We start from the raw sequence: 53,200 nt of genomic DNA on the forward strand, positions 1-53,200 counted from the left end.
GCGTCAGGCGCGCCGCCGCCGCGCCGTGATCGGGCGGCATCGAGAAGGTCTCGCGGTTGATCGCGGCCAGCGCCGCCTGGGCGCGCGCGCGCGCATCCGCGTCGCCCGTCACGACCAGCGCGGCGCCGACCCGATCGCGATACAGCCCCATGGATTTCGAGAAGGACAGCGCCACGAGCGCCTCGGGAACCGCCGCAAGCACCGCGCGCATGCCTTGCGCGTCGGGCTCCAGCCCCTGGCCGAAGCCCAGATAGGCCATGTCGAAAAGGGGCGTCCAGCCGCGCCCGGCGGCGATGCGGCCGATTTCGGCCCATTGCTCGGGGGTCGGGTCGATGCCGGTGGGATTGTGACAGCAGGCGTGCAGAACGACGACGTCGCCGGCGCCCAGCCGCTCGAGCGCGGCGCGCATGGCGTCGAAATCCAGCGCCCCGCCGCGCATGTAGGGATAGCTGGCCAGCTTCAGCCCCGCCGCGCCCAGAAGGTTGCGATGGTTCGGCCAGGTCGGGTCGGGCAGATGCGCCGTCGCCTCCGGATTCGCGCGCTTCGCCAGCCGCCCCAGCGCGAACAGCGCGCCCGAGCCGCCCACGGCCTGCGCCCCGGTCGCGCGGGCCGCGCCGTCGGCGCCCAGCGCCAGCTCGGCCGCCGCGTCCACGAAGGCGCGGTCGCCCTCGAGGCCGAGATAGGTCTTGGTGTCCTGCTCGCGCCACAGCCGCTCTTCGGCCGCCTTGACGGCGGCGAAGACCGGGGTGCGCCCGGCCGCGTCGCGATAGACGCCGACGCCAAGGTCGATCTTGTCCGGGCGCGGGTCGTCGCGGAAGGCGGCGATGAGGGCGATGATCGGGTCGGGCTCGGCGGCGGCCAGCTGCTCCAGCATGGGGCGTCCTCGGCTTGGGTTGAGGGGCGGGTCAGGGGCGGCGGAAGACGGTGATCTCGCCGTATTGGCGGGCGATGCGCGCGCGCGCCTCGGTCAGCGGCTCGGCGGCGACGGCCATGTGATGGGCGTTGGCGTGCAGCAGGGTCCGCTCGCAGAGCATGATGCCGACATGTCCGCGCCAGAACGCCAGATCGCCCCGCCGCAACGGCGCGTCCGGCGCCAGCGGCGCGCCCAGCTCGGCGGCCTGCATGTCGCTGTCGCGCGGCGCGGCGCGCCCGGCGGCGGCCATGGCGGTCTGCACGAGGCCCGAGCAGTCGATGCCCAGCGCCGTCGTTCCGCCCCACAGATAGGGCGCGCCGAGCAGGCGCTCGGCCTCGGCGACGAAATCGGGCGCGGGCGCGTCGATGGGCGCGGCGTGGCGCAGATGCACGAAGCCAAGGGGCGTGCGCAGGAAGTCGCCTTCGGGCTCGCCGTCGAGCAGGGCGTTCATGGGCGCCGTCATGACGGGCGCCGTCTTGATGTCGGGGCGCGGATAGACATGCGCCAGCGGCGCGGCGATGCGCCAGCGCGGCGCGGGCAGCTCCGCGGCCGGCGCCAGGCCCGCGGCGTCGGCGTAGCCCACATAGCCGTCGGCCAGGGATTGCAGCCAGGCGACGCCGTCGGCGATCTCGAACACCGCCGCCTCGGCGCCCAGGACCAGCTGCGAGCTGAGCCCCGCCGCGCCGGGCGCCGCGCGCAGGTCCAGCACCGGGCGGACGACGCGCATGCGCTCGGGGCGCACGAAGCGGCGCGCGCGCACGCGCCCGCGCAGGGCCTCGTCGGCCAGATCCTCGCGCCAGGCGTGGCGGCGGGGGTCGGGGGGCGGGGCGTCGGCCCCCGTGCCGGCGCGTCGGCCGGTCTGCCGGGCGGCCTCCTCGGCGGCAGGCGCGCCCGCTCCCGCCGTGGTCGCCGCCGCCGGCCCGGCGGCCCCGGCGCCGCCGCGGACGGGGCCGGCGCCATCGCGCGGGGCGCTCATGCGTCGCCCCCGTAGCGGCGCGCGATGACCTCGAACAGCGCCCGCACGCCCTGCGCCTCGCCGCCCTTTGGCCGGCCGGGCGCGGCCTTCGGGTTCCAGGCGTAGATGTCGAAATGCGCCCAGGCGCGGGCGCGTTCGACGAAGCGGCGCAGGAACAGCGCGGCGGTGATCGAGCCGGCGAAGCCGCCCGCCGGCGCGTTGTCGAGATCGGCGATGGCCGGTTCGATCATCGGCTCGTAGCCGGGCCAGAGCGGCATGCGCCAGAGCGGGTCGCGCACGCGCTGGGCGGCTTCGCTCAGCGCCTGCGCCAAGGCGTCGTCGTCGGTGTAGAAGGGGGCCAGCTCGGGGCCCAGCGCCACGCGCGCCGCGCCGGTCAGCGTGGCCATGTCGACCAGCAGATCGGGCGATTCCTCGTCCGCCAGCGCCAGCGCGTCGGCCAGCACCAGGCGCCCTTCGGCGTCGGTGTTGTTGATCTCGACCGTCAGGCCCTTGCGGCTGCGCAGCACGTCGCCCGGGCGCATGGCGGCGCCGGAGACGGCGTTCTCGACCGCCGGGATCAGCACGCGCAGGCGCACGGGCAGCCGCGCCTCGAGGATCATCGAGGCCAGGCCCAGAACGTTCGCCGCGCCGCCCATGTCCTTCTTCATCAGGCCCATCGAGCCGCCGGGCTTGAGGTTCAGCCCGCCCGTGTCGAAGGCCACGCCCTTGCCCACCAGCGTCACGCGCGGCGCGTCCTCGTCGCCCCATTCCATGCCCACCAGGCGCGGGGGGCGGGCGGCGGCGCGGCCGACCGCGTGGATCAGCGGAAAGCCGCGCTCGAGCAGCGCATCGCCCACGATCGAGTCCGCCGCCGCCCCGTGGCGCGCCGCCAGGTCGAACACGGCTTCCTCGATCTGCGCGGGGCCCATCTCTTCGGCCGGGGTGTTGATCAGATCGCGCGCCAGGAACACACCGCGGGCGATGCGCGCCACCCGTTCGGGTTCCACCCCCTCGGGCGCGACCAGCCGCGCATCGGCCAGCCTGGCGTCGCGATAGCGGGTGAAGCGGTAGCGGGACAGCAGCCAGCCCAGCGCCGCCTCTTCGCGCTCGTCCTGCGTCAGCTCGGGCGCGTCCAGCCGCCAGACGCCGGCGGGGGCGGCCTCGGCGAAGGCGCCGAGGGCGAAGCGCGTGCGCGCGCGCGCCTTCGCGTCGCCCCAGCCCGCCAGGGCCGCGGCCGGCGCGCCGTCGGGGCCGGGCAGGATCAGCCAGCGCCCCAGCTTGCCCGAGAAGCCCATGGCGCGCGCATAGGCCGCGGCGCAGTCGGGCAGGCCGGCCAGCGCCGCCTCGACGCCGCCCTCGGGGGCAAGGCGGATGGGGATGGCGTTCTCGGGGGGGGCGGCAAGCAGGGCTTCGCTCATCGGGCTTCTCCTGAACGTCGGGTCGCGCGCAGCGTAGCGGGCCGCCAGCGCAAGGCAAGGGGGCGCGGGGCTGGCGAATCGTCCGCGCGAGGGCCATATGTGGCGTCGAAACCCAAGGAGGCGCCGCGATGACCACCACGAACCGATTCTTCGACGATCTGGCCAAGCTGATGACCAGCGCCGCCGGCGTGGCGCAGGGCGCCCGGCAGGAGGCCGAGACGGCGATGAAAAGCCTGCTCGAGCGGTGGCTGGCGGACAACAACTTCGTCACGCGCGAAGAGTTCGAGGCCGTGCGCGAGATGGCCGCGAAGGCGCGCGAGGAGAACGAGGCGCTGGCCGCGCGGGTCGCCGCGCTCGAGGCGCGCATGGACGGCATCGAGCCCGAGGATTGAGGGCCGAGGGGGGCCGCGCGAATGCGCGATTGATCCGCCGCGCCGCGAGGGATACAACGCCCCTCGCGCGGACCCCGTAGCTCAACTGGATAGAGCAATCCCCTCCTAAGGGATAGGTTGCAGGTTCAAGTCCTGCCGGGGTCGCCAGCCCGACCGGCGGCCTTGGCAAGACAGGCGGGTCGGGGCGAAGATCGCCGCGTTGCGCGGGATGCCCGCCGCCGGCAGCCATCCGATGGACGAGGCATGGGCGCGGGGCGCGCCGCCGTTTTCGCGGCGGCGGTGGCGCGGGCGGGCCCGGCCGCGGGACGCGCTGCGCTCTTGGCGATTCATGGTATCGCCGCGTTCCGGCCGCCGGGGCCGTGGCATGCAAGGCTTGGGGCGCGCCGTGGCCGGGGCCGGCCGTTCGCCGCCCCCTCGGGCCGCCGGGCGCGGAGAAGCGTCGGGCGGAGAAGCGTCGGGCGGAGAAGCGTCGGGCGGCGAAGCGTCGGGCGGCGAAGCGTCAGAGAAACCGCGCGAACTCCTCCAGCGGCGCGCGCTCGGCGCGCAGGCGGTTGACCGGCGCGTCCGGGTCGCGCTTGCCGATCGCCATGCCGCAGAACAGCATCGTCGCCGGATCGGCGCCGACGAAGGCGTCCACGGTGCGGTGATGCCAGGCCCAGGCCTCTTGCGCGCAGGTGTCGTAGCCCGCCTCGACGAACAGCAGCATGACCGTTTGCAGGAACATCCCCAGATCGGCCCATTGGGCGGCGCCCATGCGCCGGTCCACATGCACGAACAGGCCCGCCGGGGCGCCGAAGAAGTCGTAATTGGCCTCGAGGCGGCGCAGCCGGGCGGCGCGATCCTCGCGCGGGATGCCCAGAAGGGAATACATCTGCTCGCCTACGCGGTGGCGGCGGGTGCGGTAGGGCTCGTGCAGCTTCTCGGGATAGATCGGGTATTCGAGCGGGTCCGGCCCGCCCTGCGCCAGGCGCGCGCGCATGGTCTCGCGAAAGCGCGCCATGGACTGACCCTCCAGAACCGTGACCAGCCAGGGCTGCAGGTTGCCGCCCGAGGGCGCGCGGGCGGCCTTCTCGAGCACCTCGGCGATCAGCGCGCGCGGGACGGGGTCGGGCAGGAAGGCGCGGACCGAGATGCGGCGCGCGACGGCTTCGCTGACGTTCATGCGGGGCCTCCGTTGGGGTTCGACTCTGCGGCGCCGCAGCCTCGCCTTTCTTCGCGGCCCGGCGCAAGATAGGCTGGCAAGGCCGAAGCAGGAACGACAGGCAAGATGGAGCCCCGCACGACATGACCACCCCGATTCGCCGACCGGGGCGCCGCGCGCTCGGCCAGGCGCTGGGCTGCGCGCTGGCCGCCTCGGCGCATGGCGCAGCCGCGCAGCAGCCCCCGTCGCCGGACCCGGCCGCGCCCGAAGCGCGCGCCGCCGCCCGGAGCGAAGCCGCGCCGACGCCGATCGCAGCCGAGGCGCCCGCCACCGGGCCCCAAGCGGGCGAAACGGCCGCGGACGATGCCGCGGCCAAGGCTCAGGCCGCCCCCGCGCCGCATCCGGCCGATGTCCTGACCGCGCCCGCCCCGGCGCCGCGCCCCGAAGGCGCGCCCGCCGCGCAGGGCGGCGCCGCGCCCGTTGCCGCGCTTGCGCCCGCGCCCCGTCCTGCGCCGGCCGCCGCCCCCGCCCCCGCCGCGGCCCAAGCGGCGCGCGCGCCGGCGCCGGCCGAGCGGACCCCGCCCGAATTCCTGGCTTGGCGCGACGGCTTTCGCGCGCGCGCGCTGGCGGCGGGCATCCGCCCCGAGGTCTTCGACCGCGCCTTCGCCGGCGTCGGGGTCAACGCCCGCGTGCTCGAGCTGGACGCCTACCAGCCCGAATTCGTCCGCCCGATCTGGGAGTATCTGGACCGCGCCGTCTCGCCCTCGCGCGTCGAGCGCGGCCGCGCCGAGCTGGCGGCCAAGCGCGCGCTGCTGGACCGGATCGAGGCGCGCTTCGGCGTCGATCGGCAATACGTTCTGGCGATCTGGGGGCTGGAGAGCGCCTTCGGCGTCAACTACGGCGACATCCCCGTGATCGAGAGCCTGGCCACGCTGGCCTGGCACGGGCGCCGGCGCGGCTTCGCCGAAGCGCAGCTGATCGCGGCGCTGCGCATCATCCAGAACGGCGACGTCGCGCCCGAGCGCATGCTGGGCAGCTGGGCCGGCGCGATGGGGCACACGCAGTTCATCCCCACCTCGTTCCTCGACTACGCGGTCGATTTCGACGGCGACGGGCGCCGCGACGTCTGGAGCGCCGACGCCGCCGACGCCCTCGCCTCGACCGCCGCCTATCTGGCGCGCTTCGGCTGGCGCAAGGGCGCGCCCTGGGGGATCGAGGTGCGCCTGCCCGCCGGTTTCGACTACGCCCTGGCCGACGAGCGCGTGCGCCGCCCCGCCGCCTTCTGGCGCGCGCTGGGCCTGACGCGCGCCGATGGCGGCCCGCTGCCGGACGAGGACGAGGGCGCGGTCGTCCTGCCCGCCGGGGCGCAGGGGCCGGCCTTCCTGACCTATGCGAACTTCCGCGTGTTCAAGCGCTACAACAACGCCACCTCCTACGCGCTGGCGGCGGGGCTGCTGGGCGACCGGATCATGGGGGCGGGGCCGCTCAGCGCCGACTGGCCGCGCGGGCAGACGCCCCTTTCGCGCGCCGAGAAGGTCGAGCTTCAGACCCTGCTCACGCGCATGGGGCACGACACGGGCGGCGCCGACGGCATCATCGGCCCCAACTCGCGCGCCGCGATCCGCGCGTTCCAGAAGCGCAGCGGCATGGTTCCCGACGGCGTCGAGTCGAAGCCCGTTCTCGACGCCGCGCGCCGCGCGGCGGGGGGCTGAGATGGCGCGCTTCGTCCTCGTTCACGGCGCCTTTCACGGCGCATGGTGCTGGCGCTTCGTGGCCGAGATCCTGCGCGCGCGCGGGCACGAGGTCTCGGCCCCGACGCTGACGGGCCTGGGCGAGCGGCGCCATCTGCTGAGCCCCAGGGTCGAGATGCAGACCTTCTGCGCCGACGTGCTCAACCATCTGCGCTACGAGGATGCGCGCGAGGCGGTGCTGGTCGGGCACTCCTTCGCCGGGGCGCCGATCTCGAAGGCGGCCGAGCTTGCGCCCGAGCGCGTCGCGCGGCTGGTCTATCTGGACGCCATGCTGCTCGAGGGCGACGAGACGCCGTTCGACGTCTTCCCCCCCGCCACCCGCGCCACGCGCGAGGCGCTGGCCCATGCGCATGACGGCGGCGTGTCGATCCCGCCGCCCGCGCCCGAAAGCTTCGGCGTCGGCGATCCCGCCCAGGCCGCGTGGCTGGCCGAGCGCCTCACGCCCCATCCGCTGGCCACCTACCGGACCGCGGCGCGGCTTGGGCGGCCGCCGGGGGCGGAGTTCGCGAAGGTCTATGTGCATTGCGTCGCGCCCGATTACGCGCCCTTGCGCTGGGCGGCGGCGCGCGCGCGCGAGGCCGGCTGGCCGATTCAGACCCTGGCGGCGGGGCACGACGCGATGGTCACGGCGCCGCAGGCCGTGGCCGATCTTCTGGAACGCGAGGCGGCGGCATGAGCGGCGCGGCCAGGGTGGTGACGCTGGCCCAGCAGAAGGGCGGCAGCGGCAAGACGACGATCGCCGCGCAGCTGGCGGCGCTGTGGACGCGGCGCGGCCTGCGGGTGGCGCTGATCGACCTCGACCCGCAGCGTTCGCTCACGCGCTGGGCCGAGCTGCGCGGCGATCCGGCGCTGACCGCGATCGAGTCGAAGGATTGGCGCGCGGGCGTGGACATCGACCGCGCGCGGCGCGCCGCCGACCGGGTGCTGGCCGACTGCCCCGGCGCGGCCGAGCCGCTGCTGCGCGCCGCGGCGCGGGCGGCCGACCTGGTGCTGACGCCGGTGCAGCCCTCGGCGCCCGACATCTGGGCGCTGGAGCGGACGGTGCGCATGTGCGCGGACGAGGGCGCGCGCGTGCGCGCCGTGCTCAACCGCGTGCCCCCGCGCGGCGGCGCGGTCGAAGAGGCCGCCGCCGCCCTGGCCGAGATGGGCGCGCCCCCGCTGGCCGCGCGGCTGGGCAACCGCGTGGCCTTCGCCGCGGCCTTCGCGCGCGGGCGCGCGGCGTTCGAGACCGCGCCGCGGGCGAAGGCGGCCGAGGAGCTGGCCGCGCTCGAAGCCGAGATCGAGGCGCTGCTGAACGCCCGGCCCTGATCGCTCCGACGCAAGCCTGTTCGACGCCAGCCCGCGGCCCTGGGCGCGGTCGCGCGGCGGGGGCGCGGCCGCCGCCGTTCCGCCTCGCCCGGGCGCGGCGCGCGATCGCCGTGCGAATCGCCGTGCGATCGGCGCCGGGCGCGGGCCGCCGATGGCGGCGCCCCCGCCGCCCTTCGGCCGACGCCGCCCAGCCCGCGCGCCGGGAGCGCGCCGCGGGGCCGGTCGCGTCGGCGTCGTCCCGCATGGGGCGCAAGGTCGGGCCCGCGCCTCGCCTTGGCCGGCGCCGGCGGCCCTTTCGGCGTCGCCCGGGCGCGGCGCAACCGTCCCGGTCGCGGGGCAGGCCGTTTTGGCGGCGCCCGCACGCGGCGCAACGTTCGGGCCGCGCCTTGCCCTGGCCGCCGCGCATGCGCGCCGGCCCGCCCGTGCGGTCCGGGGCGCGGCCCGAAGCGTCGATCCGACGCGCCGATCCGATGCGCCGCCCCGCGCCCGCTCCTCGCGCCGCGCGCCCGCGCCGGGGCGGCGGCGTCCGGCCCTGGCGCTCTTGCCTTGGGCGCGGGGGCGGGCGAGATTGCCGCCCGCGCCCTCTGCGCCCCCTTGATCCGACGCGCCGCGGACCGCGCGCGCAGCCCGACGGCCCGAAACGGAGGACCCGCCATGGACGAGCCGCGAAAGGCCGCCCCGCGAGAGCCGGGCGCCGACGCCTACAGCCTGATCCTCGACGCCATAGACCGGGGCGACTACGCGCCCGGCGCGCGGCTGGTCGAGACCGAGCTGGCCGAGCGCTTCGGCGTCTCGCGCACGCCCATCCGCGAGGCGCTGGGCCGGCTCGAGATGCAGGGCCTGGTGGCGCATGACGGGCGGCGGGGCATGGTGGTGGCGTCGCTGGACCACGACCAGCTGGGCGAGCTTTACGAGGTGCGCGCCACCGTCGAGGGCCTGGCCGCGCGCCTGGCCGCGCGCCACGCCGCGCCCGAAGAGATGGCGATCCTGCGCGACCTGGTCGAGCAGAGCCGCGGCATGATCGGCGACCCTGCGGCGCTGCGCGACAACAACCGGCGTTTTCACCGCCAGATGCATCGCGCCTCGCACAACCGCTATCTGAACGCCATGCTCGAGGGGATGCGGCGCTCGATGGCGCTGCTGACGCGCGTGTCGCTGTCCGATCCGGGCCGCGGCGCCGAGACGGTGGCCGAGCACGACGCCATCGTGCGCGCCATCGAGGCCCGCGACGAGGACGCCGCCGAGGCCGCCGCGCGCCGCCACGTCTCGAACGCCTACGCCACGCGGCTGCGGCTCGAGGCCATGTCCTGACGCGCCCGCAGGCGCCCCCCTGGTCGCCCCCCGGTCGGCCCGCCGGGCGCCCCCGCCGGGCGCCCCCGCCCGGCGCCGTCGCGTCGCGCTTGCGCGCGCGGCGCGTCCGCGCCAATCTCGGCGCATGAGCAAGCCGACCGCAGACCATCCCACCATCGCCGCGGCGCTGGACATCCTTGCCGCCAAGGATCCCGCCCGGATCCCCGAGATCCTGGCCGAGGACGTCGTGTTCCTGCCGCCCACCTACTGGGCCGAATGGCGCGGCAGGCAGGCGGTCGCGCTGGTGCTGAGCCATGTGATGCAGGTGTTCTCGGACTTCCGCTACCGGCGCGTGATGGGCGCGGGCCGCGACTGGGCGCTGGAGTTCCAGTGCAAGGTCGGCGAGTTCGACGCCGTGGGCGTGGACCTGCTGACGCTGGACGACGAGGGGCGCATCGCGCGCTTCGAAGTGGTCATGCGCCCGCTCAAGACCGTCGCCGCGCTGCGCGAGGCCATGAACGCCCGCGTCGCGCAGGACCCGCGCTTCGCCGGGCTCAAGCCCGCCTGAGGCGCCGCGCTCAGGGCGCGCGGGACAGCTGGCGCGCGCCCTCGGCCAGCGCGATGCCCGCGGCCATGGCCACGTTGAGCGAGCGCCCGCCGCCCGGCATCGGGATGAAGAGCCGCGCATCCGCCGCCTCGTGCAGCTCGGGCGGGGCGCCGGCGCTTTCGCGCCCCACGATCAGCACGTCGCCCGGCGCGAAACGGTGGCTCCAGAGCGGCTGCGCGCCCCGGGTGGTCAGCAGCACCAGCCGCCCGCCGGGGCGATCGGCGGCGAAGGCGCGCCAGCCGTCCCAGCGGCGGATGTCGGCGATGTCGGCATAGTCCAGCGCGCGCTGGCGCACCGCCTTGACCGAGAAGGGAAACCCGCAGGGCTCGATGACGTGGAGGGGCGTGCCGAAGCAGGCCGCCAGGCGAATCATGGCGCCCAGGTTGTGCGCCATGTCCGGCTGGAAGGCCGCAAGGTGCAGGGGCGGGGGCGTGATTCGCGCCGCGTTCATGGGCGGTTTCCCTTTGAAATGACCGGCCTCGGGCCGCTGCGTCGCACTGACCGCTGGACCGGCGCGGCGCGGCGCGCTAAGAGCGCGCGTGTGCATCCGGTCCGCGGCCATGGCGGCGCAGCGGGCCCGTGACGTTTTCGAGCGCCCCGAGGGGCGGACGCAAGGGGGAATGAGGCGTGTCCCACTCAGCTACGGACGAAGAACCGACCCGTCGCGATTTTCTCTACATCGCGACCGGCGCCATGGGCGCCGTCGCCGCCGGCGCCGCCGTGTGGCCTCTGATCGACCAGATGAACCCCAGCGCGGACGTGCTCGCGCTGGCGACGCTCGAGGTTGACGTGAGCGGCGTCGAGCCCGGCACCCAGCTGACCGTCAAGTGGCGCGGCAAGCCGGTCTTCGTGCGCCGCCGCACCGAGGCCGAGATCGAAGCCGCGCGCAACACGCCGCTCTCGGACCTCAAGGACCCGATCGCCCGCAACGCCAACGCGCCCGCCGACGCCCCGGCGACGGACGAGAACCGCGCCCTGGACGAGAGCGGCGAGTGGCTGGCGATGATGGGCGTGTGCACGCATCTGGGCTGCGTGCCGCTGGGCGACGGCGCCGGCGATTTCGGGGGCTGGTTCTGCCCGTGCCACGGCTCGCACTACGACACGGCCGGGCGCATCCGCAAGGGCCCCGCGCCGACGAACCTGCCGGTGCCCGAGCTGGCCTTCGACGGCTCGACGATCAAGCTCATCAACGAATACAAGGGGTAAGGTCATGAGCGGCATTCCTCACGAGCCCTACGAGCCGAAGACCGGCTTCGAAAAGTGGCTGCACGCCCGCCTGCCCATCGTGGCGCTGGCCTATGACACCCTGATGATCCCGACGCCCAAGAACCTCAACTGGATGTGGATCTGGGGCATCGTGCTGGCCTTCTGCCTCGTGCTGCAGATCGCCACCGGCGTCGCGCTGGTCATGCACTACACGCCGCATGTGGACCTGGCCTTCGCCTCGGTCGAGCACATCATGCGCGACGTCAACGGCGGCTGGCTGCTGCGCTATGCGCATGCGAACGGCGCCTCGCTGTTCTTCATCGCGGTCTATGCACACATCTTCCGTAGCCTCTACTACGGCTCCTACAAGGCGCCGCGCGAGGTGACGTGGATCATCGGCATTCTCATCTACCTGGCGATGATGGCCACGGCCTTCATGGGCTACGTGCTGCCCTGGGGGCAGATGTCGTTCTGGGGCGCGACGGTGATCACCAACCTGTTCTCGGCGCTGCCGCTGGTGGGCGATCCGATCGTCACCTGGCTGTGGGGCGGCTTCTCGGTCGACAACCCGACGCTGAACCGCTTCTTCTCGCTGCACTATCTGCTGCCCTTCGTCATCGCGGCGCTGGTGGTGGTGCACATCTGGGCCTTCCACCACACGGGCAACAACAACCCGACGGGCGTCGAAGTGCGCCGCGGCTCGCTCGAAGAGGCCAAGCGCGACACCGTGCCCTTCTGGCCCTACTACGTCATCAAGGACCTGTTCGCGCTGGCGGTGGTGCTGCTGCTGTTCGTCGCGCTGGTCTTCTTCATGCCCAACTATCTGGGCCACCCCGACAACTACATCGAGGCCAACCCGCTGGCCACGCCCGCGCACATCGTGCCCGAATGGTATTTCCTGCCCTTCTACGCGATCCTGCGCGCCATCACCTTCGACATCCTGTTCATCGACTCGAAGCTGGGCGGCGTGCTGGCCATGTTCGGCGCGATCTTGGTCATGGCGCTGGCGCCGTGGCTCGACACCTCGCGCGTGCGCTCGGGGCGCTACCGGCCGCAGTTCAAGTGGTGGTTCTGGCTGCTGGTCGTGGACTTCCTGGTGCTGATGTGGTGCGGCGCGCAGGCGCCCGAGGGGCTGGTGCCGACCATTTCGCTGCTGGGCACGATCTACTGGTTCGCCTACTTCCTGGTGATCCTGCCGGTGCTGGGCCTGGTCGAGAAGCCCCTGCCGCAGCCCGCCACGGTCGAAGAGGACTTCAACGCGCACATCGCGAAGAAGACCGGCGCGGCCGCCACCCCGGCCGAGTGACCCGGCGAGAAGGAGAAGAAAAGATGCGCATCAGGAACATCCTGCCCGCCTCGCTCGCGCTCGCGCTCGTGCTCGCCGCCGTCGCGGCGCCGGTCTCGCCGGCCGCGGCGGCCGGAGGCGGCGGCCATGTCGAGGACGTGTCGTTCTCGTTCGAGGGACCGTTCGGCGTCTTCGACAAGGCCCAGCTTCAGCGCGGCCTGCAGGTCTACAACGAGGTCTGCTCGGCCTGTCATGGGCTCAAGTTCGTCGCTTTCCGCACTCTGGGCGACGAGACCGGCCCCGGCTATGACGAAGAGCAGGTCAAGGCCTTCGCCGCGATGTACGAGGTGCCCGACCCCGAAGGCGAGCCCGGCGACACCCGCCCGGGCAAGCCCTTCGACCATTTCCCGGCCAACACCTCGGCCGGGGCGCCCGATCTGAGCCTGATGGCCAAGGCGCGCGCGGGCTTTCACGGCCCGGCGGGGCTGGGCATCAACCAGATCGTCAAGGGCATGGGCGGTCCGGAATACATCTACTCGCTGCTGATTGGTTACACGGGCGAGGAAAAGACCGTCGCCGGCTCGACCCTTTACGAGAACCACGCCTTCCCGGGCGGCTGGATCTCGATGGCGCCGCCGCTCGAGGACGGCCGGGTCGAATATGCCGACGGCACCCCCGCCACCAAGGAGCAGATGGCCAAGGACGTGGCCGCCTTCCTCATGTGGGCGGCCGAGCCCAAGATGGTCGAGCGCAAGCAGGCCGGCGCGCGCAACTTCGCCTTCGTGGTGGTGCTGGCGGTGCTGCTTTACCTGACCAACAAGAAGCTCTGGTCCAAGGTCAAGAAGGGCGGCGGCGTCGCCTGACGACGCGGCGCCCCGAGGCCGAAGCCAAACCCCGCCGGGCCCTCCCGGCGGGGTTTTCGTTCGTCCCGGCGCACGGCCCGAGGCCCTTGTCGCCGAAGCGCGCCGGCGTGCGCGGCCCCGCCAGGGGCGCGACGGCGGCGGAGGGGGGCGACGAAGGGGGCAAGCGGAAAAGGCGCGGGGCGAGCGGGCTTGGGGGACGGGCGCTCAGTCCTCGCCAAGCCAGGCGCGCAGGGCGGGCGGAGGCGCGCGGAACAGCGCCTCGGCGGGCATGGCGGGGCCGAAGCGGCCCTCGGCGGCGACGGCGGCCAGATCGGCGCGGCGCGCCTCCTCGGGGTCGTGCGTGACCAGGATCACGGTCAGCCCGCGGCGCCGGCGCAGCTCTTCGACCAGGCCCAGCATCTCGCGCCGCATGCCGGGGCCAAGCGCGGCGAAGGGCTCGTCCAGCAGCAGGGCCGGCCGGTCGCGCAGCAGCGCGCGGGCCAGCGCCACGCGCTGGCGCTGGCCGCCCGACAGCTCGGCGGGCAGCCGCTCGCCCAGACCCTCGAGGCCGACCGCCGCCAGCGCCGCGTCCGCGCGCGCCAGCGCCTCGGGCGGCGGCCGCAGCGCCAGGCTCGCCCCGAGCGCGACATTGGCGCGGGCGGTCAGCTCGGGGAACAGGTTGTGCTCCTGAAACAGCATCGAGACGGGGCGCTCGGCCGGCGGCAGGCGGCTGACGTCGCGCCCGGCCACGCGCACGCGCCCCTCGGCGGGCGCAAAGCCGGCGATGACGTTGAGGATGGTCGACTTGCCCCCGCCCGAGGGGCCGATCAGCGCGCACAAGGCGCCGGCCGGCACCTCCAGCGCGCCTTCGAGCCGAAAATCCCCCTGGCGCAGGCGGATGTCCTCGAGCGCGATCATGGCCGCCGCCCCCGCCCAAGACGCCATCCGGGTCTCCATCCGAGTCCCCGTCCGCGCCCGCGCCTTCGGGCCGCGCGCGGCGACAGGCTGCGCGCGGCCAGGTCGAAGGCCAGGAACAGCCCGAAGCTGAGCGCCAGAAGCAGCAGCGAGGCTCCGGCCGCCGCATCCCAGCGGTAGCCGGCCATCAGCCGCTGAACCAGCAGCGGCAGGGTCGGCCCGTCGGCCGGCGCGAACAGCGCGATCACCCCCAGATCCCCCGCCGCCAGCGCCGCCGCCAGACCGGCCGCCAACCCCAGCGGCCGGCGCAGGGCGGGCCATGTCGCCGCCCGCAGCCGCGCCAGCCCGCGCAGGCCCAGCTGATCGGCCAGCGGGCCGTATTCGGCGCGCGCGCGCCGCAGGGCCGGCAGGATCAGGCCGAGGGCGAAGGGCAGGGCCATCGCCGCGTTGATGGCCGCCGTGATCGGCAGCGCCAGCGCGAAGGGGTCCGTCAGCGGGCGCAGCGCCAGGAACAGGCCCATGCCCATGACGAAGGGCGGCGCGGCCAGGGCCGACAGGCCCGCCGCCTCGACCGCGCGCGCCGCCCATGGCCGCCGCTCGAGCCGCAGCGCCAGCGTCGCCAGCCCCAGCGCCAGCGCCATGCACAGCGTCGCCGAGCCCAGCGCCACCATCAGCGAGCGCCCCGCCGCCGGCCAGGCCTGCGCCGGCAGCGCCGCCAGTCCCGCCGCGCCGCGCGCCAGCGCCGCGCCCAGCGGCAGCCCCAGAAACAGCCCCGCCGCGATCAGCGCCGCCGCGTCCGTCGCCCGCGCCGCCCGCCCGCGCCCGTCGCGGCGGACGATCCGGGCGCGCAATCCCGGCTCGGGCGGGCGCGCGCGCGACAGCGCCAGCGTCAGGGCCGCCAGCGCCATGCACAGCCCCAGCTGCGCCAGCGCCAGCAGCGCCGCGCGCGCCAGGTCGAAGTCGAAGCGCAGCGCCTGGTAGATCGCCAGCTCGAGCGTGGTCGCGCGCGGCCCGCCCCCCAGCGCCAGCGCCACGGCGAAGCTGGTCACGCAGACCAGGAAGATCAGCGCGAAGGCGCCCGGCGCGCTCTCGCGCAGCATCGGCCAGTCCATGCGCGCGAACAGGGCGCGGCCCTCGAGCCCCAGCTGTTCGGCCAGGCGCCAGCGCTCGGCCGGGATGGCGGCGTAGCCCTGAAGGAAGATGCGCGTCGCCAGCGGCAGGTTGAAGAACACATGCGCCAGCAGCACGCCCGGCAGGCCGTAGATGTCGGGCCTCGGCAGACCCAGCGCCGCCGCCGCGTCGGCGACCAGGCCCGAGCGCCCCCACACCGCCACCACGCCCAGAATGGCGACGATGGTCGGCAGCAGGAAGGGCGCGCCCAGAAGCGCGATCGCCGCGTCCCGCCCCCAGAAGCGCCGCCGCGCCAGCGCCCGCGCCAGCGGAACCGCCGCCGCCGTCGAGATCAGCGCCGACAGCGCCGCCTGGCGCAGCGTGAATTCCAGCGCCCGCGTGTCCGAGGCGCGCCAGGCCGGGGCGCCGCCGTCAAGCGCGCCCCAGCCATGCAGCAACGCCATGCCGGCCGAGCCGAAGGACAGCGCCAGCACCGCCGCCAGCGCCGCCCAGCTCGCCAGCCCCCCCGCCAGCGCCGCCGCGGCGTCAGCGCGAAAGCGCGTCAAGCCATTCGTCCACCGCCGCGTCGCGCAGCGCGCGCGCCTGCTCGGGCGGGAAGAGCAGCGAGCGCGCCGGGCGCGGCAGCGTCTCGAAACCCTCGGGCAGCCCCTGCGCCGGAGCGGCCACGGGATACATCCAGTTGGTCGTGGGAATGATGCTCTGGAACTTGTCCGACAGCATGAAGCGCAGGAAGCGGTCGGCCAGCTCGGGCTGGTCGCTGGCGGCCAGCTTGCCGGCGACCTCGACCTGCATGTAGTGGCCCTCGGGGAAGATGGCGGCCTTCTTCGAGGCGTCGCCCTCGGCGATCAGGTGATAGGCGGGCGAGGTGGTGTAGGACAGCGCCATGTCGGCCTCGCCCTCGAGGAACATGCCATAGGCCTCGGACCAGCCCTTGGTCACCGTGACGATGCGCGGCGCAAGGCGGCGCCAGTAGTCGCCGGCGCGCTCGCCATAGATGTGCTTGACCCACATCAGCAGCCCCAGCCCGGGGGTCGAGCTGCGCGGGTCCTGGATCACGATGCGCAGGTTCTCGGCGTTGGCCAGGGCCTCGAAATCGGCGGGCGGCTCGGGCAGGCGGGTCGAGTCGTAGACGAAGGCGAACCAGCCGTAGTCGTAGGGCAGGAACAGCGGGTCGTCCCAGCCGCCGGGCAGATCGACCTTGGCGGCGATGCCGTGCGGGGCGAACAGCCCGCTCTCGGCGGCCTCGGCCGTCAGGTTGGTGTCGAGCCCCAGCGCCACATCCGCCTCGGTGCGCGCGCCCTCGAGCTTGAGCCGCCCGAGCAGCGCCGCCCCGTCGCCCGCCGCGACGAAGCGCAGGTCGCAGCCGCATTCGGCCTCGAAGGCCTTCTCGACCGCCGGGCCGGGGCCCCAGTCGGACACGAAGCTGTCATAGGCGTAGACGGTCAGCGTCGGGCGCTCTTCCGCCGCCAGGGGCGCGGCGCTCAGCGCGGCGGCCAGGGCGGCGGCCGCGATGGGGGGAAGCTTCATCATTCGTCCTCCTTGCTGCCAGGGGCGCGGAGGCGTGCGCCGGTCAAGCGCCTTCGCCTTTCCTACGCCGGCATGATCCGGGTCAGGTTCAACGGGTCCGCATGTCGCGTCTCAGCCTGCGATGCAGGCGCCCCGAGGCCGCACCATCCTGTAGCGCGCGCCGCGCCGAATGCAAGTGCGCGTCGCGCGCCTTTGGGCTTGGCGTCGCCGCCGCCGACGCGCTAGACGAACGCGGGAAGGAGAACCGCGCATGTCGATCAACAGCTTCGGACGCATGTTCCGCGTCACCACCTGGGGCGAAAGCCACGGCCCGGCGCTGGGCGCCGTCGTGGATGGCTGCCCCCCCGGCGTTCCGCTGGACGAGGCCGCCATCCAGCGCTGGCTCGATCAGCGCAAGCCGGGCCAGAACCGCTTCACCACCCAGCGGCGCGAGCCCGACGCCGTGCGCATCCTGTCGGGCGTGTTCGAGGGGCGCACGACCGGTACGCCCATCCAGCTGATGATCGAGAACGCCGATCAGCGCTCGAAGGACTATTCCGAGATCGCCGACAAGTTCCGCCCCGGCCATGCCGACCTGGCCTATTGGCAGAAATACGGCATCCGCGACCATCGCGGCGGCGGGCGCTCGTCCGCGCGCGAGACGGCGGCGCGCGTGGCGGCGGGGGGCGTGGCGCGCGCGGCGCTGGCCGAGCTGGCGCCGGGCATCGTCATCCGCGGCTGCATGGTGCAGATGGGCAAGCTGCGCATCGACCGCGCCCGTTTCGACTGGGCCGAGGTTGCGCGCAATCCCTTCTGGTCGCCCGACGCCGAGGCCGCCCGCGCCTGGGCCGAGCATCTGGACGCGCTGCGCAAGTCGGGCAACTCGGTGGGCGCGGTGGTCGAGGTCACGGCCTCGGGCGTGCCGGCGGGCCTCGGGGCGCCGATCTACGGCAAGCTCGACGCCGATCTGGCCGCGGCCATGATGTCGATCAACGCCGTCAAGGGGGTCGAGATCGGGGCCGGCATGGCCGCGGCCGAACTGACGGGCGAGGAGAACGCCGACGAGATCTTCATGGGCCAGGGCGGGCCGCGCTATTCCTCGAACCATGCGGGGGGCGTGCTGGGCGGCATCTCGACCGGGCAGGACGTGGTGGTGCGCTTCGCGGTCAAGCCGACCTCGTCCATCCTGCGCCCGCGCGCGACCATCGACAAGACGGGCGCCGAGACCACCATCGTCACCAAGGGCCGGCACGATCCGTGCGTGGGCATCCGCGCCGTGCCGGTGGGCGAGGCGATGATGGCCTGCGTGCTGCTCGACCACATCCTGCTGCATCGCGGCCAGATCGGCGGCGCGGTGGGCGAGACGCGCGGACGCGTGGGGCCATGAGCGCGCCCGCCCCAAAGGCGCTGCTGTTCGACGTGTTCGGCACGCTGACGGACTGGCGCGGCGGCGTGGCGCGCGCCGTGGCCGCGGCCTTCGCGGCCAGGGGCGCGGCGGTGGACGCGCATGCCTTCGCGGACGCCTGGCGGGGCGAATACCAGCCGGCCATGGAGCGGGTGCGCTCGGGCGCGCGCCCCTATGCGCAGCTCGACGAGCTGCACCGCGAGAATCTGGACCGGACGCTGGCGCGCATGGGCTTCGAGGGGCTGTTCGACGAGGACGAGCGCGACGCCCTCGCCCGCGCCTGGGAGCGTCTTCCCCCCTGGCCCGACGCGCCCGGCGCGCTCGAGCGGCTGCGCGCCATCGCGCTGACGGCGGCGTGCTCGAACGGATCGGTGGGGCTGATGGCGCGGCTGGCGCGTCATGCGGGGCTGCGCTGGGATTGCATCCTGGGCGCGGATCTGGCCCGCGATTACAAGCCGCGCGCCGGGGTCTATCTGGCCGCCTGCGCCGCGCTGCGGCTGCGTCCCGAGGAAACGGCCATGGTCGCGTGCCACGACCATGACCTGGCGGCCGCGCGCGCGGCGGGGCTGCGCGCCGCCTGGATCGCCCGCCCGCTCGAGCACGGCCCGGGCCGGCCCGCCCCCGAGCCCGAGCAGGAATGGGACTGGATCGCCCGGGACCTGCACGATCTGGCCGACCAGCTGGGCGCGCCGCGGCCCTGAGCCGGCGCCCGCCCGGCGTCGCGATGGCCCCGAGAGCGCGCGGCCTTCACCGGCCGGCCCCGCGCGAGGCCGGCGCGTTTCGCGGCGCGCCAAACCTGTGCGCCGGGGACCGATTCGCGACGGACCTGGGGGGCCCGGCGCGGGCGCGTCAGCGGCGGGCGAAGGCGGCGGCCAGCTCGACATGGCCCGACCACAGGAACTGGTCGACCGGCTGCACCCATTCGAGCGCGAAGCCGCCATCGATCAGGATGCGCGCGTCGCGCGCGAAGCTGCCCGGATCGCAGCTGACCATGGCGACGCGCCGCAGACCCGAGGCGGCCAGCGCCTGGGCCTGCGCCTTCGCGCCCGCGCGCGGCGGGTCGATGACGGCGGCGTCGAAGCGGCGCAGCTCTTCGGGGGTCAGGGGGCGGCGGAACAGGTCGCGCGCCTGCGTCGTCAGCCGCCGCAGCGCCCCGCCAGCCGCGCGCCACGCCGCGTCCAGCGCCGCCAGCGCGGCGGCGTCGCTTTCCACGGCCAGAACCTCGGCCCGGCGCGACAGGGGCAGGGCGAAGGTGCCGCACCCCGCGAACAGATCGACCACGCGCCGCGCCTCGCCCAGGGCCTCGTCCACCGCCGCGCGCAGCGCCGCCTCGCCCTGCGGCGTCGCCTGCAGAAAGCCCCCCGGCGGGGGCAGGACCGGCAGGCCGTCGAAATCCTGCGCCGGCGGGCGGGCCATGAACAGCGCCTCGCCCTCGTGGCTCAGCCGCGCCCAACCCTCGCGCGCGGCGATCTCGGCCAGCCGCGCGCGCAGCGGCCCGTCCAGCGGCTTGACCTGGCGCAGATCCACGTCCAGCCCCGCATCCGAAACCGTGACCGCCAGCTTCGCCTCGCCCTTGCGCGAGGCGACCAGCGGGACCAGCGCGCGCAGCCCCTCGAGCGCGGCGACGATGCGCGGATCGGCCAGCTCGCAGGTTTCGATGGGCACGATGCGGTCCTCGGCGCGGGCGTGAAAGCCCAGCATGACGCTCTTCTTCGTGCGCCGCGCCGACAGCGTCGCGCGCCGGCGCGAGCGCGGCGGCGAGACGATGGTCTCGCGCAGCGCGACGCCGCCGATGCCGCGCGCGGCCAGCGCCTCGCGCACGCGCTCGCGCTTCCACTCGGCCAGAAAGCCGGGCGCGGCGTGCTGCAGCGCGCAGCCCCCGCATTCGCCCGCATGGGGGCAGGGCGGGGCGACGCGGTCGGGCGAGGGCGCGACGATCCGCGGCGCGATCATGCGCCCCTCGATCACCGCGCCGACGACGCGCTCGCCCGGCAGGGCGCCGGGCACGAACACGTCGCCCGCCGCGTTCACGCCGTCGCCGCGATGGCCAAGCCGCGCGACCAGCATCCCTTCGGCTTCTTCGGTCATGGTCGGGGCGTCTCCTTGACGGCGGCGATCAGGTGCTCGACCGCGCCCTCGCCGCCGCGGATGGGGCTGGTCGCCTCGCCCAGCGCGCGCCAGCCCGAGCTGCGCAGGAACTCGCGGATGCGTGCGCGCACGCGCGCATGCACGGCCGGGTCGCGCACCATGCCGCCCTTGCCGACCGCCTCGGGGCCGGCCTCGAACTGCGGCTTGATCAGCGCGACCAGCGTCGCCCCCGGCCGCGCCAGCGCCAGCGCGCAGGGCAGGGCCTTTTCCAGCGAGATGAACGACACGTCGCTGACCACCCAGTCCACCGGCGGCACGAGGCCCGGCGGGATGGCGCGCGCGTTCACGCCCTCGAGGCAGCGCACCCGCGGGTCGGCGCGCAGGCGCGGATGCAGCTGGCCGCGGCCGACGTCCAGCGCATGGACGCGCGCCGCGCCGCGCGCCAGCAGCACCTCGGTGAAGCCGCCGGTCGAGGCGCCGACGTCCAGCGCCTCGCCATGCGGGGTCAGGCCGAAGACGTCGAGCGCATGCACAAGCTTGAGCGCTGCGCGCGAGACCCACGGGCAGGGATCGGCGGCGACGCGCACCTCGTCCCCGGGGCCGACCTTGCGGGCGGGCTTGCGCTCGGGGCGGCCGTCGACCAGCACCGCGCCGGCCGCGATCAGCGCCTGCGCGCGCGCGCGGCTTTGCGCAAGGCCAAGCTCGACGAGGCGCTGGTCAAGGCGCATGGCGCGCGGCTCCTCGGCGCGCGGGGTCAGCGGCCCGCGGCCCGCGCCGCGGCGCGCGCCTCGTCGCCGCGGCCCAGCGCGCCCAGCGCCGCCGACACGATGTGCGGCGCGGTCAGCCCCGCGGCGTCATACATGCGCTCGGGGCTGTCCTGGTCGATGAACCGGTCGGGCAGGGTCAGCGTGCGGATGCGCAGCCCGCGATCCAGCGCGCCCTCGGCCGCCAGCAGGTGCAGGACATGCGCGCCGAAGCCGCCCGTCGCGCCTTCCTCGACGGTGATCAGCGCCGCGTGCTCGCGCGCAAGGCGCAGGATCAGCTCGCGGTCCAGCGGCTTGGCGAAGCGGGCGTCGGCCACGGTGCAGGGCAGGCCCATGGCGTCCAGCTCCTCGGCCGCGCGCAGGCATTCGGCCAGCCGCGCGCCAAGGCTGAGCAGCGCCACGCGCCCGCCCTCCTTGACCACGCGGCCGCGGCCGATCTCGAGCGGGGCGCCGTGCAGCGGCAGCTCGACCCCCACCCCCTCGCCGCGCGGGTAGCGGAAGGCCGAGGGCCGGTCGTCGAGCGCGCGGGCGGTGGCGACCATGTGCACCAGCTCGGCCTCGTCGGCGGCGGCCATGACGACGAAGCCCGGCAGGTTCGACAGGAAGGCCACGTCGAAGGCGCCGGCATGGGTCGGCCCGTCGGCGCCGACCAGCCCCGCGCGGTCGATGGCGAAGCGCACCGGCAGGCGCTGCACGGCCACGTCGTGCACCACCTGGTCGTAGCCGCGCTGCAGGAAGGTCGAGTAGATGGCGCAGAAGGGCCGCATGCCCGCCGCCGCCAGCCCGGCGCAGAAGGTCACGGCGTGCTGCTCGGCGATGCCGACGTCGAAGCAGCGGTCGGGAAAGCGCCCGGCGAACAGGTCCAGCCCCGTGCCGTCGGGCATGGCGGCGGTGACGGCGACGATCTTCGGGTCGCGCTCGGCCTCGTCGATCAGGGCGCGGGCGAAGACCTTGGTGTAGGAGGGCGCGTTCGAGGGCGCCTTCTTCTGCTCGCCGGTCACGACGTCGAACTTGCCGCGCGCATGGCCCTTGTCGGGGGCGTTCTCGGCCGGGGCGAAGCCCTTGCCCTTCTGGGTGACGACATGGATCAGCACCGGCCCGTCGGCGCGCGCGCGCGCGGTGCGCAGCACGGGCAGGAGCTGGCGCAGGTCGTGGCCGTCGAGCGGGCCGATGTAGGAAAAGCCCAGCTCCTCGAACAGCGTGCCGCCCACCGCCATGCCCTTGAGCATCTCCTTGGCGCGGCGCGCGCCCTCGCGGAAGGGCTCGGGCAGAAGGCCCACCGCCTGCTTGGCCGCGGCGCGCAGGTCCTGGAAGGGCGCCTCTGCGTAAAGGCGCGACAGATACGAGGACAGCGCGCCCACGGGCGGGGCGATGGACATCTCGTTGTCGTTGAGGATGACGAACAGCCGCCTGCCCAGATGGCCGGCGTTGTTGAGGGCCTCGAACGCCATGCCCGCCGACATGGCCCCGTCGCCGATCACCGCGATGGCGTCGCCCGTGTCGGCGCCCATCTCGCGCGCCATGGCAAAGCCCAGCGCGGCCGAGATCGAGGTCGAGGAATGTCCCGCGCCGAAGGGGTCGTATTCGCTTTCGGCGCGCTTGGTGAAGCCCGACAGCCCGCCGCCCATGCGCAGCGTGCGGATGCGGTCGCGCCGGCCGGTCAGGATCTTGTGCGGGTAGCACTGGTGGCCGACGTCCCAGATCAGCTTGTCGCGCGGCGTGTCGAAGACCGCGTGCAGCGCCACGGTCAGCTCGACCACGCCCAGCCCCGCCCCCAGATGCCCGCCGGTGACCGAGACGGCCGAGATCGTCTCCTGCCGCAGCTCGTGGGCAAGGCGCTCGAGCTCGGCGTCGGTCAGCGACTTGAGGTCGGCGGGCGTGCGCACGCGGTCCAGCAGCGGGGTGTGCGGTCTGTCGTGCGTGTCGGACACGGGTCGGTGCTCCTTCCTGGGCCTGGGCCTGGGCGCGGGCGCTTCCGGCCTGGGCCGCGTCAGCTGCGCCGCTCGACCGCGAAGCGCGCGGCCCCGGCCAGGGGCGCGGCCGCCGCGCCGAAGGGCGCCAGCGCCGCCTCGGCCGCCCGGGCGCGTTCTTCGGCCGCGCGGCGCGCCCCGTCAAGCCCCAGAAGCGAGACGAAGGTGGCCTTGCCCGCGGCGTCGTCCTTGCCCACGCGCTTGCCCATCTGCGCGGCGTCGCCTTCCACGTCCAATATGTCGTCGCGGATCTGAAAGGCCAGCCCGAGCGCGTCGGCATAGGCCGCCAGCGCGCGCGCCGCGTCCGCATCGCCCGCCAGAAGCGCGCCCGAGACGGCCGCGAAGCGGATCAGCGCCCCGGTCTTGAGCGCCTGCAGCCGCGTGATCTCTTCCAGCCCCAGCGGCGCGGGCGCGGTCTGGGCGGCGATGTCCAGCGCCTGCCCGCCCACCATGCCGCGCGCCCCGGCGGCCTGCGCCAGCGCCGCGCACAGCGCCGCGCGCGCCTCGGCGGGGCCGGTCTCGGGGGCGGCGAGGATCTCGAACGCCAGCGCCTGAAGCGCATCGCCCGCCAGAACGGCGGTGGCCTCGTCCCACTTCACATGAACGGTGGGGCGGCCGCGGCGCATGTCGTCGTCATCCATGCAGGGCAGGTCGTCATGCACCAGCGAATAGGCATGCACGCATTCGACCGCCGCGGCCGCGCGCAGCGCGCCTTGGCGCGGCGCGCCGCACAGCGCCGCCGATTCCAGCGCCAGAAAGGCGCGCAGCCGCTTGCCTCCGCCCAGCGCCGCCCAGCGCATGGCCTCGGCCACCGGGCCTTCGGCGGCGGCGGGCAGGAGCGCGTCGAGCGCGGCCTCGACCTCGGCCGCCGCGGCGCCCAGCCGCCGCGCGAAATCCGCGTCGGCGACCCGCGGCGCGGCGGAGGCGGGCGCGCCGTTCATTCCAGATCGACCGGCTGGGCCGACACCCCCTCGGGGCCCTCGGTGATCTGCGCCACCTTCAGCTCGGCCTCGCGCAGCTTGTCCTCGCAGCGCTTGCGCAGCTGGGCGCCGCGCTCGTAAAGGGCGATGCTTTCCTCGAGCGGCGCGTCCCCGCCCTCGAGCCGGGCCACCACCTGCTCGAGCTCGCGCATCGCCTCTTCGAAGCTCATCTCGGAAACGGGCTTTTGCGTCATTCGGGTCTCCTTCATCGGGCGCGCTGGACCAGCGCCTGCAGGTGGGCGGCGACGCCCGAAGCCAAGCCCTGAAGATCATAACCGCCTTCCAGAGTCGAGACGATGCGCGCGCCGCAGGCCTCGGCCACGTCGCAGATCTGATGGGTGATCCAGGCGAAGTCGCCCGCCTCGAGCCGCAGGTTGGACAGCGGGTCGCGCACATGCGCATCGAAGCCGGCCGAGACGATGATCAGCTCGGGGTGGTGCGAGAGGACCGCCGGCAGCAGCTTCTTCTCCCAGGCGGCGCGGAAGGCGGCGCCGCCGTCGCCCGCGCGCAGCTCGGCGTTGAACACGTTGCCCGCCCCGCGCTCGGTCTCGCGCCCGGTGCCGGGATAGAGCGGCGATTCATGCGACGAGCAGAACACCGCCCGCGGGTCGCGCTCGAGCACGTCCTGCGTGCCGTTGCCGTGATGCACGTCGAAATCCAGCACGGCGACGCGGTGCAGGTGGCGGTTGTCGAGCGCGTGCAGCGCGCCGATGGCCGCGTTCGAGAACAGGCAAAAGCCCATCGCCGCCTCGCGCTCGGCATGATGGCCGGGGGGGCGGCAGGCGACGAAGGCCGCCTTCGCCTGGCCGTCCAGCACCATGTCCACCGCCTGAACGACGCCGCCGGCGGCGTGCTCGGCCGCCTCGAGCGAGCCGGGCGACATGCTGGTGTCGGCGTCCAGCTGCGCCAGGCCCTCGGCCGGGGCCGCCTTGCGCAGGCGTTCGAGATAGGCGGGGCTGTGGGCCAGCAGCAGCTCGTGCTCTTGCGCGCGGCGCGCGGCGACGCGCGGCAGGGACGCGAATTCGGGCTGCGAGAACACCGCCTCGACGGCCTGCAGGCGCTCGGGCCGTTCGGGGTGGCCGGTCGGCGTCAGGTGCCCGGCGCTGGATTCATGGGTGACGAGGGCGACGGTCAAGCGGCGTTCCTTCTTCTGGCGCGGGTTCGCGGCGCCCGCGGGCAAGCTCCACTCTGCCCCGCGGGGCGGCGTGCGCTCAAGCCCCGGCGATCTCGATGTCCAGCCCCAGATCGAGCGTGCCCGCCCCCATGGTCAGCCGCGAGCTCGAGATGAAGTCCACCCCCGCGGCGGCGATGGCCGGCACGGTCTCGAGCGTGACGCCCCCCGAGGCCTCGAGCCGCGCCGGGCGCGGCGCCGCGCGGTTGATGGCGACGGCCTCGCGCAGGGCCTCGAGCGGGAAATTGTCCAGCAGCACCGCCTCGACCTCGGCCTCGAGCGCCTCGCGCAGCTGGGCGAGGGTGTCGACCTCGACCTCGATCGCCATCAGATGCCCCGCATAGGCGCGCGCCGCCGCCACCGCCTGCGCGACCCCGCCCGCGACGGCGATGTGGTTGTCCTTGATGAGGATGGCGTCGTCCAGCCCGAAGCGGTGATTCGCCGCGCCGCCGCAGCGCACGGCGTATTTCTCGAAGGCGCGCAGGCCCGGCGTGGTCTTGCGCGTGTCGCACACCCGCGCCCGCGTTCCCGCCGCCGCGGCGACGAAGCGCGCCGCCTGCGTCGCGATGCCCGAGAGGTGACACATGAAGTTCAGCGCCACCCGCTCGCCCGCCAGGATGGCGCGCGCCGAGCCCTCGACGCGCAGCGCCGCCTGCCCGGGGGCCAGCGCGTCGCCGTCGCGCGCCAGCGGCTCGACGCGCAGCCCGGCGCGCTGCATCTCGAAGGCGGCGCGGGCGAAATCGACGCCGCACAGCCGCCCCGCCTCGCGCGCGACGATGGCGGCGCGCGCCTGCGCATCGGGCGCGACGACGGCGCAGCTGGTCACGTCGCCCGCGCGGCCCAGATCCTCGCGCAGGGCGGCGGCGACGGCGTCCTCGACCAGGATCGCGGGCAGGGTCGCGGGGTAGGGCGTGCGGGTCATGCCGGGCCTCCTTGTGGGGTCTGGGCGCACCATGTCGCCGGCCGGTCCCCGGCGCAAGGGGGCGGCGCGCGGCGCTTGGGACCTTTGGCCTGATGCGCGAAGGCGACGCCCGCCGGCGGATGCGCCCGCGCGCGCGCCGCGCGCTTTGCCGCGCGCCGTTCATGGGTTATTCAAGAGATCCGCGCATGTTCGCGCGGATGCGTTGCGTATGTGGAAATGGCCGGGGGCTCCGGCCGGATCGAGAGAGTAGGCGTGTGAGACTCGTAACCCGAACGCTGTTCGCCGAACCGCTGACCGCGCGCGCCTTCGCGCCGTTCGGTCATGTCATCGAACCCGACCCTTCGGCGGCCGAGCGCGCCGACGAAGGCCATGCCGAGCGCTTCCGCACCGCGCCGCCGCTGCCGCTGGCCGGCGCCGCGCCGTCGGTGACGCTGCACCGCGCCCGCCGCCGTCCGCTGATCGCGCAATGGCTTCAGCGCCACCCCGCGGGGGCCGAGGCCTGCATCCCTCTGGGCGGGGCCGAGTGGCTTGTTCTGGTCGCCGAGGATGCCGAGGGGCTGCCCGGCATGGGCCGGATGCGCCTGTTCCGTTGCCGCGGCGATCAGGGGGTGCAGTTCGGCCGCGGCGTCTGGCGCCATCCGCCCATCGCCCTGGCGCGCGAGCAGGATTTCCTGATCGTCGAGCCCGACCCCGCCGCCGCCGCGCCCGAGCTGGCCGACCTGCCCGAAATCGTCGCCCTGGCGCCCTGACCCCGCCCTGACCCCGCCCTGCGCCCGCGCGCTCAGTCCGGCGCGGCAAGGCGCGGGCGCCCCGAGGCCTCGACCTCGATGACCGCCTCGACGATCACCTCGCGCCCCTCGATGACCGCGCGGCGCACGCGGCGCGCGGCGCGCAGCTCGACGGCGCCGGCGCCGGCCGCCTGGGCGTCCGCGCGCGCGGCGGCGCGCAGTTCGCGCTCGGCATGGACGCAGGCGGCCTCGAAATCGGCGAAATCGCGCGGCTCGGAGGGCAGATGCGCGCGAAAGCGGCCTTCCTCGGGGCAGGTGACGACGGCGCGCCGCGTGACCGCGACCCGCCCCGCCACGGCGCCCACGGCGTTGGCCACGTCGGCATGCTCGGGGATCAGGGCGCGCGCGCCCAGCATCTGCGCCACTTGCGGGTAATGCGCGCGCGCCGCCGCGCCCAGCCCGATCAGCGGCAGCCGAAGCGTCAGCGACGGGCGGACAAGGGCGCCGCGGCCCTCGAGCGCGGCGGCCGCCAGCGGCGAGCGCGCTGCCTCGGGCGGCAGCCCGTCCTCGGCCAGGGCGGTCTCCAGCACCGCTTCGGCCGACAGGCGGCGCAGCCGCGCCAGCGTGCGGCGGGCCGCGTCTTCGGGGCCGTCGGCCCAGGGACGCCCATCGGCGCCCCGCCGCCGCGCCATGAGCTGCGCGCCGATGCGCGCGGCCTCGGCGTCCCAGTCGGTCTGCAGCCCAAGGACATGCGCCGCGTCGGAAGGGGTGAAGGCGCACAGCCGCGCCAGCCCGCGCGCGATCAGCCGCTCGGCCGCCGCCGCCATGGGCCGCGTTGCGGTCAGCTCGGCCATCGGGGCGGGGGCCTGGGCGATGCGCGCGGCGATCCGGGCCTCGCGCGGGTCGAGCCCGGCGGGCGCGGGCGCCAGCGCGGCCAGAAAGCGGCCGTCCTCGGGATGAGGCCGCGGCGCGGCCAGCTGCGCGCGCAGCGCCGCGAGCAGCCCGGGATGCAGCCGCGCCGTCAGCGCCAGCGGCTGCGCGCGCCGCGGGCCCAGAACCAGCGTCGGCGCAAGGCCGCCATCGTCGAGCCGCGCCTCGCTGTCGCCGCCAAGCCCATGCGCCGCGATGGCCACGGCCTCGACCATCGTCGCATGCCCGCCCACCCGCGCGCCCTCGGGCGCAAGGCGCGGGCGCCCGTCGCGCAGCACGGCGATGTCGGTGGTCGTGCCGCCGATATCCGCCGCCACCGCGTCGCGCGCGCCGGTCAGGAAGGCCGCCCCGACCAGCGAGGCCGCCGGCCCCGACAGGATGGTCTCGATCGGGCGCGCGCGCGCGAAATCGGCCGAGACCAGCGCCCCGTCGCCGCGCACCGTCATCAGCGGCGCTTCGATCCCCAGCGCGCGAAGCTCGGCCTCGACCGCCGCGACGAGCCGGTCGATCAGCCCCACCAGCCGCGCGTTCAGCAAGGTGGTCAGCGCCCGCCGCGGACCGCCCACGCGCGCGCTCAGCTCGTGCGAGCACGTCGCCGCCAGCCCGGCGCGCGCCCGGATCAGCTCGCGCGCGGCCAGCTCATGCGCCGGGTTGCGCACCGAGAACTGGGCCGCGACCGCGGCGGCGCGAATCGGCCGGCCGCGCGCGCGCGCCGCGTCCAGCGCGCGCTCGAGCGCGTTGGCGAAGGCAAGGGCGTCGAAGGGCGCCGCCTCGGCGCCATGAGCGTCGTGTCCGCCGGCGGCGAAGATGACCGGGTCCGGGCCCAGCGCCGCGTCCAGCCCGTCGCGGCGCGCCGCCTCGGGCGGAAAGCCGATGAGCGCCAGCAGGGCCGGCTCGCCCTGGCCCTCGACCAGCGCGTTGGTGGCCAGCGTGGTGGACAGCGCCGCCAGGGCGATCCGGTCGGGCGCGATTCCCGCGGCGTCGAGCGCGCGGCGCGCGGCCTCGGCCACCCCGCGCGACAGGTCCGGGCGGGTCGTCAGCGCCTTGGCCTTGCCCAGCACCGCGCGCGCGGGCGGCAAGCCGTCGTCCAGCACCGCCGCGTCGGTGTAGGTTCCGCCCGTGTCCACGCCCAGCAGCAGCGCCATGGCGCTCTCCCTTCCCGGCGCCCCGCGCGCCGCCCGGGCAAACGCCTAGCGCGCCGCGGCCCGCCGCGCCAGCCCCCGCGCGGGGCGGGCCGCGGGTCTGGCCGATTGCATTCGCGGCGCAAATGGTCATATTCCGCACGCGGCCGGGCGCCGGCGGCGCGACTTCGGCGAGACAACGGACGAGGCGGCGAAGCCGATGCGGAACTATCTTGAATTCGAGAAGGGCCTGGCCGACATCGAGGGCAAGGCGGCCGAGCTGCGCGCGCTGGCGCGGTCGGACCCGCAGATGGATGTCGAGGCCGAGGCCGAGGCGCTGGACGCGCGCGCGCGCAAGCTGCTCGAGGAGCTCTACTCCGACCTCTCGGCCTGGCGCAAATGCCAGGTGGCCCGCCACCCTGAGCGGCCGCACGCGCTGGACGTGATCCAGACCCTGTTCACCGAATTCACCCCCCTGGCGGGCGACCGCAACTTCGCCGAGGACCTGGCCATCGTCGGCGGGCTGGCGCGCTTTCGCGACCAGCCGGTGGTGGTGCTGGGGCACGAGAAGGGCGCCGACACCAAGTCGCGCCTCGAGCGCAATTTCGGCATGGCGCGCCCCGAGGGCTACCGCAAGGCGGTGCGGCTGATGGACCTGGCCGACCGCTTCGGCCTGCCCGTGATCACGCTGGTGGACACCGCCGGCGCCTATCCGGGCAAGGGCGCCGAAGAGCGCGGCCAGGCCGAGGCCATCGCCCGCTCGACCGAAAAGTGCCTGTCGATCGGCGTGCCGCTGGTGTCGGTCATCATCGGCGAGGGCGGCTCGGGCGGCGCGGTGGCGCTGGCGGCGGGCGACCGGGTGGCGATGCTGGAACATTCCGTCTATTCGGTGATCTCGCCCGAGGGCTGCGCCTCGATCCTGTGGAAGGACGCCGAGAAGATGCGCGAGGCCGCCGAGGCGCTGCGCCTGACGGCGCAGGATCTCAAGAAGCTGGGCGTGATCGACCGCATCATCCCCGAGCCCCTGGGCGGCGCGCATCGCGACCGCGAGGCGGCCATCGCCGCCATCGGCGAGGCCATCGGCCAGATGCTGGACGAGCTGTCCGGCCAGCCGGCCGACGCGCTGCGCCAGGCGCGCCGGCGCAAGTATCTGGAGATGGGGCGCAAGGGACTGCACTGACCCGCGCCGCCGGCGCGATCGGCCTGCCCGCGCGGCGCCGGCGCGCCCGGCTTGCTCCTGCGCCGCTTGGCGCACTCGGCCTGTCCTGCGCGGCTTGGTGCGCTCAGCCAGACCCGCGCGGCTTGGCGCGGCGCGTGGGCGGCGCGCTCAGCGGATCCTCGGGCCAGGGGTGGCGCGGGTATCGGCCGCGCATGTCCTTGCGCACATCGGCGTAGGAGCTGCGCCAGAAGCCCGGCAGGTCGCCGGTGGTCTGCACCGGGCGGCCGGCGGGCGACAGAAGGTCCACCGTCAGCCGCACCCGCCCGCCGCCGACCGAGGGGTGCGCGTCCAGCCCGAACAGCTCTTGCAGACGCACGGCGATGGCCGGGGGCTCGCGGTCGTAGTCGATGGGCGCGCGCGTGCCGGCGGGGGTGACGAAATGGGCCGGGGCCAGGCGCTCGAGCGCCTCGCGCGCGTTCCAGTCCAGCGCCTGCTCCAGCACGCGGGCAAGGTCCAGCCGCTGCAGGTCCTCGGCCCGGCGCAGCCCTTGCAGATGGGGCGTCAGCCAGTCGTCGAGCGTGGCCAGGAGCCCCTCGTCCGACCAGTCGGGCAGCGCCGCGCCCGCCGCCGCCGCGTAGCGCACGCGCGCGCGCAGACGCCGGGCCGCCGCGCTCCATGGCAGGGCCTGGAGGCCAAGCTGGCGCACGCCCTCGGCCATGGCGGCGGCCAGCGCCTCGGGCGGCGCGTCGCTCCAGCGGCGGTCGTCCAGCGCGACGGCGCCCAGCATGCGCCGGATGCGCGCGCGCACGGCGCGCTCGCGGGGGGACCAGGCGCAGATGCGGCGCTCTTCGATCCGGTCGGCGAACAGCTCTTCGATGTCGGCGCGGGTCAGGGGGGCGGCGCGGCGAATGCGCGCCTCGCGCGGGTCGCCGTCGGCGTCGGCCACGGCCAGAAAGGGCGCCGCGGCCAGCGAATCATCCGCGGGCAGGGCGGCGCCCTTGCCCGAAACCATCAGATGCCGCACCGGCGCGCCGGGCGCCGCGCCGCCGGGCGGCGGCGGGCGGCGCATGGCGACGCGATCGGGATAGGCGCGCGCGGCCAGACGCCCCACCGCGTGGGGCTCAGGAGCGGGGCGCCGGCCCGCGGAAGGCCGCGCGCCCGCCCGCAGTCCGGCAGCCCGCATCAGGCGCCGCGCCGCCTGCCGCGGCGCGTTCAGCCGCGCCGGGTCCGCGCCATGGTCGCGCGCGCCGCGCAGCGCCTCGATGCGCAGCGTCAGATCGCAAGGCGCGCCCGGGGGCAGGGGGTCGCGCTCTTCGAGCAGGGCGGCGAGCTCGGCCGCGGCCTCGGCGTCCTCTCCGGCCTCGGCGGCGCGCAGGATCATGTGCCCCAGCCGCGGATGCGCCGGCAGCCGCGCCAGGCGGCGCCCGTGTTCGGTCGGTCTGCCCTCGGCGTCCAGCGCCTCGAGCGCGCGCAGCAGCGCCCGCGCCTCGGCCAAGGCCGGGGCCGGCGGCTGGTCGATGAAGCGCAGCTGCTCGGGCTCGGCCCCCCACAGCGCCAGCTCGAGCGCCAGCGCCGTCAGGTCCGCCTCGAGGATCTCGGCCGGCGGCTGTGCGGGCAGCGCGCCCTCTTCGCCGCGGGTCCACATGCGATAGCACACCCCCGGCTCCAGCCGCCCGGCGCGGCCTCGCCGCTGCTCGGCCTCGGCGCGCGAGACGGGCTCGGTCACGAGGCGCGACATGCCCGAGGCGGGATCGAAGCGCGCGCGCCGGGCGCGGCCCGCGTCGACGACGATGCGCACGCCCTCGATCGTCAGCGAGGTTTCGGCCACCGACGTCGCCAGAACCACCTTGCGCCGCCCCTCGGGCGCGGGTTCGAGCGCGGCGCGCTGGCGCGCGAAGGGCATCGCGCCGTGCAGCGGCCTGACCAGCGCGTCGGCGGGCAGGCGCGGCGCAAGCAGGCGCTCGACGCGGGCGATCTCGGCCGCCCCGGGCAGAAAGACCAGGGCGCTGCCGCGCTCTTCGGACAGGGCGCGCAGGATCAGCTCGGCGGCGGCCTCCTCGAAGCGGGGGCCGCGGCGGTCGGGGCGCCGCCAGGGGCGCTCGAGCCAGCGGGTCTCGACCGGAAACATGCGCCCCTCGGCGCGGATGCGCGCGGCCCCGCCCATGGCCTGCGCCAGGCGCGCGCCCTCGAGCGTGGCCGACATGGTGATGATGCGCAGATCCTCGCGCAGCGCCTCCTGCGCCTCGAGCGCCAGGGCAAGGCCCAGATCGGCGTTGAGCGAGCGTTCATGAATCTCGTCGAAGATGATCGCGGAAACGCCGCTCATCTCCGGGTCGTCCTGCAGCATCCGCGTCAGGATCCCCTCGGTCACGACCTCGATGCGGCAGTCGGGGCCGATGCGCGTCTCGCCGCGAATGCGCCAACCCACGCGCGCGCCGGGCGCCTCGCCCAACAGGGCGGCGATGCGCTCGGCCGCGGCGCGGGCCGCGACGCGCCGGGGCTGCAGCATGACGATGCGCCCCAGGGCCCAGGGCTGGCCAAGCAGGGCGGGGGGAACCAGCGTCGTCTTGCCCGCGCCGGGCGGGGCCTCGAAAACGGCGCGGCTGCCCTCGCGCAAGGCGTCCAGCAGCGCGGGCAGCGCGGCGCGCGCGGGCAGGTCGGGCAGGCGGGCGATGTCGTGCGCAAGCGGCGTCATGGCGCAACGCCTAGCGCGGCCGCGCGCGGGCGCCAAGGCGCGTCAGTCGCGGCGCAGCGCCACCAGAAGGCCCCAGCCCGTATCGACCGTCACGCGGCGCAGCCTGGCCGCGCCGGTCGGCTGGTCCTCGAAGTCCAGGCTGAAGGCGATGTCGGGCGATTTCATGTCCTTGGGCCGATAGCCGGCGACGCGCTTGAAGCGGCCGTGGCAGCGCAGCTCGCCCGAATCGCGCCGCGTCGGCGGCCCCAGCGTGATCTGCGCGCGCCGGCGGCCGTCGAAAATGTCCAGCGAGCGCGGGCAGATGTTGGCGATGGGAGCCGGGCGCAGCACCGTGGCCGCCGCCGAGAGCGGATCCAGCACGCCGATCTGCACCGCCGGGTCGATCTCGTAGGGCTTCGGCTTGAAGGGCGGATCGGCCTTGACCTCGCGCGGGGCGAGGGGGCCGAACGCGATCTCGACCTGCTGGCGCTTGCCGCCGAAATCGCCGACGGCGCGAAAGGCCTCGGGTTTCGGCGCGGGCGCCAGCGCGCCTTGCGCCTGCGCGTCATAGGCGGCGTCGTAGAATGCGCCGACGATCCCGGCCGTGACGGCGCGCGAGGCGACGCTGTAGCGCCGTCCGTCTTCGCTCAGCATGACGCTGACCTCGCCGGCGCGAATGCCGCCGAAATGCACGTCGAAGCGCGCCGCCACGCTTGCCTCGGGCGCTGCTGCGGCGGGCGCGGCGCGCGGCGCGGGGGCCGCGATCGCCAGCGCGGCCGCCGCAAGGGCCGCCGCATGGCGCCGCACGGGGATCGATGGACGCCGCGTCATGCGCTTCTCCTCGGCTGCGGGGTTCTGCGGCGTTTACTTATGCGCTACAGAGCCGGTGTCCAGACCGCCGTCGCAGAGGAAGCCGATGACCGAGCCCCGCCCGACCGCAGATTCCGAAGCCCTTGCCGACGAGCTGGCGTCCAGACTGGAGGCCGGCGACCGGCGCGCCCTGGCGCGTGCGATCACGCTGGTGGAGTCGACCCGCGCCGATCACCGGCGCGCGGCGCTGGCGTTGGTCTCGCGCCTCTATCCCAAGGCGGGAAGCGCCATGCGGATAGGGCTGTCGGGCACGCCCGGGGTCGGCAAGTCGACCTTCATCGAAAGCTTCGGCATGATGCTGGTCGAGAGGGGGCTGAAAGTGGCGGTCCTCGCGGTCGATCCGTCGTCGGCCCGCACCGGGGGGTCGATTCTGGGCGACAAGACGCGGATGGAAAGGCTTTCGCGCCGGCCCGAGGCGTTCATCCGGCCTTCGCCCAGCCGGGCCGAGCTGGGCGGGGTGGCGCGTCGAACGCGCGAGACGATCCTGCTTTGCGAGGCCGCGGGCTTCGACGTGGTGCTGGTCGAGACCGTCGGCGTGGGGCAGTCCGAGACGATGGTCGCCGACATGACCGACATCTTCGCGCTGCTTCTGGCGCCTGGCGGCGGCGATGAGCTTCAGGGGGTCAAGCGCGGCATCATGGAGATCTGCGATCTGATCCTTGTGAACAAGGCCGACGGAGACCTTCGAGCCGCGGCCGAGCGCACCCGCGCCGACTATGCCGGCGCGCTTCGCCTGATGCGCCGCCGTCCGCAGGACCCCGAGGGCTTTCCCAAGGCCATGGCGGTTTCCGCGCTCAGAGCCGACGGTTTGGCCGAAGTCTGGGCCGAGATGACGGCCCTGTTCGAGTGGCGGCGCAGCGCGGGCGTTCTCGAGGCGCGCAGGCGCGAGCAGGCCGTGGGCTGGATGTGGCAGGAGATCCGCGCCGGGCTGTTCGAGCGCTTTGCGTCGTCGCCGCGGGTTTCGGCGCGGATGCCCGGGCTCGAGCGGGAGGTCGCCGAGGGCCGGCTTCCGCCCGAGGTCGCGGCGACGGCGGCGCTGGACCTGTTCGGCGCGGCGACGCCGGGCGGCTAGGCCGCCCGGGTTCTGCGCGCATCGCTCCTCTTTCCGGCGTGGGCGGCAAGCATCCGCGGCTTGTAGCCGATGCGCAGCCCGCCCCAATGGCGGCCATGGACGTAGATCGGCGCGCTCACATCCTTCATCGCGACGTAGTTTCCGCCACCCATGTCGCGGCGGTAGGCCTGAAGAAGGTGGGGCGCCGTCGAGCGTCCCGCGGCCAGGCCGACGCGATCGTTGAAGAAGCGACGGTTGCGCGCATTGGCCGCGTTCCAGACCGGATCGTCTCCGGGGGTCTTGGAGAACTTCCGGTTGTGGGTCGGCAGATAGCCGTCGCGGTTCACGGCCGCGCAGAACACCACGCCATCGTCGATCTCGAGCGCGCTCTCCAGGATGGGCGGCAGGACCTCGTCCGTGAAGCGGGTGAAGGGCGCCATGTATTGCGCGGGCTCGACGCCGGGGATGCGCTCGTAGCTGTCCGAGAAAAGCTCCTCCATGGTGATCTTGCCGGCGCGCACGCCCTCTTCGAACGCCTTCGAGACCAGCGCCGCGCGCTGTTCGACCTCGCGCGCCATCTCTTCGTCGTCGAGGCGGAACCGCGCGAGCTGATCCTGCAGCGCGGCGGTGACGGCGTCGAGATCGCGCGCGGCTTCCTCCGAGCGCCGCGACAGCGTTGCGCCTTCGCGCGCCGTCTTGCGCAGGGTCGAAAACTCGGTCTGCACCGCCTCGATCGCCTGCCGTTGCCTGTCGCAGGCCGAAAGGATGCCGTGAGTGGCGTTTTCCGAGGCGCGGGCGCCTTCCATGACGCGATCGAGAACGGCGGAGCATTCGTTGACCTGGCGGGCGCAGTCGTCGACCGCTTCGTTCGACCGGCCGACGATGGCCTTGATGTCCGCGGCCGCCTTGGCGGAGCGGTTCGCCAGGGCCTGCACCTCGGCGCTGACGACGGCGAAGCCGCGGCCCGCATCGCCGGCGCGCGCCGCTTCGACGGCGGCGTTGATGGCGAGCAGGTTCGTCTGCTGGGCGATGGCGTTGATGTCGTCGAGGAACCGCGCGATCTCGCGCGAGTTGCCCACGAGGCGGGTGATCGCAGCCTCGGCTTCGGCGGCGACGTCCTTGCCCGACGCGGCGATTTCCGAGACCTTGCGCGTTTCCTCGACCACGGCGGCGACCGCCGCGTTCACGCCGTCGACCTCGCGCGAGACGCTGTTGACCGCGCCGTCGGCGCCTTCGAGCGCGCGGGTTTGCGAATCGACGTTGGCAAGGATGTCCGCCGCGGTATCGCGGATGGCGGCGCTTTGGACATGCATGGCGTCGACAGAGCGCAGCGCGCCCTGCACGATGTCGCGAAGCCCTTCCCGAATGGCGTTGACGCCTTCCTTGAGGCGCTTGAGGTCGCCGGAATACTCGCCATTGGCGGGGGTCGAGAGATCGCCGATCGCCATCAGCTCGCACAAGGCGAGGATTTCGTCGATGGCGACCTGGGCGGAGGCGAGCCCGGCGTTCACGGTCTTCGCGACCGAATCGCCTGGGTGTTCGGGCATGCGGGCGGTCAGGTCGCCGGCGCCGAAGCGATCGAAGCAAAGCTTGAACGCCTCGCGCCGGGCCGCGGCGTCGCGCTCGCGCTGGTCGATGATCGCCTGTCGCTCGGCCTCGGCCGCGGCCTCGGCCTCGGTCGGCGGCGCCGCTTCGGACTCGGCCTCGGCCGGCGGGCGCCGGAGTCCTTTCCACAGGGATGCTCCCGCCCCGAGGGCCGAGAGCGCAGCGGCGCCGACCGCCGCGGGAAGGCCGCCCCCGAGCGCGGCGGCGGCGCCAAGCGCGCCGACGGTCGCGAACAGGGCTGCGGCGTGGCCGGGACCCGGCCCTGATGTCATGCCAAGCTGCTTCATGCGCGCAGGTTGCGCGCAAACGGTTGATACGTCGTAAATGCGTTCGAGGCCGGGTCCGGTTGACCTTCCGGCGCGAAGGGCTTATAGACGCGGCTCCGAATTCGCCGCGTTCGCCTGGGCGGCGCGCACCTTCACGTTCTGGAATCGAGGTCGAAGCTATGTCTCGTCGTTGCGAGCTGACCGGCAAGGGTGTTCTGACCGGCAACCGCGTCAGCCACTCGAACATCAAGACCCGCCGCCGCTATCTGCCCAACCTCAACGAGGTGACGCTGATGAGCGAGGCGCTCGGGCGCGCCTTCAAGTTCCGCATCGCCGCCTCGGCGCTGCGCACGGTCGATCACCGCGGGGGGCTCGACGCCTTCCTCATCAAGGCGCGCGACGAGGAGCTGTCGCCGCGGGCGCTCAAGGTCAAGCGCGAGATCGAAAAGGCTCAGGCTTCGGCCTGATGCGCCGATTCGCATCGCGAACGGGGCCGTCGCGGGGACGCGGCGGCCCCGTTGCGCTGCGCGGATGCGCCTCATTCCCCGCCCGCGGGCGGCGCGGCAGGGTGCCGGCATGAGATCGCTCCTGGCCATGACGCTGCTTCGGGCCTTGCTGCTGGCAAGCCTGTCGCTGCACGCCGCAGTGGCGGCGGCTGCGCAGCCGCCTGCGGCGGTCCTGCGCGGTCAGATCTGCGGCGCCTCGGGCGCGAGCGCGCCGCTGATCCCGGGCCAGACCCCCGAGCAGGGCTGCGCGCACTGCCTGTCCTGCTGTCTGATTCCCGCCCTTCCGGCCGCATCCGCGCCGCCGCCGCGACCGACGCTGACCCTTCTGCATGCGGCGCCGCCCGCCGAAGGGCCGCGGCGGCCCCGATCCGCCGCGCGCAGCCCGTGCGCGCGCGATCCGCCGGCCTCGATCTGACGCGCGACGGCGCGAAGGACGAAGGTGAAACGGATCGAAGGATGAAAAGCATGTTTGGAAGACTTCTTGCCGCCGCGGCGCTGGTCGCCGGGGTCGGCGCCGCGCAGGCCGGCGACATCGCGGTGCGCGACGCCTATGCGCGCAGCTCGAACCAGAAGAACGGCGCGGCGTTCATGGTGATCGAGAACCATGGCGCGGCCGACGATCGGCTTGTGGCGGCGCGCTCGCCCGCCGCGCGCAAGGTCGAGCTGCACACCCATGTCATCGCGGACGGGGTGGCGCGGATGCGCCCGGTCGAGGGCGGCATTCCCGTTCCCGCAGGCGGCCGCGTGGCGCTGCAGCGCGGCGGGCTGCATGTGATGTTCATGGGGCTGACGACGCCGTTCGAGGACGGGCGCGAAATTCCGCTGACCCTGGTCTTCGAGCGCGCGGGCGAGATGGCCCTGCAGGTTCCCGTGGACAATGCGCGCCGGGCCGCCGGTCATGGCGGCGCGCAGATGGGCCATGGCCACATGCATGGCAAGACGGACGGGCACGGCGCCGCCGCGCAATGACCGGCCGGGGCGCGCCGAAGCCGGCGCGCCCCCCTTTCAGCTCTCGCCCAGCGTTTCGGCCACCCATTTGGGCACGATGCGGGACGCCGGGCCGTGAACGGCCTTGTCGAACAGGCGCGCGCCGGCGGACGGCTCGAGATTGAGCTCGAGCGTCCGCGCCCCCGCGGCGCGGGCATGGGCGACGAAGCCCGCGGCGGGGTGGACCTCGCCCGAGGTGCCGATGGACACGAACAGATCGCAGCGCTCCAACGCGGCGAAGATGCGCTCGAGGTGGTAGGGGACCTCGCCGAACCAGACCACGTCGGGGCGCAGCGCCTGGACGCCGCAGGCCGGGCAGCCGCGCGCGGTCGAAAGCGGCGCGTCGTCGTCGAAGGCGTGGCGGCAGAAGTTGCACAGCGTGCGGTCGAGGCGCCCGTGCATGTGCAGCACCTCGGCGGGCGGCGAGCCGGCGCGCTCGTGCAGATCGTCGACATTCTGCGTGACGATCAGCGCAGCGCCCGGCCGCGCCCGCTGCAGCCGCGCCAGCGCGCGGTGCGCGGGGTTGGGCTGCGCGGCGCGGCAATTCTCGCGGCGGGCGTTGTAGAAGGCCAGAACGCGCTCGGGGTCGCGGGCGAAGCCCTCGGGGGTGGCGACGTCCTCGAGCCGGACCTGCGTCCACAGCCCGCCTGCGTCGCGGAACGTGCCAAGCCCCGATTCCGCCGAGAGTCCGGCCCCGGTCAGGATGACGATCGAAGGTTCGTCCTGCGTCATGCGTCGGCTCCGTGAAGCGCTGAGCGGCGTCAGAATGCCTTGGCGCGGCGCGTGGGGCTAGAGGGGTTCGGCCGCCGTTCATCCGGCTTGAGGCAAAATTGACCCGTTTTCGCCCTTTCGCCCATTTTCAAAGAGGTTTCGCGATGTTCGTCCGTCTTGCCGCCGCGGCGCTGCTGGCGTGGAGCCAGGGCGCCGCCGCGGCGACCTTCGTCTATGGCTTCGACCACGTCTTCGACGCCTTCTCGAACCCGCAGGCGGGCATGGACCCCGGCAGCCCCGGCGGAACCTTGCGCGGGACGCTGGCTCTGGACGATTCGGGCGACGACGCGACGATGGTCGCCGATTACGCGCTGACCTCGTTCCTGCCGGGGCCCGCAGGCGCGGTCTGGCGCGAGGCCGACTACCTGCGCGGACAGACCCGGACGGTTTCGCACCCCGTGTTGGGAGATGTGACGCTGCGCGACTCTCATGCGGTGCTGCCCCATCCGTTCGATCCGGCGCTGCGCATCGTGGTCCTGACGGACGACAGGCTGGACCTCGATCCCTCCGACGGGCGCAGCGATCTCGACAATGCGCTGTTCCTGATCTTCGCGCCCGCGCAGATCGGCGCGCCCGAGCTTCTGTTCGAGGCGAGCGAGAGCTATCTTTACGAGGAATGCGACGATCTGCGCCTTCCGCCCGAATGCGTCCTGCGCAGCGGCGTCAACGGGCCGAGCGCGATGCGCGCGGCGCTGGTTTCCGCTCCGCTCGGCGCCGTGCCGCTGTCGGGGGCGGCGGGGCTGCTGGCGGCGGCGCTGGCGGGCCTGGCGCTGCGCGGGCGCGGCGGGCGGCGATCGGCGCCGGCGGCGCCGCGGCTGCCCCGGACCGGCGCGTGAGCTGCGCGCAAGGGCGGCGGCGGGCGGGCGCTTGACGCCCCCTCGGGGCGGTTGCATAAGCGCGCCATGACCGAGCTCTCGAAGATCCGCAACTTCTCGATCGTGGCGCATATCGACCACGGCAAATCCACGCTGGCCGACCGTCTGATCCAGCTGACGGGCGCCTTGTCCGAGCGCGAGATGAAGGAGCAGGTGCTCGACTCGATGGAGCTCGAGCGCGAGCGCGGAATCACCATCAAGGCCAACACGGTGCGCCTGAACTACACGGCGCAGGATGGCGAGACCTATGTGCTCAACCTGATCGACACGCCCGGCCATGTGGACTTCGCCTACGAGGTCTCGCGCTCGATGCGGGCGGTCGAGGGCTCGCTGCTGGTGGTCGACGCCAGCCAGGGCGTCGAGGCGCAGACCCTGGCCAACGTCTACCAGGCCATCGACGCGGGGCACGAGATCGTGCCCGTCCTCAACAAGATCGACCTGCCCGCCGCCGAGCCCGAGCGCGTGAAGGAGCAGATCGAGGACGTGATCGGCATCGACGCCTCGGACGCGGTCGAGATCTCGGCCAAGACGGGGCTTGGCGTGGACAAGGTGCTCGAGGCCATCGTGACGCGCCTGCCCGCGCCCAAGGGCGATCGCGACGCGCCGCTCAAGGCCATGCTGGTGGACAGCTGGTATGACGCCTATCTGGGCGTGGTCGTGCTGGTGCGCATCGTCGACGGCGTGCTGAAGAAGGGCGACCGCATCCGCATGATGTCCACCAAGGCCAGCTACGCGGTGGACCGAATCGGCGTGTTCTCCCCCTCGATGCAGCCGGTCGAAGAGCTGGGGCCGGGCGAGATCGGCTATCTGACCGCCTCGATCAAGCAGGTGCGCGACACGCGCGTGGGCGACACCATCACCCATGAAAAGCGCCCCTGCGCCGAGCCGCTGCCAGGCTTCAAGCCCGCCCAGCCGGTGGTGTTCTGCGGCCTGTTCCCCGTCGACAGCAACGATTTCGAGGATCTGCGCAGCGCGATCGAGAAGCTGGCGCTCAACGACGCCTCCTTCACCTACGAGATGGAAACCTCGGCCGCGCTGGGCTTCGGCTTTCGCTGCGGCTTTCTCGGGCTTTTGCATCTCGAGGTCGTGCGCGAGCGGCTCGAGCGCGAGTTCGACATCGACCTGATCACCACCGCGCCCTCGGTCATCTACCACGTCTACAAGACCGACGGCACGATGATCGAGCTGCACAACCCCGCCGACATGCCCGACCCGGTCAAGGTCGCCCGCATCGAGGAGCCGCGCATCAAGGCCACCATCCTCGTGCCGGACGAATATCTGGGCGACGTGCTCAAGCTGTGCCAGGATCGGCGCGGCATCCAGCTGGATCTGACCTATGCGGGCAGCCGCGCCATGGTGGTCTACGACCTGCCGCTGAACGAGGTGGTGTTCGACTTCTACGACCGCCTCAAATCGGTCACCAAGGGCTACGCCAGCTTCGACTACCAGCTGATCGGCTATCGCGAGGACAATCTGGTCAAGATGCAGATCCTCGTGAACGACGAGCCCGTCGACGCGCTGTCCACCATGGTGCATCGCGCCCGCGCCGAGGCGCGCGGCCGCGCCATGTGCGAGAAGCTCAAGGAGCTGATCCCCCAGCACATGTTCAAGATCCCGATCCAGGCGGCGATCGGCGGGCGCATCATCGCGCGCGAGACCATCTCGGCCCTGCGCAAGGACGTGACCGCCAAGTGCTATGGCGGCGACGTGACGCGCAAGCGCAAGCTTCTGGAAAAGCAGAAGGCGGGCAAGAAGCGCATGCGCCAGTTCGGCAAGGTGGACATCCCGCAGGAAGCCTTCATCAACGCGCTCAAGATGGACGACTGACGCGCCTTTTTTCGCATTTGCGAAATCACGGCTTGCGTCGGCGCCCGATTCGGGGCACAAGCGCCCTGCGATCTATCTCTGACTGACTACGGTGACTGTCCTTCGACTGCTGCTGGCGTCTTGAGACTGACCAGCCACAGCCGCGGCATTCCGCGCGCGGCGACAATGCGAAGGATTGGCGACATGGCCACCGGCACCGTGAAATGGTTCAACTCCACCAAAGGCTTCGGCTTCATTCAGCCCGACGCGGGCGGCAACGACGTGTTCCTGCACGTCTCGGCGCTCGAGCGCGCGGGTCTGTCGGCCCCGGCCGACGGCCAGAAGATCGAGTATGAGCTCGAGCGCGGCCGCGACGGGCGCAGCTCGGCCGGCAACGTCTCTTTCGCCTGATCAAGGCAGCCGCGTCGCCCAGGGCGCGCGGCGCAGAGGCGAACAAGACGAAGGGCCCCGCCGGCGACGGCGGGGCCTTTTGCATGTCAGGCGAAGGCGGCCAGGGGGCGCTCGCGCACCGGAAGATGCACCAGCGCCGAAAAGGCGCCCACTCCGACCCCGATCCACCACACCAGATCGTAGGAGCCGTAGCGGTCATAGAGCGCGCCGCCCAGCCACACGCCCAGAAAGCTGCCCAGCTGGTGGCTGAAGAACACGATCCCGTAAAGCGTGCCCATGTAGCGCAGCCCGTAGATATGCCCCACCAGCCCGGCGGTCAGCGGCACAGTCGCCAGCCACAGCGCGCCCATGGCGACCGAGAAGGCGATGACGCTGAGCGGCGTCATCGGCGCCATGATGAAGGCGGCGGCGACCACGGTGCGCGCAAGATAGATCCCCGAAAGCAGGTATTTGCGCGAGAAGCGCGCGCCCAGCTGCCCCGCCAGCAGCGTGCCGGCGATGTTGGTCGCCCCGATCACCGCCAACGCCCACGCCCCCAGCGCCGAGGCGTCGCCGATGCCCACGCTCGCCAGAAAGCCCGACGGGTCGATCGGCCCGCAGCTTTCGGCGACGAAGGCGGGGAAATGCGCCGTCACGAAGGCCAGCTGATAGCCGCACGAGAAGAAGCCGAGGAAGATCAGCGTGTAGGAGGGGTCGCGCAGCGCCCGGCCCAGGACGACCGCGAACCGCTCCTCGAGGGCGGGCGCGCGCGGCGCGCCGGCCGGGATCAGCGGCAGGAACAGCACCGTCGCCAACACCGCGGCGGCGAAGATCAGGAACGCTCCGTCCCAGCCCGCGACGCCCAGCAGCGCCTCGGCCAGCGGCGGCCCCACCACCTGGCCCGCCGATCCCGCCGCCGTGGCGATTCCCAGCGCCAGCGAGCGCCGCCGCTCATGCGTCGCGCGCCCGACCATCGACAGGATCACGCCGAAGCCCAGCCCCGCCACGCCGAAGCCGATCACGACGTTGAGCAGCTGGTGCCCCTCGGGCGTGGTCGCCTGCGCCGCAAGCGCCAGCCCGACCGCGTAGCACAGCGCCCCCAGCGTCAGCGCCCGCCGGTCGCCCCAGCGCTCGGCGATCATCGAGAACAGCGGCTGTCCCACGCCCCAGGCCAGGTTCTGAATCGCGATGGCCAGCGAGAACTCGGCCCGCGCCCAGCCGAACTCCTGCGCCACCGGCAGCTGGAACACCCCGAACGAGGCGCGCACCCCGAAGCCGACGATCATGATCAGGCATCCGGCGATCAGAACGGGCGTGATCACGCCTTGCGGATCAGGCTTTGTTGATAAGTCTCGCATATCATCCTCCGCCCGCATCAAAGGCGCCCGCGCGCGCCCCTGTCAAACCAAAGATGGCTGACTTGCGCGCCCGGGCGCCGTATCAGTGCCGCGCGACGCCCTTCGGACGAGGACTTCATGACCGACGCCACCGCGCCCATGCCCCGCTACCGCGCCCTTGTGCGCGACGGCCGCCTGCGCGACGATCCGGCCCAGAAGCTGGCGGTCGAGAAGCTGCAGCTCCTGCACGAGCGCCTGCGCGGCTACGAGCCCGCGCGCCCGCGCCGCGTGGCCCGGGGCTGGTTCGGCTGGGGGCGCGAGCCGCGGCACGAGCGCGCTGCGCTCAACGGGCTTTACCTTTACGGCGGCGTGGGGCGGGGCAAGTCCATGCTCATGGACCTGTTCTTCGAGACGGCGCCCGTCTCGCCCAAGCGGCGGGTGCATTTCCACGCCTTCATGCAAGAGGTGCACGCCGGCATCAACGCCGCCCGCGCCGAGGGCCTGCGCGACCCGATCGCGCATGTGGCCCAGAAGATCGCGGCGCAGGCGACGCTGCTGTGCTTCGACGAGCTTCAGATCACCGACATCGCCGACGCCATGATCGTCGGCCGCCTGTTCGAGGCGCTTTTCGCGCGCGGGGTGGTGGTGGTGGCGACGTCGAACCGCCACCCCGACGAGCTTTACAAGGACGGGCTCAACCGTCAGCTCTTCCTGCCCTTCATCGCCCTGATCAAGGAGCGGCTGGACCTGCATCACCTCGAAAGCCCGATCGACCACCGGCGCGGCAGGCTGCGCGGGCAGACGCTGTATCACGCGCCGCTTGGCCCGGTCGCCCGCGCGGCCATGGATGCGCAATGGCGCGAGATGGCCGGCGAGGGGCCCGCCCCGCCGCTGACGCTCACCGTCGCCGGGCGCGAAGTGACGCTGCCGCAGCACCGGGACCGCATCGCGCGCGCCTCCTTCGCCGATCTGTGCGCCCGCCCGCTTGGCCCGGCCGACTATCTGGCGGTGGCGCGGGCGCTCGACATGCTGTTTGTGGACGACGTGCCGCGCCTGGGTCCGGCCGACGCCAACGCCGCGCGCCGCTTCGTGACGTTGATCGACGCGCTTTACGAGGGGCGGGTGCGTCTTGCCATGTCGGCCGAGGCCCCGCCCGAAGAGCTTTACGTCGAGGGCGCCGGCGCCTTCGAGTTCGAGCGCACGGTCTCGCGCCTGCACGAGATGCAGAGCGACGACTGGCCGCCCGAGACATGAGCGCGCGCGGCTTGCCATGGCTGGCGGCGCTGGCGCTGGTCTTGCTGGCCGTCTGGGGCTGGCGCCAGCAAGCACGGCTCGAGCCGCCCGAGCTGCTGCCCCTGGCGCAGCCCGAGGGGTTCTTCGCGCCGCGCGGACTGGGCGGCGCCGGGCTGAGCGTCGCGATGCCGCGCCTTGACCGCGCGCCGCCCCCGCCATCGGGCGAGGCGCTCTGCGCGGCGCTGCGCACGGGGCCGCGCGCGGCCGGCCTGCCGGGCAAGGACGCGGTTCACGTCGCCTATTTCACCGATTATCGCTGCCCCTGGTGCCGCGCCCTGGGCGCGGCGCTGGAAAAACGGGCGGCGCGCGGCGACATCGTGCTGACCTATCAGGAATACCCCGTGCTGGGCGAGGCTTCGCGCATGGCGGCGCGGGCGGCGCTGGCGGCGTGGGAGCTTGGCGCCTACGCCCCCATGCGCGCAAGGCTGCTTGCCAGCGCCTTCGCGCCGAACCGGGCCTATCTGCGCGCCATCGCCCCGCAGAGGGGCGTCAGCGCCGCGCGCCTGCTGGCCGAGCTGGACTCGCCGAAGGTCGACGCCGCCTTGCTGCGCGCGGCGGCGGCGGCGCGGGCTTTCGGCTTTCGGGGAACGCCGGGGCTGGTCATCGGCGCCGTCGTGGTGCAGGGCGGACCGTCCGAGGCGGCGCTGGACGCGCTGATCGAGGCGGCGCGGCGCCTGCCCGATCCCTGCGCGGGTTAGTTCCGAGGCGGCGTCACTCGGGGTGCGGCTGGGCGCGCGCGGCGGCCATGTTGACGCCGTTGGCTTCGCTTGGGTTGTCCGAGAAGAACATGGCGCCGAACAGGACGGCGGCGGCGAGCAGATAGATGATCGTCGAAACACGCTTGGCGAAAGACATGGAACCCCGACTCGGTGCAATTCATTCCTGAGGCTTGTATGGCAGTTGTCATACACCCGAGGGGTGAGCCGCGCAACATCCATGATCGGCTTGGCAGCGCGACATACTGTTTCTTGAACCGGGGGCCTGAGGAACGGCGGACATGAAAACGGCGCCCCCTTGCGAGGGCGCCGCGCCGTCATCCCGAGGGGCGCGCGGGTCAGACCACGCGCTCGACCATCATCTTCTTGATCTCGGCGATCGCCTTGGCCGGGTTCAGCCCCTTGGGGCAGGTCCGCGTGCAGTTCATGATGGTGTGGCAGCGATACAGGCGGAACGGGTCCTCGAGGAAATCCAGCCGCTCCTGCTTGGCCTCGTCGCGGCTGTCGACCAGCCAGCGATAGGCGTGCAGCAGCGCCGCCGGGCCCATGTAGCGGTCGCCGTTCCACCAGTAGCTGGGGCACGAGGTCGAGCACGAGGCGCACATGACGCACTCGTAAAGCCCGTCCAGCTTCTTGCGGTCCTCGATCGACTGGCGCCACTCCTTCTCGGGCGGCGTGGTGTAGGTCTCGAGCCAGGGCATGATCGCCGCGTGCTGCGCGTAGAAATGCGTCAGGTCCGGCACCAGGTCCTTGACGACGGGCATGTGGGGCAGGGGATAGATCTTCACCTCGCCCTCGATCTCGTCCAGCCCGTAGATGCAGGCCAGCGTGTTGATGCCGTCGATGTTCATGGCGCAAGAGCCGCAGATGCCCTCGCGGCACGAGCGGCGGAAGGTCAGGGTCGGGTCGATCTCGTTCTTGATCTTGATCAGCGCGTCCAGAACCATGGGCCCGCAGCTGTCCATGTCCACCCAGTAGGTGTCCAGGCGCGGGTTCTGGCCGCTGTCGGGATCGTAGCGGTAGATCTTGAACGCGCGGAGGTTCTTCGCGCCCTCGGGCTTGGGCCAGGTCTTGCCCACCATGACGCGAGAGTTCTTGGGCAGCGCGAATTCAACCATGTTTCGCTCCTTTCGGGTCCGGCGCCTGGCCGGGGGAAACGTCGTCGGGGCCGGGCCGGCGGGCCAGGAAAACGCTCTCGCCCCTGTGCAGGGCGTGATCGCCGACCGCCGGTTCGGTCGCGGTGAAGGTCGAGACCTCGAAGCCCGCGGCGCGCAGCCGCGCCGCGAAGTCGCGCCCGTAAAGGCGCAGATGCGTGGGATCGCCCGCGCGCAGGGCGCGCTCGTCGGCCGAGGCGTCGGGGGGCAGCTCCAGCGTGCGCTCCCATCCGGCGACCAGCGGCACGGTCAGCGCCGCAATGCCGCCGGGCGCCAGGATGCGGAACAGCTCGGCCATCGCCTTGCGGTCGTCGACATGCTCGAGCACATGGTTGGCGATGACCAGGTCCCAGCTTTGGTCGGGCTGGTCGATCGCCTCGATGTCGAGCGTCAGCTCGTAGAGGCCGTTGATGTCGGCCTGGGCGTAGCGCGCGGCGCGCGCGCGCAAGGTCGGCGCAAGGCAGGGTTCGGCCGCGAAGTGCAGCACCCGGCCGCGCGCCTGCGGCGGGTCGGTCTCGAGCCACAGCCGCATGAGCCGGTGGCGCGGGCGGCTGTCGCAGGAGGGGCACCAGACCGAAGGCTTGTGCCGCACCGGCGAAAAGCGCCCCCGATAGCCGCAGATGGGGCAGGACAGGACCGGCCCGTCCTGCGCCAGCCGCGCGAAATGCTCGAGCGCGCGCCGCGCGCGCAGGTCCAGGACCTGCGCGATCTCGGCCTGGTCGCGCCGCAGGGGCGTGCCGGGCGCCTTGGCGGCGAGCGCGCTCATCGCCTCAGTAGACGCGCGCCTTGGGCGCGATCTTGGCCGGGTCGATGCCGCCCAGCTCGGGCGGGGTGAGCGGTTCGGTATGCACCGGGCGGTAGTCCAGCTCGACCTTGCCCTCATACGAGACGCGCGCGATGGTGTGCTTGCGCCAGTTGACGTCGTCGCGCTCGGGATAGTCCTCGCGCGCATGGGCGCCGCGGCTCTCGTGCCGGGCCTCGGCGCTGAACACGGTGGCCAGCGCGTTGGGCATGAGGTTGTCCAGCTCGAGCGTCTCCATCAGGTCCGAGTTCCAGATCAGCGAGCGGTCGGTGACGCGCACGTCGGCGAACTCCTTGCGGATCTGGGTCATCTCGGCGCAGCCCTGACGCAGGGTCGGCTCGTCGCGGAAGACCGCCGCGTTGTTCTGCATCGAGCGCTGCATCTTCAGCCGCAGCTCGGCCGTGGGGATCGCGCCGTTCGCGTGGCGCAGGCGGTCGAAGCGATCGAGCGCCTTCTCGACCGAGGCCTGGTTGAGCGGGCGGTTGGGCTCCTTGGGATCGACCACCTCGCGCGCGCGCAGCGCCGCGGCGCGGCCGAACACGACAAGGTCGATCAGCGAGTTGGACCCCAGCCGGTTCGCGCCGTGCACAGAGGCGCAGCCCGCCTCGCCCACGGCCATCAGGCCGGGCACCGTGCGGTCGGGGTCGCCCTCGACGGGGTTCAGCGCCTCGCCCCAGTAGTTCGTGGGAATGCCGCCCATGTTGTAGTGCACGGTGGGCAGGACCGGGATCGGCTCCTTGGTCACGTCCACGCCGGCGAAGATGCGCGCGCTTTCCGAGATGCCGGGCAGGCGCTCGGCCAGCGTCTCGGGCGGCAGGTGGTCGAGATGCAGGTAGATGTGGTCCTTGAGCGGGCCGACGCCGCGGCCCTCGCGGATCTCGATGGTCATGCAGCGGCTGACGACGTCGCGGCTGGCCAGATCCTTGTAGGTGGGGGCGTAGCGCTCCATGAAGCGCTCGCCTTCCGAGTTGGTCAGATAGCCGCCCTCGCCGCGCGCGCCCTCGGTGATGAGGCAGCCGGCGCCGTAGATGCCGGTGGGGTGGAACTGAACGAACTCCATGTCCTGCAGCGGCAGGCCGGCGCGCGCGACCATGCCGCCGCCGTCGCCGGTGCAGGTGTGCGCCGAGGTGGCCGAGAAATAGGCGCGCCCGTAGCCGCCGGTGGCCAGCACGACCATCTTGGCGTTGAAGCGGTGCAGCGTGCCGTCGTCCAGCTTCCAGGCCAGCACGCCCTGGCACGCGCCGTCCTCGGTCATGATCAGGTCGATGGCGAAGTATTCGATGTAGAACTCGGCCTTCTGCTTGAGCGACTGGCCGTAGAGCGTGTGCAGGATCGCGTGACCGGTCCGGTCGGCCGCGGCGCAGGTGCGCTGCACGGGCGGCCCCTCGCCGAACTCGGTGGTGTGGCCGCCGAAGGGGCGCTGATAGATCCGGCCGTCCTCGGTGCGCGAGAAGGGCACGCCGTAGTGCTCCAGCTCGTAGACCGCCTTGGGCGCCTCGCGCGCGAGGTATTCCATCGCGTCCATGTCGCCCAGCCAGTCCGACCCCTTGACGGTGTCGTACATGTGCCACTGCCAGTTGTCGGGGCCCATGTTGCCCAGGCTCGCGGCGATGCCGCCCTGCGCGGCGACGGTGTGCGAGCGGGTGGGGAACACCTTGGTCACGCAGGCCGTCCTGAGCCCCTGCTCGGCCATGCCGAGGGTCGCCCGAAGGCCGGCGCCGCCGGCGCCGACGACGACGACGTCATAGGTGTGGTCGTGAATCTCGTAAGCCGCCATGATCTTTTCCATTGTGCCTGAAGGGGCGCGTCCCTCGCGCCCGAGGGGGCGCGCCGGGGGCGTGAGCGGGTCGCGGCGCCGTCAGGCGGCGCCGAAGGCGATGCGCGCCACGGCGAACACGCCGGCGACGCCGAACAGCCCGCAGAAGAAGGTCGAGGCGGTCAGCGCCGCGATGCGCCGGCCGGGGTGGTGCACGTAGTCCTCGATCACCACCTGAAGGCCCTGGTGCAGGTGCTTGAACATCACCGCCAGGAACAGGATCGTGACGACGGCGTTCCAGGGATCGGCGAAGGTGGCCAGCACCTCTTCGCGCGGCGCGCCGATGGCGCCGGCGATGGGGAACAGCGCCAGGATGGTCAGCGGGACCAGCGCGGCCGAGGTCATGCGCTGGCTCCACCAGTGGTGAACGCCGTCATGCGCCGAGCCCAGGCCCAGCGCCCGCGCCATCGGGGTCTTGAAGTCGGTCATCGTTCGTCCTCCCTCAGAGCGCCAGGAACCAGATGAGCAGCGTCAGCACGCCCGAGGCGACCAGAATGATCTGCCCGACCAGGTCGTTGAGCTTGATGTCGTAGCCGTAGCCCATGTCCATCCACAGATGGCGCAGGCCGGTTCCGAAGTGATAGACCAGCGCCCAGGTCGAGCCGAACAGGATCAGAAGGCCGATCCAGCTGGTCAGGACCGCGTCGGCGGCGGCGAAGGCCTCGGGGCCCGAAGCGGCGGCGAACAGCCACCACACGATCAGCGCGGCGGCCAGCGTCATGCCCACGCCGGTGATGCGGTGGAAGATCGACATCGCCGAGTTCAGCTGCGGGCGGTAGATCTGAAGATGCGGCGACAGGGGGCGGTTTCCCCGGTTCACGTCGGCCATGCTCTCTCCCCTGACTTGTCCGGAGCGCGTCGCCCCGGCTTGGCTGCGGGTCCCTCGGGCGTCGTGGCGGCGCCGGGATCTCGCGCGTCGGCTCCGTTCCGGGCGGGCCCGCGCGGGCGGCGCGGACGGGCGGACGCGCAAGCGGTATAGCAGGAAATTCGCGGATTCCAAACGCCGCGCGCGGGCGCGGGGCCGCATGGATGACGAAAATCCGCATCATCCGGCGCCTTTGTGATCACGCCGGCATTTGGTGTGATCACAAAAGCTCGCGCCCCGCCCGCGGCGCGACTCACATCGGGATCAGCGCCCAGTAGTCCAGATCCAGAAGCACGCCCGGCGCATGGCGCCCGCTCTCGTCGCGCAGCGGCCCCGAGGCCGCCTCGGGGCGCGCCGCCACCAGGCGCAGGCGCAGCGCGCCGACGCCGGGGGCGGGGGTCTCGGCCTTGTCCAGCACCTCGGACCAGGCGTGCACCGTGTCGCCGGCGAAGCACGGCGCCACATGCGCGCCGGCGTTGATGGCGGCGATCATCTGCGCGTTCGCCAGCCCGTTGAAGCTGAGCGCCCGCGCCAGGCTGATCACATGCCCGCCATAGATCAGGCGCCGGCCGTCCTCGCGCGCGTTGACGTTGAAATGCACCTTGGCCGTGTTCTGCCACAGGCGCGTGGCCATCATGTGCTCGGCCTCTTCGATGGTGACGCCGTCCACATGGTCGATGCGCTCGCCCACCGCGTAGTCGCCCCAGCGGTGCGGCTCGCCCGCCAAGCCGAAATCGTAGTCGGTGAAGTCGAGCCCCGCCGGCACGACCAGCGCCGAGGCCGCCACCGCGGGCGCCAGCTCGGGCACGACGGTCTGCGGAGCCGGCGCCTCGGGGTCGCGCTTGCGCACCATCACCCAGCGCGCCCAGCTCATCACCGGCTCGCCGCGCTGGTCGGTCGCGGTCGAGCGCACCCACACCACGCCCGTGCGCCCGTTCGAGTTCTGCTTGAGGCCGATCACCTCGGAGGTGGTGGCGATGGTGTCGCCCGGATAGACCGGCCGCAGGAAGCGGCACTCGGCATAGCCCAGATTGGCCACGGCGTTGAGCGACACGTCGGGCACCGTCTTGCCGAAGGCGACGTGAAAGCCGATCAGATCCTCGAGCGGGCTGCGCGGCAGGCCGCAGGCGCGGGCGAAGTCGTCGGAGGAGTAGAGCGCGAAGCGCGTCGGATACAGCGCCCCGTAAAGCGCGCGGTCGCCCTCGGTCAGGGTGCGCGGCGTGGCGTGGCGCAGGATCTGCCCGACGTGGAAATCCTCGAAGAAGTTGCCGGGATTGGTTTTCGGGGCCTTTGCCTCGGTCATGGGACGCGCTCCGGGTAATTTCATGTCACGACGACGCGCTGCACAATAAGCATCTTGCGCGGCGCCGCAAGCCCGCTCAGTAGCGCACCCGCAGGTTCAGCGAGCCGAATTGCGAGGGGCCGTCCTGCTCCTGATATTCCTCGAGGCGCAGCACATGCGTGTAGGCCAGCTCGACCCGGCCCAGCTGCACCGCCAGCCCGGCCAGGAAGTCGGCGGTGGTGCGGCGAATGGTGACGCCGCGGGGGCCGCCGAAGGTGTTGCCCTCGAGAAAGATGTTGCGCCCCACGAACCGCCCCTCGGCGCCGACGAAAAGCTGCCAGCTCAGGCCCCGCCTTGCGCGGAAGAAGCCGGGCGAGGACACCGCCGGGCGCACCCGGGGCGGGCCGTAATCGTCGGCAAGGTCGCGCCCGATGCGCAGCGTCGCGCCGACGGCGGCCGAGCTGTCGACATTGCCCAGCGTCAGGTTGAAATGCGGCGCCGCGTCCGCCCGCAGGTCCAGCGCCGGCAGCGGCAGGGCGGCGCCGAAGCGGTATTTGCGGTCGTAGATCAGGCGGATGCCCGGCTCGTCGCGGATCTGCGTGTCCCAGCCGTTGGGGATCGGGCTGTTGATAAGCTTGTGCACGAAGGTCTGCACCGGTTCGGCCAGCGCCGATGGCCCGACCACGCCGATCTCGATCGAGAACGAATCGAGCCGGTCGCCCCGGTCGGCGGACAGGCCGTATCCGGCGTAGAGAAAGCCCGCATAGGGCCGCTGGTCGGGCGGCGGGTTGCGCAGCGTGATGTCGGGGGGCGTATACATGTTCTGCCCCAGGGCGAAGGATTCGCGCCAGTCCGCGCCGGGGCTCAGCCGCGCCAGGCGCGCGCGCGCCGCCCGCCCCAGCGCGCTCAGCCTGCCGCGCGGGCGCACATAGTCGAGCCGCACGCCGTTGGTGTAGTCCTGATCGCTGCCGGCGAAGACGTCGTTCTCGAAAGTGAAGCCCAGCGTGCCGCGCGCCGGATCGGGCGCCTGCTGCGCCGCGGCGACGCCGGCCCACAGCCAGGCCAGCGCCAGAGCCGCGGCGACGGGGCGCGGCCTCATTGCTCGCGCAGGGGGCGCGCGGGGTCGTAGACGCCCGGCTTGTCCTTGACCACCGCCTGGGCGCAACGCATCACCCCGCGCGCGGCGTCGAAGGCGTAGGCGGGCGAGCCATGCAGCCGCCAGCCTTCGTTGAGCGCCTCGGTGACCTTGCGGCAGAAGGCGGCGTCGTCGTCGGCGGTGAGCAGACGGTAGAGCTTCATCGACGTTCTCCGGCGGGGGCGGGCTCAGCCCGGGAAGACGGGTCGGCCGAGCCAGCCATGGATGGCCGCGATGGCGGCGTAGGCGACCAGGGTGATGGCGACCAGGATCAGATCCTTGCGCAGCGGCGCGGGGGCGGGGCGCGTCCATGCGCCGTCGCGGGCGTTGGCCGCGCGCATCGCCGCAAGCGCCCACAGGCCCATGCCGCCGAACAGCGCCGCCGAGGCCGCGTCGCCGTTCACCAGCAGATGCGCCGCCGCCCACACCGCGACGGCGCTCAGCATCGGATGGCGCACGAAGCGCTTGACGTTGCCGGTCGAGTGGCTGGCGCCGAACAGCCCCACGGCGAACAGCATGAGCAGGTTGTTCAGATGGCGCGCCCAGGCGGGCGGCTCCCACAGAGGGATGAAGTCGGCCTGCCGGTAGCCGACGACCATCAGCGCGATCGCGGCCAGCGCCGCCAGCGAGAACAGCCCCTTGTAGGCGTTCTCGCCCAGGCGCGCGGCCAGCGCGGCGCGCGCGCCGGGGGTGACCAGCGGGAAAAGGTGGCCGATCCACCACAGCGCAAGTCCGAGGATGAGCAGGGTCATGGGCGGCTCCTCGCCGTTTCCGGGGCCATCTGAGGGGCCATGTCGCGGCCCGGTTCGGCGCGGATCATAGCGCGCCGCGCGCCGCGCGCCAGAGCGAAGATGGCGCCTACACCCCCAGATGGCGGTCGCGCAGCTCGGGCGTCAGCGCCGAGGGCGGGCCGCTCCAGACCGTGACGCCCTTTTCCAGGATCACGCAGGCATCGGCCAGGCGCAGCATCTCGCGCAGGGTCTTGTCCACGATCAGAATGGCCTGCCCCTCGGCCTTGAGCGCGGCAAGGGCCGACCAGATCTCGCGCCGCACGGCGGGGGCCAGGCCTTCGGTCGCCTCGTCCAGGATCAGAAGGCGCGG

Annotated in this window: 54 protein-coding genes, 1 tRNA gene and 1 riboswitch (2 of these 56 cut by a window edge); of the genes, 23 read left to right on the forward strand and 32 right to left on the reverse strand. The window is 73.4% G+C overall.

The genetic code is table 11. The features are described 5' to 3' along the window. The 3 genes in view from BMW67_RS09515 to BMW67_RS09525 are tightly spaced (at most 31 nt apart) and all read right to left on the reverse strand, a layout consistent with a single transcriptional unit that may run on beyond the window. Window positions 1-874, reverse strand: partial view of an amino acid aminotransferase gene (locus BMW67_RS09515; protein WP_072747303.1) — the 5' portion only. It extends 299 nt beyond the left edge of the window; 874 of the gene's 1,173 nt are visible here — the first part of the coding sequence; it begins with the start codon at window positions 872-874; its stop codon lies off the left edge, out of view. A gap of 31 nt (window positions 875-905) precedes the next feature. Next, the gene (locus BMW67_RS09520; RefSeq protein WP_083581288.1) at window positions 906-1,889 is read right to left on the reverse strand and encodes a C40 family peptidase; all 984 of its coding nucleotides are present in this window, start codon (window positions 1,887-1,889) and stop codon (window positions 906-908) included. Further along, window positions 1,886-3,286 (reverse strand): leucyl aminopeptidase family protein, encoded by a 1,401-nt coding sequence (locus tag BMW67_RS09525; protein WP_072747304.1) that lies wholly within the window; start codon window positions 3,284-3,286, stop codon window positions 1,886-1,888. Before BMW67_RS09525 ends, BMW67_RS09520 begins: the two co-directional genes overlap by 4 nt. A gap of 128 nt (window positions 3,287-3,414) precedes the next feature. Here BMW67_RS09525 and BMW67_RS09530 point away from each other — a divergent pair, with 128 nt between their 5' ends. Both BMW67_RS09530 and BMW67_RS09535 read left to right on the forward strand, forming a co-directional pair. Continuing rightward, the gene (locus tag BMW67_RS09530) at window positions 3,415-3,678 is read left to right on the forward strand and encodes an accessory factor UbiK family protein (protein WP_072747305.1); all 264 of its coding nucleotides are present in this window, start codon (window positions 3,415-3,417) and stop codon (window positions 3,676-3,678) included. 70 nt (window positions 3,679-3,748) lie between these two features. Then, a tRNA-Arg gene (locus tag BMW67_RS09535) sits at window positions 3,749-3,825 on the forward strand. 352 nt (window positions 3,826-4,177) lie between these two features. Here the strand turns inward: BMW67_RS09535 and BMW67_RS09540 are convergent. Continuing rightward, window positions 4,178-4,840: a nitroreductase gene (locus tag BMW67_RS09540; RefSeq protein ID WP_072747306.1), complete on the reverse strand. Its 663-nt coding sequence runs from the start codon at window positions 4,838-4,840 to the stop codon at window positions 4,178-4,180. A gap of 122 nt (window positions 4,841-4,962) precedes the next feature. Here BMW67_RS09540 and BMW67_RS09545 point away from each other — a divergent pair, with 122 nt between their 5' ends. From BMW67_RS09545 to BMW67_RS09565, 5 genes are all read left to right on the forward strand, one after another. Next, window positions 4,963-6,531 carry a lytic murein transglycosylase gene (locus BMW67_RS09545; protein ID WP_083581290.1) on the forward strand — a complete coding sequence of 523 codons (1,569 nt, stop codon included), beginning with the start codon at window positions 4,963-4,965 and terminating at the stop codon, window positions 6,529-6,531. A 1-nt stretch (window position 6,532) separates the two neighbouring features. After that, on the forward strand, window positions 6,533-7,246 hold the full coding sequence (locus BMW67_RS09550; protein WP_072747307.1) for an alpha/beta hydrolase family protein: 714 nt from the start codon (window positions 6,533-6,535) through the stop codon (window positions 7,244-7,246). Beyond that, entirely contained in the window at window positions 7,243-7,878 is a 636-nt protein-coding gene (gene parA, locus BMW67_RS09555) for a ParA family partition ATPase (protein ID WP_072747308.1), read from the forward strand. The genes BMW67_RS09550 and parA overlap by 4 nt, the downstream gene beginning before the upstream one ends. 654 nt (window positions 7,879-8,532) lie before the next feature. Further along, the gene (locus tag BMW67_RS09560; RefSeq protein WP_072747309.1) at window positions 8,533-9,189 is read left to right on the forward strand and encodes a GntR family transcriptional regulator; all 657 of its coding nucleotides are present in this window, start codon (window positions 8,533-8,535) and stop codon (window positions 9,187-9,189) included. A 124-nt stretch (window positions 9,190-9,313) separates the two neighbouring features. Then, a complete protein-coding gene (locus BMW67_RS09565; RefSeq protein WP_072747310.1) occupies window positions 9,314-9,736 on the forward strand; it encodes a nuclear transport factor 2 family protein in 423 nt (140 codons plus the stop codon). 10 nt (window positions 9,737-9,746) lie between these two features. Here BMW67_RS09565 and BMW67_RS09570 read toward each other — a convergent pair whose 3' ends face one another. Continuing rightward, window positions 9,747-10,226: a tRNA (cytidine(34)-2'-O)-methyltransferase gene (locus tag BMW67_RS09570; protein ID WP_245728503.1), complete on the reverse strand. Its 480-nt coding sequence runs from the start codon at window positions 10,224-10,226 to the stop codon at window positions 9,747-9,749. A gap of 176 nt (window positions 10,227-10,402) precedes the next feature. Between BMW67_RS09570 and petA the strand changes: the two genes are divergently transcribed. The 3 genes from petA to BMW67_RS09585 are packed head-to-tail and all read left to right on the forward strand — an operon-like array spanning window position 10,403 to window position 13,129. Then, window positions 10,403-10,981 carry a ubiquinol-cytochrome c reductase iron-sulfur subunit gene (gene petA / locus BMW67_RS09575; RefSeq protein WP_072747311.1) on the forward strand — a complete coding sequence of 193 codons (579 nt, stop codon included), beginning with the start codon at window positions 10,403-10,405 and terminating at the stop codon, window positions 10,979-10,981. 4 nt (window positions 10,982-10,985) lie between these two features. Further along, window positions 10,986-12,287, forward strand: a complete 1,302-nt coding sequence (locus BMW67_RS09580) for a cytochrome b (protein ID WP_072747312.1) — start codon at window positions 10,986-10,988, stop codon at window positions 12,285-12,287. Window positions 12,288-12,310: 23 nt separating this feature from the next. Then, window positions 12,311-13,129, forward strand: a complete 819-nt coding sequence (locus BMW67_RS09585; RefSeq protein WP_072747313.1) for a cytochrome c1 — start codon at window positions 12,311-12,313, stop codon at window positions 13,127-13,129. A gap of 204 nt (window positions 13,130-13,333) precedes the next feature. On the opposite strand, the gene BMW67_RS09590 is transcribed toward BMW67_RS09585, so the two are convergent. From BMW67_RS09590 to thiB, 3 genes are read right to left on the reverse strand one after another with little or no spacing between them, the layout of a single operon-like run. Beyond that, a complete protein-coding gene (locus BMW67_RS09590) occupies window positions 13,334-14,026 on the reverse strand; it encodes a thiamine ABC transporter ATP-binding protein (protein ID WP_072747433.1) in 693 nt (230 codons plus the stop codon). Continuing rightward, window positions 14,023-15,699 carry an ABC transporter permease family protein gene (locus BMW67_RS09595; protein WP_072747314.1) on the reverse strand — a complete coding sequence of 559 codons (1,677 nt, stop codon included), beginning with the start codon at window positions 15,697-15,699 and terminating at the stop codon, window positions 14,023-14,025. The genes BMW67_RS09590 and BMW67_RS09595 overlap by 4 nt, the downstream gene beginning before the upstream one ends. Continuing rightward, window positions 15,680-16,681, reverse strand: a complete 1,002-nt coding sequence (gene thiB, locus BMW67_RS09600; protein ID WP_072747434.1) for a thiamine ABC transporter substrate binding subunit — start codon at window positions 16,679-16,681, stop codon at window positions 15,680-15,682. The genes BMW67_RS09595 and thiB overlap by 20 nt, the downstream gene beginning before the upstream one ends. Before the next feature lie 42 nt (window positions 16,682-16,723). Beyond that, window positions 16,724-16,826: riboswitch (TPP riboswitch) on the reverse strand. Window positions 16,827-16,931: 105 nt separating this feature from the next. On the opposite strand from thiB, the gene aroC reads away from it, so the two are divergent. Further along, on the forward strand, window positions 16,932-18,047 hold the full coding sequence (gene aroC / locus BMW67_RS09605; RefSeq protein ID WP_072747315.1) for a chorismate synthase: 1,116 nt from the start codon (window positions 16,932-16,934) through the stop codon (window positions 18,045-18,047). After that, complete coding sequence (locus BMW67_RS09610; RefSeq protein WP_072747316.1) at window positions 18,044-18,766, forward strand: haloacid dehalogenase type II; 723 nt, start codon at window positions 18,044-18,046, stop codon at window positions 18,764-18,766. Before aroC ends, BMW67_RS09610 begins: the two co-directional genes overlap by 4 nt. Before the next feature lie 148 nt (window positions 18,767-18,914). Here the strand turns inward: BMW67_RS09610 and BMW67_RS09615 are convergent, their stop codons facing one another. From BMW67_RS09615 to nadC, 7 genes are all read right to left on the reverse strand, one after another. Continuing rightward, window positions 18,915-20,132 (reverse strand): class I SAM-dependent RNA methyltransferase, encoded by a 1,218-nt coding sequence (locus BMW67_RS09615; protein WP_072747435.1) that lies wholly within the window; start codon window positions 20,130-20,132, stop codon window positions 18,915-18,917. A gap of 17 nt (window positions 20,133-20,149) precedes the next feature. Next, window positions 20,150-20,881, reverse strand: a complete 732-nt coding sequence (locus BMW67_RS09620; RefSeq protein ID WP_072747317.1) for a TlyA family RNA methyltransferase — start codon at window positions 20,879-20,881, stop codon at window positions 20,150-20,152. 26 nt (window positions 20,882-20,907) lie between these two features. Next, window positions 20,908-22,848: a 1-deoxy-D-xylulose-5-phosphate synthase gene (gene dxs, locus BMW67_RS09625; protein ID WP_072747318.1), complete on the reverse strand. Its 1,941-nt coding sequence runs from the start codon at window positions 22,846-22,848 to the stop codon at window positions 20,908-20,910. Window positions 22,849-22,907: 59 nt separating this feature from the next. Next, on the reverse strand, window positions 22,908-23,828 hold the full coding sequence (locus tag BMW67_RS09630) for a polyprenyl synthetase family protein (protein ID WP_072747319.1): 921 nt from the start codon (window positions 23,826-23,828) through the stop codon (window positions 22,908-22,910). Further along, window positions 23,825-24,061, reverse strand: coding sequence for an exodeoxyribonuclease VII small subunit (locus BMW67_RS09635; protein ID WP_072747320.1), 237 nt, complete (start codon window positions 24,059-24,061; stop codon window positions 23,825-23,827). The genes BMW67_RS09630 and BMW67_RS09635 overlap by 4 nt, the downstream gene beginning before the upstream one ends. Before the next feature lie 11 nt (window positions 24,062-24,072). Next, window positions 24,073-25,002, reverse strand: coding sequence for a histone deacetylase family protein (locus BMW67_RS09640; RefSeq protein WP_072747321.1), 930 nt, complete (start codon window positions 25,000-25,002; stop codon window positions 24,073-24,075). Between the two features lie 76 nt (window positions 25,003-25,078). Next, window positions 25,079-25,960, reverse strand: coding sequence for a carboxylating nicotinate-nucleotide diphosphorylase (gene nadC / locus BMW67_RS09645; RefSeq protein WP_072747322.1), 882 nt, complete (start codon window positions 25,958-25,960; stop codon window positions 25,079-25,081). A 254-nt stretch (window positions 25,961-26,214) separates the two neighbouring features. Between nadC and BMW67_RS09650 the strand changes: the two genes are divergently transcribed. Beyond that, window positions 26,215-26,709, forward strand: coding sequence for an ureidoglycolate lyase (locus BMW67_RS09650; protein WP_170258913.1), 495 nt, complete (start codon window positions 26,215-26,217; stop codon window positions 26,707-26,709). Between the two features lie 32 nt (window positions 26,710-26,741). Here BMW67_RS09650 and BMW67_RS09655 read toward each other — a convergent pair whose 3' ends face one another. Beyond that, entirely contained in the window at window positions 26,742-28,763 is a 2,022-nt protein-coding gene (locus tag BMW67_RS09655) for a hydantoinase/oxoprolinase N-terminal domain-containing protein (RefSeq protein ID WP_072747323.1), read from the reverse strand. 196 nt (window positions 28,764-28,959) lie between these two features. Between BMW67_RS09655 and BMW67_RS09660 the strand changes: the two genes are divergently transcribed. Further along, the gene (locus BMW67_RS09660) at window positions 28,960-29,919 is read left to right on the forward strand and encodes an acetyl-CoA carboxylase carboxyltransferase subunit alpha (RefSeq protein WP_072747324.1); all 960 of its coding nucleotides are present in this window, start codon (window positions 28,960-28,962) and stop codon (window positions 29,917-29,919) included. 103 nt (window positions 29,920-30,022) lie between these two features. Here the strand turns inward: BMW67_RS09660 and hrpB are convergent, their stop codons facing one another. Both hrpB and BMW67_RS09670 read right to left on the reverse strand, forming a co-directional pair. Continuing rightward, window positions 30,023-32,593, reverse strand: coding sequence for an ATP-dependent helicase HrpB (hrpB, locus tag BMW67_RS09665; RefSeq protein ID WP_072747325.1), 2,571 nt, complete (start codon window positions 32,591-32,593; stop codon window positions 30,023-30,025). A gap of 42 nt (window positions 32,594-32,635) precedes the next feature. Continuing rightward, entirely contained in the window at window positions 32,636-33,403 is a 768-nt protein-coding gene (locus BMW67_RS09670; protein WP_072747326.1) for a DUF3108 domain-containing protein, read from the reverse strand. A gap of 85 nt (window positions 33,404-33,488) precedes the next feature. Between BMW67_RS09670 and meaB the strand changes: the two genes are divergently transcribed. Further along, entirely contained in the window at window positions 33,489-34,514 is a 1,026-nt protein-coding gene (gene meaB / locus BMW67_RS09675; RefSeq protein WP_072747327.1) for a methylmalonyl Co-A mutase-associated GTPase MeaB, read from the forward strand. Here the strand turns inward: meaB and BMW67_RS09680 are convergent. Next, window positions 34,511-36,370 carry a methyl-accepting chemotaxis protein gene (locus BMW67_RS09680; protein ID WP_072747328.1) on the reverse strand — a complete coding sequence of 620 codons (1,860 nt, stop codon included), beginning with the start codon at window positions 36,368-36,370 and terminating at the stop codon, window positions 34,511-34,513. The two genes, meaB and BMW67_RS09680, sit on opposite strands and share 4 nt — an antisense overlap. Window positions 36,371-36,543: 173 nt before the next feature. Here BMW67_RS09680 and rpmB point away from each other — a divergent pair, with 173 nt between their 5' ends. The 3 genes from rpmB to BMW67_RS09695 all read left to right on the forward strand — a co-directional run bounded on the left by rpmB (window position 36,544) and on the right by BMW67_RS09695 (window position 37,839). After that, window positions 36,544-36,831, forward strand: a complete 288-nt coding sequence (gene rpmB / locus BMW67_RS09685; RefSeq protein ID WP_072747329.1) for a 50S ribosomal protein L28 — start codon at window positions 36,544-36,546, stop codon at window positions 36,829-36,831. Between the two features lie 109 nt (window positions 36,832-36,940). Then, complete coding sequence (locus BMW67_RS09690; RefSeq protein ID WP_125459022.1) at window positions 36,941-37,285, forward strand: hypothetical protein; 345 nt, start codon at window positions 36,941-36,943, stop codon at window positions 37,283-37,285. Window positions 37,286-37,335: 50 nt separating this feature from the next. Further along, window positions 37,336-37,839: a copper chaperone PCu(A)C gene (locus tag BMW67_RS09695; protein WP_072747331.1), complete on the forward strand. Its 504-nt coding sequence runs from the start codon at window positions 37,336-37,338 to the stop codon at window positions 37,837-37,839. Between the two features lie 36 nt (window positions 37,840-37,875). Here the strand turns inward: BMW67_RS09695 and BMW67_RS09700 are convergent, their stop codons facing one another. Then, window positions 37,876-38,589: an NAD-dependent deacylase gene (locus tag BMW67_RS09700; protein ID WP_072747332.1), complete on the reverse strand. Its 714-nt coding sequence runs from the start codon at window positions 38,587-38,589 to the stop codon at window positions 37,876-37,878. A 143-nt stretch (window positions 38,590-38,732) separates the two neighbouring features. Here BMW67_RS09700 and BMW67_RS09705 point away from each other — a divergent pair, with 143 nt between their 5' ends. From BMW67_RS09705 to BMW67_RS09715, 3 genes are all read left to right on the forward strand, one after another. Beyond that, window positions 38,733-39,464, forward strand: a complete 732-nt coding sequence (locus BMW67_RS09705; protein ID WP_072747333.1) for a hypothetical protein — start codon at window positions 38,733-38,735, stop codon at window positions 39,462-39,464. A gap of 66 nt (window positions 39,465-39,530) precedes the next feature. After that, window positions 39,531-41,330: a translation elongation factor 4 gene (gene lepA, locus BMW67_RS09710; RefSeq protein WP_072747334.1), complete on the forward strand. Its 1,800-nt coding sequence runs from the start codon at window positions 39,531-39,533 to the stop codon at window positions 41,328-41,330. A 183-nt stretch (window positions 41,331-41,513) separates the two neighbouring features. Then, entirely contained in the window at window positions 41,514-41,720 is a 207-nt protein-coding gene (locus tag BMW67_RS09715) for a cold-shock protein (RefSeq protein ID WP_072747335.1), read from the forward strand. A gap of 86 nt (window positions 41,721-41,806) precedes the next feature. Here the strand turns inward: BMW67_RS09715 and BMW67_RS09720 are convergent, their stop codons facing one another. Beyond that, window positions 41,807-43,057 carry an MFS transporter gene (locus tag BMW67_RS09720; protein WP_072747336.1) on the reverse strand — a complete coding sequence of 417 codons (1,251 nt, stop codon included), beginning with the start codon at window positions 43,055-43,057 and terminating at the stop codon, window positions 41,807-41,809. A gap of 117 nt (window positions 43,058-43,174) precedes the next feature. Here BMW67_RS09720 and zapE point away from each other — a divergent pair, with 117 nt between their 5' ends. Both zapE and BMW67_RS09730 read left to right on the forward strand, forming a co-directional pair. Then, window positions 43,175-44,290: a cell division protein ZapE gene (gene zapE / locus BMW67_RS09725; RefSeq protein WP_083581295.1), complete on the forward strand. Its 1,116-nt coding sequence runs from the start codon at window positions 43,175-43,177 to the stop codon at window positions 44,288-44,290. Next, window positions 44,287-45,027, forward strand: a complete 741-nt coding sequence (locus BMW67_RS09730) for a DsbA family protein (RefSeq protein ID WP_072747337.1) — start codon at window positions 44,287-44,289, stop codon at window positions 45,025-45,027. The genes zapE and BMW67_RS09730 overlap by 4 nt, the downstream gene beginning before the upstream one ends. Before the next feature lie 13 nt (window positions 45,028-45,040). Here the strand turns inward: BMW67_RS09730 and BMW67_RS15715 are convergent, their stop codons facing one another. The 11 genes from BMW67_RS15715 to BMW67_RS09780 form a co-directional block, all read right to left on the reverse strand. Further along, window positions 45,041-45,184, reverse strand: a complete 144-nt coding sequence (locus BMW67_RS15715; RefSeq protein ID WP_170258916.1) for a hypothetical protein — start codon at window positions 45,182-45,184, stop codon at window positions 45,041-45,043. 199 nt (window positions 45,185-45,383) lie between these two features. Continuing rightward, window positions 45,384-46,163: a succinate dehydrogenase iron-sulfur subunit gene (locus BMW67_RS09735; protein WP_072747338.1), complete on the reverse strand. Its 780-nt coding sequence runs from the start codon at window positions 46,161-46,163 to the stop codon at window positions 45,384-45,386. After that, the gene (locus BMW67_RS09740; protein WP_072747339.1) at window positions 46,156-46,965 is read right to left on the reverse strand and encodes a class I SAM-dependent methyltransferase; all 810 of its coding nucleotides are present in this window, start codon (window positions 46,963-46,965) and stop codon (window positions 46,156-46,158) included. Before BMW67_RS09740 ends, BMW67_RS09735 begins: the two co-directional genes overlap by 8 nt. A gap of 4 nt (window positions 46,966-46,969) precedes the next feature. Then, complete coding sequence (sdhA, locus tag BMW67_RS09745; RefSeq protein WP_072747438.1) at window positions 46,970-48,778, reverse strand: succinate dehydrogenase flavoprotein subunit; 1,809 nt, start codon at window positions 48,776-48,778, stop codon at window positions 46,970-46,972. Window positions 48,779-48,859: 81 nt separating this feature from the next. After that, a complete protein-coding gene (gene sdhD, locus BMW67_RS09750; protein ID WP_072747340.1) occupies window positions 48,860-49,246 on the reverse strand; it encodes a succinate dehydrogenase, hydrophobic membrane anchor protein in 387 nt (128 codons plus the stop codon). A gap of 13 nt (window positions 49,247-49,259) precedes the next feature. Further along, window positions 49,260-49,646, reverse strand: a complete 387-nt coding sequence (gene sdhC, locus BMW67_RS09755; RefSeq protein WP_072747341.1) for a succinate dehydrogenase, cytochrome b556 subunit — start codon at window positions 49,644-49,646, stop codon at window positions 49,260-49,262. A gap of 289 nt (window positions 49,647-49,935) precedes the next feature. Next, entirely contained in the window at window positions 49,936-50,985 is a 1,050-nt protein-coding gene (locus BMW67_RS09760) for a MaoC family dehydratase (protein ID WP_072747342.1), read from the reverse strand. A 76-nt stretch (window positions 50,986-51,061) separates the two neighbouring features. After that, window positions 51,062-52,063 (reverse strand): lipid A deacylase LpxR family protein, encoded by a 1,002-nt coding sequence (locus BMW67_RS09765; RefSeq protein WP_072747343.1) that lies wholly within the window; start codon window positions 52,061-52,063, stop codon window positions 51,062-51,064. Then, window positions 52,060-52,263: a DUF1737 domain-containing protein gene (locus BMW67_RS09770; RefSeq protein WP_072747344.1), complete on the reverse strand. Its 204-nt coding sequence runs from the start codon at window positions 52,261-52,263 to the stop codon at window positions 52,060-52,062. Before BMW67_RS09770 ends, BMW67_RS09765 begins: the two co-directional genes overlap by 4 nt. A gap of 24 nt (window positions 52,264-52,287) precedes the next feature. After that, the gene (locus BMW67_RS09775) at window positions 52,288-52,851 is read right to left on the reverse strand and encodes an NnrU family protein (RefSeq protein WP_072747345.1); all 564 of its coding nucleotides are present in this window, start codon (window positions 52,849-52,851) and stop codon (window positions 52,288-52,290) included. A gap of 106 nt (window positions 52,852-52,957) precedes the next feature. Then, a protein-coding gene (locus BMW67_RS09780) for an ABC transporter ATP-binding protein (RefSeq protein WP_072747346.1) crosses the window boundary here: on the reverse strand, window positions 52,958-53,200 show its final stretch. The gene runs 450 nt beyond the window's last position; only the last 243 of its 693 coding nucleotides appear in the window; its start codon lies off the right edge, out of view; it ends in the stop codon at window positions 52,958-52,960.

Source organism: Oceanicella actignis (assembly GCF_900111545.1).
GTDB classification, from domain to species: domain Bacteria; phylum Pseudomonadota; class Alphaproteobacteria; order Rhodobacterales; family Rhodobacteraceae; genus Oceanicella; species Oceanicella actignis.

What these genes read in the sequence shown, in the direction of transcription:
- BMW67_RS09615 (WP_072747435.1), bottom strand. Translation starts at nt 20,132, where the DNA reads ATGCTGGTCGCGCGGCTTGGCCATCGCGGCGACGGCGTGAACGCGGCG.
- BMW67_RS09730 (WP_072747337.1), top strand. Translation starts at nt 44,287, where the DNA reads ATGAGCGCGCGCGGCTTGCCATGGCTGGCGGCGCTGGCGCTGGTCTTG.
- thiB (WP_072747434.1), bottom strand. Translation starts at nt 16,681, where the DNA reads ATGAAGCTTCCCCCCATCGCGGCCGCCGCCCTGGCCGCCGCGCTGAGC.
- BMW67_RS09580 (WP_072747312.1), top strand. Translation starts at nt 10,986, where the DNA reads ATGAGCGGCATTCCTCACGAGCCCTACGAGCCGAAGACCGGCTTCGAA.
- BMW67_RS09715 (WP_072747335.1), top strand. Translation starts at nt 41,514, where the DNA reads ATGGCCACCGGCACCGTGAAATGGTTCAACTCCACCAAAGGCTTCGGC.
- BMW67_RS09630 (WP_072747319.1), bottom strand. Translation starts at nt 23,828, where the DNA reads ATGAACGGCGCGCCCGCCTCCGCCGCGCCGCGGGTCGCCGACGCGGAT.
- BMW67_RS09565 (WP_072747310.1), top strand. Translation starts at nt 9,314, where the DNA reads ATGAGCAAGCCGACCGCAGACCATCCCACCATCGCCGCGGCGCTGGAC.
- BMW67_RS09690 (WP_125459022.1), top strand. Translation starts at nt 36,941, where the DNA reads ATGAGATCGCTCCTGGCCATGACGCTGCTTCGGGCCTTGCTGCTGGCA.
- BMW67_RS15715 (WP_170258916.1), bottom strand. Translation starts at nt 45,184, where the DNA reads ATGTCTTTCGCCAAGCGTGTTTCGACGATCATCTATCTGCTCGCCGCC.
- sdhD (WP_072747340.1), bottom strand. Translation starts at nt 49,246, where the DNA reads ATGACCGACTTCAAGACCCCGATGGCGCGGGCGCTGGGCCTGGGCTCG.
- BMW67_RS09770 (WP_072747344.1), bottom strand. Translation starts at nt 52,263, where the DNA reads ATGAAGCTCTACCGTCTGCTCACCGCCGACGACGACGCCGCCTTCTGC.
- BMW67_RS09530 (WP_072747305.1), top strand. Translation starts at nt 3,415, where the DNA reads ATGACCACCACGAACCGATTCTTCGACGATCTGGCCAAGCTGATGACC.
- BMW67_RS09585 (WP_072747313.1), top strand. Translation starts at nt 12,311, where the DNA reads ATGCGCATCAGGAACATCCTGCCCGCCTCGCTCGCGCTCGCGCTCGTG.
- BMW67_RS09660 (WP_072747324.1), top strand. Translation starts at nt 28,960, where the DNA reads ATGCGGAACTATCTTGAATTCGAGAAGGGCCTGGCCGACATCGAGGGC.
- BMW67_RS09670 (WP_072747326.1), bottom strand. Translation starts at nt 33,403, where the DNA reads ATGACGCGGCGTCCATCGATCCCCGTGCGGCGCCATGCGGCGGCCCTT.
- sdhC (WP_072747341.1), bottom strand. Translation starts at nt 49,646, where the DNA reads ATGGCCGACGTGAACCGGGGAAACCGCCCCCTGTCGCCGCATCTTCAG.
- BMW67_RS09720 (WP_072747336.1), bottom strand. Translation starts at nt 43,057, where the DNA reads ATGCGAGACTTATCAACAAAGCCTGATCCGCAAGGCGTGATCACGCCC.
- BMW67_RS09765 (WP_072747343.1), bottom strand. Translation starts at nt 52,063, where the DNA reads ATGAGGCCGCGCCCCGTCGCCGCGGCTCTGGCGCTGGCCTGGCTGTGG.
- rpmB (WP_072747329.1), top strand. Translation starts at nt 36,544, where the DNA reads ATGTCTCGTCGTTGCGAGCTGACCGGCAAGGGTGTTCTGACCGGCAAC.
- aroC (WP_072747315.1), top strand. Translation starts at nt 16,932, where the DNA reads ATGTCGATCAACAGCTTCGGACGCATGTTCCGCGTCACCACCTGGGGC.
- BMW67_RS09760 (WP_072747342.1), bottom strand. Translation starts at nt 50,985, where the DNA reads ATGACCGAGGCAAAGGCCCCGAAAACCAATCCCGGCAACTTCTTCGAG.
- BMW67_RS09680 (WP_072747328.1), bottom strand. Translation starts at nt 36,370, where the DNA reads ATGACATCAGGGCCGGGTCCCGGCCACGCCGCAGCCCTGTTCGCGACC.
- BMW67_RS09570 (WP_245728503.1), bottom strand. Translation starts at nt 10,226, where the DNA reads ATGAACGCGGCGCGAATCACGCCCCCGCCCCTGCACCTTGCGGCCTTC.
- BMW67_RS09635 (WP_072747320.1), bottom strand. Translation starts at nt 24,061, where the DNA reads ATGACGCAAAAGCCCGTTTCCGAGATGAGCTTCGAAGAGGCGATGCGC.
- BMW67_RS09545 (WP_083581290.1), top strand. Translation starts at nt 4,963, where the DNA reads ATGACCACCCCGATTCGCCGACCGGGGCGCCGCGCGCTCGGCCAGGCG.
- BMW67_RS09550 (WP_072747307.1), top strand. Translation starts at nt 6,533, where the DNA reads ATGGCGCGCTTCGTCCTCGTTCACGGCGCCTTTCACGGCGCATGGTGC.
- zapE (WP_083581295.1), top strand. Translation starts at nt 43,175, where the DNA reads ATGACCGACGCCACCGCGCCCATGCCCCGCTACCGCGCCCTTGTGCGC.
- BMW67_RS09655 (WP_072747323.1), bottom strand. Translation starts at nt 28,763, where the DNA reads ATGGCGCTGCTGCTGGGCGTGGACACGGGCGGAACCTACACCGACGCG.
- sdhA (WP_072747438.1), bottom strand. Translation starts at nt 48,778, where the DNA reads ATGGCGGCTTACGAGATTCACGACCACACCTATGACGTCGTCGTCGTC.
- BMW67_RS09735 (WP_072747338.1), bottom strand. Translation starts at nt 46,163, where the DNA reads ATGGTTGAATTCGCGCTGCCCAAGAACTCTCGCGTCATGGTGGGCAAG.
- BMW67_RS09610 (WP_072747316.1), top strand. Translation starts at nt 18,044, where the DNA reads ATGAGCGCGCCCGCCCCAAAGGCGCTGCTGTTCGACGTGTTCGGCACG.
- BMW67_RS09775 (WP_072747345.1), bottom strand. Translation starts at nt 52,851, where the DNA reads ATGACCCTGCTCATCCTCGGACTTGCGCTGTGGTGGATCGGCCACCTT.
- BMW67_RS09620 (WP_072747317.1), bottom strand. Translation starts at nt 20,881, where the DNA reads ATGCGCCTTGACCAGCGCCTCGTCGAGCTTGGCCTTGCGCAAAGCCGC.
- BMW67_RS09540 (WP_072747306.1), bottom strand. Translation starts at nt 4,840, where the DNA reads ATGAACGTCAGCGAAGCCGTCGCGCGCCGCATCTCGGTCCGCGCCTTC.
- lepA (WP_072747334.1), top strand. Translation starts at nt 39,531, where the DNA reads ATGACCGAGCTCTCGAAGATCCGCAACTTCTCGATCGTGGCGCATATC.
- BMW67_RS09740 (WP_072747339.1), bottom strand. Translation starts at nt 46,965, where the DNA reads ATGAGCGCGCTCGCCGCCAAGGCGCCCGGCACGCCCCTGCGGCGCGAC.
- meaB (WP_072747327.1), top strand. Translation starts at nt 33,489, where the DNA reads ATGACCGAGCCCCGCCCGACCGCAGATTCCGAAGCCCTTGCCGACGAG.
- BMW67_RS09520 (WP_083581288.1), bottom strand. Translation starts at nt 1,889, where the DNA reads ATGAGCGCCCCGCGCGATGGCGCCGGCCCCGTCCGCGGCGGCGCCGGG.
- hrpB (WP_072747325.1), bottom strand. Translation starts at nt 32,593, where the DNA reads ATGACGCCGCTTGCGCACGACATCGCCCGCCTGCCCGACCTGCCCGCG.
- BMW67_RS09590 (WP_072747433.1), bottom strand. Translation starts at nt 14,026, where the DNA reads ATGATCGCGCTCGAGGACATCCGCCTGCGCCAGGGGGATTTTCGGCTC.
- nadC (WP_072747322.1), bottom strand. Translation starts at nt 25,960, where the DNA reads ATGACCCGCACGCCCTACCCCGCGACCCTGCCCGCGATCCTGGTCGAG.
- BMW67_RS09700 (WP_072747332.1), bottom strand. Translation starts at nt 38,589, where the DNA reads ATGACGCAGGACGAACCTTCGATCGTCATCCTGACCGGGGCCGGACTC.
- parA (WP_072747308.1), top strand. Translation starts at nt 7,243, where the DNA reads ATGAGCGGCGCGGCCAGGGTGGTGACGCTGGCCCAGCAGAAGGGCGGC.
- BMW67_RS09695 (WP_072747331.1), top strand. Translation starts at nt 37,336, where the DNA reads ATGTTTGGAAGACTTCTTGCCGCCGCGGCGCTGGTCGCCGGGGTCGGC.
- BMW67_RS09560 (WP_072747309.1), top strand. Translation starts at nt 8,533, where the DNA reads ATGGACGAGCCGCGAAAGGCCGCCCCGCGAGAGCCGGGCGCCGACGCC.
- BMW67_RS09525 (WP_072747304.1), bottom strand. Translation starts at nt 3,286, where the DNA reads ATGAGCGAAGCCCTGCTTGCCGCCCCCCCCGAGAACGCCATCCCCATC.
- BMW67_RS09705 (WP_072747333.1), top strand. Translation starts at nt 38,733, where the DNA reads ATGTTCGTCCGTCTTGCCGCCGCGGCGCTGCTGGCGTGGAGCCAGGGC.